General features: G+C 56.1%; 54 protein-coding genes (2 of these 54 running past the window's edge). 31 read left to right on the top strand and 23 right to left on the bottom strand.

Annotation, left to right across the window (positions count from 1 at the left end; all coding sequences use genetic code 11):
• The 6 genes from K1718_RS26205 to K1718_RS26180 form a co-directional block, all read left to right on the top strand.
• A protein-coding gene (locus tag K1718_RS26205; protein WP_265680287.1) for an ABC transporter substrate-binding protein crosses the window boundary here: on the top strand, positions 1-528 show its 3' portion. 483 nt of this gene lie to the left of the window's left edge; 528 of the gene's 1,011 nt are visible here — the last part of the coding sequence; its start codon lies off the left edge, out of view; the stop codon is at positions 526-528.
• 65 nt (positions 529-593) lie between these two features.
• The gene (locus tag K1718_RS26200) at positions 594-1,400 is read left to right on the top strand and encodes an ABC transporter ATP-binding protein (protein ID WP_418068148.1); all 807 of its coding nucleotides are present in this window, start codon (positions 594-596) and stop codon (positions 1,398-1,400) included.
• A 43-nt stretch (positions 1,401-1,443) separates the two neighbouring features.
• Entirely contained in the window at positions 1,444-2,322 is an 879-nt protein-coding gene (locus tag K1718_RS26195; RefSeq protein WP_152503868.1) for an ABC transporter permease, read from the top strand.
• The gene (locus tag K1718_RS26190; RefSeq protein WP_265680289.1) at positions 2,323-3,648 is read left to right on the top strand and encodes a cytosine deaminase; all 1,326 of its coding nucleotides are present in this window, start codon (positions 2,323-2,325) and stop codon (positions 3,646-3,648) included. It begins immediately after the preceding gene.
• Entirely contained in the window at positions 3,645-5,051 is a 1,407-nt protein-coding gene (locus K1718_RS26185) for an FAD-binding oxidoreductase (RefSeq protein ID WP_152503866.1), read from the top strand. Before K1718_RS26190 ends, K1718_RS26185 begins: the two co-directional genes overlap by 4 nt.
• A gap of 74 nt (positions 5,052-5,125) precedes the next feature.
• Complete coding sequence (locus tag K1718_RS26180) at positions 5,126-5,719, top strand: NAD(P)H-dependent oxidoreductase (protein ID WP_265680290.1); 594 nt, start codon at positions 5,126-5,128, stop codon at positions 5,717-5,719.
• 60 nt (positions 5,720-5,779) lie between these two features.
• Here the strand turns inward: K1718_RS26180 and K1718_RS26175 are convergent, their stop codons facing one another.
• The 6 genes from K1718_RS26175 to K1718_RS26150 all read right to left on the bottom strand — a co-directional run bounded on the left by K1718_RS26175 (position 5,780) and on the right by K1718_RS26150 (position 13,327).
• Positions 5,780-7,909 (bottom strand): TRAP transporter permease, encoded by a 2,130-nt coding sequence (locus tag K1718_RS26175; RefSeq protein WP_265680291.1) that lies wholly within the window; start codon positions 7,907-7,909, stop codon positions 5,780-5,782.
• 91 nt (positions 7,910-8,000) lie between these two features.
• The gene (locus K1718_RS26170) at positions 8,001-9,017 is read right to left on the bottom strand and encodes a TAXI family TRAP transporter solute-binding subunit (RefSeq protein ID WP_152503863.1); all 1,017 of its coding nucleotides are present in this window, start codon (positions 9,015-9,017) and stop codon (positions 8,001-8,003) included.
• A gap of 391 nt (positions 9,018-9,408) precedes the next feature.
• A complete protein-coding gene (locus K1718_RS26165) occupies positions 9,409-10,776 on the bottom strand; it encodes a DUF3179 domain-containing protein (protein WP_265680292.1) in 1,368 nt (455 codons plus the stop codon).
• 104 nt (positions 10,777-10,880) lie between these two features.
• Complete coding sequence (locus K1718_RS26160) at positions 10,881-12,062, bottom strand: benzoate/H(+) symporter BenE family transporter (RefSeq protein ID WP_265680293.1); 1,182 nt, start codon at positions 12,060-12,062, stop codon at positions 10,881-10,883.
• 143 nt (positions 12,063-12,205) lie between these two features.
• On the bottom strand, positions 12,206-12,817 hold the full coding sequence (locus K1718_RS26155) for a ferric reductase-like transmembrane domain-containing protein (RefSeq protein WP_265680294.1): 612 nt from the start codon (positions 12,815-12,817) through the stop codon (positions 12,206-12,208).
• Between the two features lie 21 nt (positions 12,818-12,838).
• A complete protein-coding gene (locus tag K1718_RS26150; protein WP_152503859.1) occupies positions 12,839-13,327 on the bottom strand; it encodes a peptidase associated/transthyretin-like domain-containing protein in 489 nt (162 codons plus the stop codon).
• Positions 13,328-13,629: 302 nt separating this feature from the next.
• Between K1718_RS26150 and K1718_RS26145 the strand changes: the two genes are divergently transcribed.
• On the top strand, positions 13,630-14,070 hold the full coding sequence (locus tag K1718_RS26145) for a YHS domain-containing (seleno)protein (RefSeq protein WP_265680295.1): 441 nt from the start codon (positions 13,630-13,632) through the stop codon (positions 14,068-14,070).
• A 108-nt stretch (positions 14,071-14,178) separates the two neighbouring features.
• Here the strand turns inward: K1718_RS26145 and K1718_RS26140 are convergent, their stop codons facing one another.
• On the bottom strand, positions 14,179-15,381 hold the full coding sequence (locus K1718_RS26140; RefSeq protein ID WP_265680296.1) for a vWA domain-containing protein: 1,203 nt from the start codon (positions 15,379-15,381) through the stop codon (positions 14,179-14,181).
• Positions 15,382-15,865: 484 nt separating this feature from the next.
• Here K1718_RS26140 and K1718_RS26135 point away from each other — a divergent pair, with 484 nt between their 5' ends.
• Positions 15,866-16,840 (top strand): hypothetical protein, encoded by a 975-nt coding sequence (locus K1718_RS26135; protein ID WP_152503856.1) that lies wholly within the window; start codon positions 15,866-15,868, stop codon positions 16,838-16,840.
• Between the two features lie 132 nt (positions 16,841-16,972).
• Positions 16,973-17,542 carry a cytochrome b gene (locus tag K1718_RS26130; RefSeq protein WP_247649309.1) on the top strand — a complete coding sequence of 190 codons (570 nt, stop codon included), beginning with the start codon at positions 16,973-16,975 and terminating at the stop codon, positions 17,540-17,542.
• A 95-nt stretch (positions 17,543-17,637) separates the two neighbouring features.
• Here K1718_RS26130 and K1718_RS26125 read toward each other — a convergent pair whose 3' ends face one another.
• Together K1718_RS26125 and K1718_RS26120 are read right to left on the bottom strand one after the other, a co-directional pair.
• Entirely contained in the window at positions 17,638-19,497 is a 1,860-nt protein-coding gene (locus tag K1718_RS26125) for a CHASE2 domain-containing protein (protein WP_265680297.1), read from the bottom strand.
• Complete coding sequence (locus K1718_RS26120; protein WP_265680298.1) at positions 19,494-19,907, bottom strand: FecR family protein; 414 nt, start codon at positions 19,905-19,907, stop codon at positions 19,494-19,496. Before K1718_RS26120 ends, K1718_RS26125 begins: the two co-directional genes overlap by 4 nt.
• A 227-nt stretch (positions 19,908-20,134) precedes the next feature.
• On the opposite strand from K1718_RS26120, the gene K1718_RS26115 reads away from it, so the two are divergent.
• Positions 20,135-20,836, top strand: a complete 702-nt coding sequence (locus tag K1718_RS26115; protein ID WP_152503854.1) for a Crp/Fnr family transcriptional regulator — start codon at positions 20,135-20,137, stop codon at positions 20,834-20,836.
• A 37-nt stretch (positions 20,837-20,873) separates the two neighbouring features.
• On the opposite strand, the gene K1718_RS26110 is transcribed toward K1718_RS26115, so the two are convergent.
• Complete coding sequence (locus K1718_RS26110) at positions 20,874-21,761, bottom strand: LysR family transcriptional regulator (protein WP_152503853.1); 888 nt, start codon at positions 21,759-21,761, stop codon at positions 20,874-20,876.
• A 103-nt stretch (positions 21,762-21,864) separates the two neighbouring features.
• Here K1718_RS26110 and K1718_RS26105 point away from each other — a divergent pair, with 103 nt between their 5' ends.
• Complete coding sequence (locus K1718_RS26105; RefSeq protein WP_152503852.1) at positions 21,865-22,254, top strand: tautomerase family protein; 390 nt, start codon at positions 21,865-21,867, stop codon at positions 22,252-22,254.
• Positions 22,255-22,267: 13 nt separating this feature from the next.
• On the opposite strand, the gene K1718_RS26100 is transcribed toward K1718_RS26105, so the two are convergent.
• Positions 22,268-23,356, bottom strand: coding sequence for an enolase C-terminal domain-like protein (locus K1718_RS26100; RefSeq protein ID WP_265680299.1), 1,089 nt, complete (start codon positions 23,354-23,356; stop codon positions 22,268-22,270).
• A 118-nt stretch (positions 23,357-23,474) separates the two neighbouring features.
• Complete coding sequence (locus tag K1718_RS26095) at positions 23,475-24,398, bottom strand: hypothetical protein (RefSeq protein WP_265680300.1); 924 nt, start codon at positions 24,396-24,398, stop codon at positions 23,475-23,477.
• 234 nt (positions 24,399-24,632) lie between these two features.
• On the opposite strand from K1718_RS26095, the gene K1718_RS26090 reads away from it, so the two are divergent.
• Positions 24,633-25,040: a hypothetical protein gene (locus K1718_RS26090; RefSeq protein WP_265680301.1), complete on the top strand. Its 408-nt coding sequence runs from the start codon at positions 24,633-24,635 to the stop codon at positions 25,038-25,040.
• On the opposite strand, the gene K1718_RS26085 is transcribed toward K1718_RS26090, so the two are convergent.
• The 5 genes from K1718_RS26085 to K1718_RS26065 form a co-directional block, all read right to left on the bottom strand.
• Positions 25,034-25,630, bottom strand: a complete 597-nt coding sequence (locus K1718_RS26085) for a TetR/AcrR family transcriptional regulator (RefSeq protein ID WP_265680302.1) — start codon at positions 25,628-25,630, stop codon at positions 25,034-25,036. The genes K1718_RS26090 and K1718_RS26085 overlap by 7 nt on opposite strands.
• A 2-nt stretch (positions 25,631-25,632) precedes the next feature.
• Complete coding sequence (locus K1718_RS26080) at positions 25,633-26,166, bottom strand: dihydrofolate reductase family protein (protein ID WP_265680303.1); 534 nt, start codon at positions 26,164-26,166, stop codon at positions 25,633-25,635.
• 109 nt (positions 26,167-26,275) lie between these two features.
• Positions 26,276-29,674: an error-prone DNA polymerase gene (locus K1718_RS26075; RefSeq protein WP_265680304.1), complete on the bottom strand. Its 3,399-nt coding sequence runs from the start codon at positions 29,672-29,674 to the stop codon at positions 26,276-26,278.
• A complete protein-coding gene (locus K1718_RS26070; protein WP_265680305.1) occupies positions 29,674-31,086 on the bottom strand; it encodes a Y-family DNA polymerase in 1,413 nt (470 codons plus the stop codon). Before K1718_RS26070 ends, K1718_RS26075 begins: the two co-directional genes overlap by 1 nt.
• Before the next feature lie 7 nt (positions 31,087-31,093).
• Complete coding sequence (locus tag K1718_RS26065; protein ID WP_265680306.1) at positions 31,094-31,702, bottom strand: ImuA family protein; 609 nt, start codon at positions 31,700-31,702, stop codon at positions 31,094-31,096.
• 198 nt (positions 31,703-31,900) lie between these two features.
• Between K1718_RS26065 and K1718_RS26060 the strand changes: the two genes are divergently transcribed.
• The 6 genes from K1718_RS26060 to K1718_RS26035 all read left to right on the top strand — a co-directional run bounded on the left by K1718_RS26060 (position 31,901) and on the right by K1718_RS26035 (position 38,677).
• Positions 31,901-32,593 (top strand): glycosyltransferase family 29 protein, encoded by a 693-nt coding sequence (locus K1718_RS26060; protein WP_152503844.1) that lies wholly within the window; start codon positions 31,901-31,903, stop codon positions 32,591-32,593.
• A 478-nt stretch (positions 32,594-33,071) separates the two neighbouring features.
• Positions 33,072-34,382, top strand: a complete 1,311-nt coding sequence (locus K1718_RS26055; RefSeq protein ID WP_152503843.1) for an extracellular solute-binding protein — start codon at positions 33,072-33,074, stop codon at positions 34,380-34,382.
• A 125-nt stretch (positions 34,383-34,507) separates the two neighbouring features.
• A complete protein-coding gene (locus tag K1718_RS26050) occupies positions 34,508-35,389 on the top strand; it encodes an ABC transporter permease subunit (protein WP_152503842.1) in 882 nt (293 codons plus the stop codon).
• A 12-nt stretch (positions 35,390-35,401) separates the two neighbouring features.
• A complete protein-coding gene (ugpE, locus tag K1718_RS26045; protein ID WP_152503841.1) occupies positions 35,402-36,244 on the top strand; it encodes a sn-glycerol-3-phosphate ABC transporter permease UgpE in 843 nt (280 codons plus the stop codon).
• Positions 36,245-36,261: 17 nt separating this feature from the next.
• Positions 36,262-37,338, top strand: coding sequence for a sn-glycerol-3-phosphate import ATP-binding protein UgpC (locus K1718_RS26040; protein ID WP_152503840.1), 1,077 nt, complete (start codon positions 36,262-36,264; stop codon positions 37,336-37,338).
• Positions 37,339-37,552: 214 nt separating this feature from the next.
• Positions 37,553-38,677: a DNA alkylation repair protein gene (locus tag K1718_RS26035; protein WP_265680307.1), complete on the top strand. Its 1,125-nt coding sequence runs from the start codon at positions 37,553-37,555 to the stop codon at positions 38,675-38,677.
• A gap of 16 nt (positions 38,678-38,693) precedes the next feature.
• Here the strand turns inward: K1718_RS26035 and K1718_RS26030 are convergent, their stop codons facing one another.
• A complete protein-coding gene (locus K1718_RS26030) occupies positions 38,694-39,887 on the bottom strand; it encodes an MFS transporter (RefSeq protein ID WP_209006743.1) in 1,194 nt (397 codons plus the stop codon).
• Complete coding sequence (locus tag K1718_RS26025; RefSeq protein WP_152503838.1) at positions 39,871-40,230, bottom strand: MmcQ/YjbR family DNA-binding protein; 360 nt, start codon at positions 40,228-40,230, stop codon at positions 39,871-39,873. The genes K1718_RS26030 and K1718_RS26025 overlap by 17 nt, the downstream gene beginning before the upstream one ends.
• A 168-nt stretch (positions 40,231-40,398) precedes the next feature.
• On the opposite strand from K1718_RS26025, the gene K1718_RS26020 reads away from it, so the two are divergent.
• The 5 genes from K1718_RS26020 to K1718_RS26000 all read left to right on the top strand — a co-directional run bounded on the left by K1718_RS26020 (position 40,399) and on the right by K1718_RS26000 (position 44,037).
• Positions 40,399-41,211, top strand: a complete 813-nt coding sequence (locus K1718_RS26020) for an RNA polymerase sigma factor (protein ID WP_265680308.1) — start codon at positions 40,399-40,401, stop codon at positions 41,209-41,211.
• A gap of 90 nt (positions 41,212-41,301) precedes the next feature.
• Entirely contained in the window at positions 41,302-41,787 is a 486-nt protein-coding gene (locus K1718_RS26015) for a YybH family protein (protein ID WP_173006194.1), read from the top strand.
• A 485-nt stretch (positions 41,788-42,272) separates the two neighbouring features.
• A complete protein-coding gene (locus K1718_RS26010; RefSeq protein WP_265680309.1) occupies positions 42,273-43,133 on the top strand; it encodes a LysR family transcriptional regulator in 861 nt (286 codons plus the stop codon).
• 157 nt (positions 43,134-43,290) lie between these two features.
• Positions 43,291-43,719, top strand: a complete 429-nt coding sequence (locus K1718_RS26005) for an Hsp20 family protein (RefSeq protein WP_152503834.1) — start codon at positions 43,291-43,293, stop codon at positions 43,717-43,719.
• 33 nt (positions 43,720-43,752) lie between these two features.
• The gene (locus K1718_RS26000; RefSeq protein WP_247649307.1) at positions 43,753-44,037 is read left to right on the top strand and encodes a BQ00720 family protein; all 285 of its coding nucleotides are present in this window, start codon (positions 43,753-43,755) and stop codon (positions 44,035-44,037) included.
• A 99-nt stretch (positions 44,038-44,136) separates the two neighbouring features.
• On the opposite strand, the gene K1718_RS25995 is transcribed toward K1718_RS26000, so the two are convergent.
• The gene (locus K1718_RS25995) at positions 44,137-45,432 is read right to left on the bottom strand and encodes an OpgC family protein (RefSeq protein WP_265680310.1); all 1,296 of its coding nucleotides are present in this window, start codon (positions 45,430-45,432) and stop codon (positions 44,137-44,139) included.
• Between the two features lie 39 nt (positions 45,433-45,471).
• On the bottom strand, positions 45,472-46,857 hold the full coding sequence (locus tag K1718_RS25990) for a tetratricopeptide repeat protein (protein ID WP_152503833.1): 1,386 nt from the start codon (positions 46,855-46,857) through the stop codon (positions 45,472-45,474).
• Positions 46,858-47,110: 253 nt separating this feature from the next.
• Between K1718_RS25990 and K1718_RS25985 the strand changes: the two genes are divergently transcribed.
• Positions 47,111-48,262, top strand: a complete 1,152-nt coding sequence (locus K1718_RS25985) for a YeeE/YedE family protein (RefSeq protein WP_265680311.1) — start codon at positions 47,111-47,113, stop codon at positions 48,260-48,262.
• Positions 48,263-48,368: 106 nt separating this feature from the next.
• Positions 48,369-48,848 (top strand): DUF302 domain-containing protein, encoded by a 480-nt coding sequence (locus tag K1718_RS25980; protein WP_152503831.1) that lies wholly within the window; start codon positions 48,369-48,371, stop codon positions 48,846-48,848.
• Positions 48,849-49,125: 277 nt separating this feature from the next.
• On the opposite strand, the gene K1718_RS25975 is transcribed toward K1718_RS25980, so the two are convergent.
• On the bottom strand, positions 49,126-49,890 hold the full coding sequence (locus K1718_RS25975) for an SDR family oxidoreductase (RefSeq protein WP_265680312.1): 765 nt from the start codon (positions 49,888-49,890) through the stop codon (positions 49,126-49,128).
• Positions 49,891-50,112: 222 nt separating this feature from the next.
• Between K1718_RS25975 and K1718_RS25970 the strand changes: the two genes are divergently transcribed.
• From K1718_RS25970 to K1718_RS25945, 6 genes are all read left to right on the top strand, one after another.
• On the top strand, positions 50,113-50,898 hold the full coding sequence (locus K1718_RS25970) for an ion transporter (protein WP_265680313.1): 786 nt from the start codon (positions 50,113-50,115) through the stop codon (positions 50,896-50,898).
• 143 nt (positions 50,899-51,041) lie between these two features.
• Positions 51,042-51,893, top strand: coding sequence for a CE1 family esterase (locus tag K1718_RS25965; RefSeq protein WP_265680314.1), 852 nt, complete (start codon positions 51,042-51,044; stop codon positions 51,891-51,893).
• 120 nt (positions 51,894-52,013) lie between these two features.
• Positions 52,014-53,282 (top strand): CaiB/BaiF CoA transferase family protein, encoded by a 1,269-nt coding sequence (locus K1718_RS25960; protein ID WP_265680315.1) that lies wholly within the window; start codon positions 52,014-52,016, stop codon positions 53,280-53,282.
• 8 nt (positions 53,283-53,290) lie between these two features.
• On the top strand, positions 53,291-54,907 hold the full coding sequence (locus K1718_RS25955; protein WP_265680316.1) for a thiamine pyrophosphate-binding protein: 1,617 nt from the start codon (positions 53,291-53,293) through the stop codon (positions 54,905-54,907).
• 148 nt (positions 54,908-55,055) lie between these two features.
• Complete coding sequence (locus K1718_RS25950) at positions 55,056-56,909, top strand: dihydroxy-acid dehydratase domain-containing protein (protein ID WP_265680317.1); 1,854 nt, start codon at positions 55,056-55,058, stop codon at positions 56,907-56,909.
• 287 nt (positions 56,910-57,196) lie between these two features.
• On the top strand, positions 57,197-57,478 hold the full coding sequence (locus K1718_RS25945) for a hypothetical protein (RefSeq protein WP_265680318.1): 282 nt from the start codon (positions 57,197-57,199) through the stop codon (positions 57,476-57,478).
• Positions 57,479-57,510: 32 nt separating this feature from the next.
• Here the strand turns inward: K1718_RS25945 and K1718_RS25940 are convergent, their stop codons facing one another.
• Positions 57,511-57,671, bottom strand: the 3' portion of a protein-coding gene (locus K1718_RS25940) for a GNAT family N-acetyltransferase (protein ID WP_265680319.1). Its footprint extends 346 nt past the window's final position; 161 of the gene's 507 nt are visible here — the last part of the coding sequence; its start codon lies beyond the right edge, outside the window; it ends in the stop codon at positions 57,511-57,513.

Raw genomic sequence — 57,671 nt, 5'->3', positions numbered from 1 at the left:
AACTCTGCACCCTTTCTGGCCGACAAGAAGCTTGGTCAACAGGGTTACATTACGTCTGAGCCCTATGCCATCGAAACGGAAGGCGGCTTTGAGCCGAACATATTTCTGATCGCCGATTATGGCTATGACACCTATTCGACCACGGTGGAAACCCGGACCGAGCTGGTGGAAACCAAACCGGAAGTCGTCAAATGCTTCGTCGACGGTTCGGCTATCGGCTGGGTCAATTTCCTTTACGGCGACAATTCCAAGGCATTGGAAATGATCAAGAAGGACAATCCGGGCATGACCGACGGTCAGCTGGCCTTCTCGATCGATAAACTGAAATCCTACGGAATCGTGGACAGTGGTGATGCGCTCACAATGGGCATCGGCGCCATGACGGATGAGCGTAACAAGTCATTTTTTGAAAAAATGGTCGCGGCAGGTGTCGTCAACGGAGACGTCGACTACACGAAGTCCTACACGCTTGAATTCGTTAACAATGGCGTAGGTCTGGATCGCAAAAAAGAGCTGACCGCGAACTGATCAGGATGCTTCCGTGACACACATGAAAAATGCAACCATGGCCGGACAATTCTAACATGACGGCCATGGTACAAGCAGATATGCAAACAGACACGGGCATCGGACAGCCCATCGTTTCCCTCAAAGGCATTTCAAAAACCTTTTCCAATGGAACGGTGGCACTGAACAATCTGTCACTCGACATTCGTCAGGGAGAATTTGTTTCTCTTCTGGGCCCTTCGGGATGCGGCAAATCCACCGCCTTGCGGATCATCACAAGCCTGACGAGCCCAAGCTCGGGCAGGGTTGAATGGCCGATGGAAGAATCCAGACAGAAGGACCATGAACTCAGTTTCGTGTTCCAGGAACCAACCCTCATGCCCTGGGCGACCGTCTTCGGGAATGTCTGGTTGCCGCTGCGCCTTAAGGGTGTTTCGAAAAAAGCTGCCTATGACGAGGTCATGGAGGCACTGAAAGGTGTCGGTCTCGACCAGTTCGCGGACAGCTATCCAAGGGAATTGTCAGGGGGCATGAAAATGCGTGTCTCGATTGCACGTGCTCTCGTGACAAAGCCCAAGCTCCTATTGATGGATGAGCCGTTTGCTGCACTTGATGAGATAACCCGCTTCAAGCTCAACAACGATCTTCTGCGTCTGTGGGAGACCTTCGGCTGGACGGTCATCTTCGTGACCCATTCGGTGTTTGAATCCGTTTACCTCTCCAACCGCATCGTCGTCATGGCAGCGCGGCCCGGGCGTGTCGTCAATGACATGGCCATCGATGCACCTTATCCGCGGGACGAGGATTTCAGGACATCATCCGTCTACAGCGGCTTTTGCCGAAACGTTTCGGAAGCACTTCACGAGGCCATGAACTCGGGAGATCACCTCTGATGACATATCTGATTTTCTCAAGATTTCTGGGCAGCTCTGGATCATGACCTTAGACATTGCCGACAAGTCACCCATGCCCGCAGGCGCGACGGAAATTCCTCTTGATGCTGAGGAAATGAAGCGTGCGCGTGCGGCTCGACGGGAAACGATTGGCAGATGGGTGTTGCCGGTCGTCATATTGCTGTTGTCGGTTTATCTCTGGGACAGGATTTGCGTCTGGAACGAAATTCCACATTACATCCTGCCGAGACCGGGACAGGTTTTTGACACGTTGCTTGCCGATTGGGGCATCTTGAGCGTTGCGCTTCTCAATACGCTCAAGATCACTTTCGGAGCCCTGTTGATTGCGACATTGGGTGGTTTGGGACTGGCGGTGTTGTTCACGCAGTCCAAATGGATCGAAATTTCGTTCTTTCCATTCGCGGTCATTTTGCAGGTAACACCGATCATCGCAATTGCGCCCCTGATCCTGATTTATGTGGATTCGATCACGGCGGGGCTCCTGATCTGTGCCTGGATCGTCGCGTTCTTTCCGATACTCTCAAACACGACGCTGGGACTGAATTCAGCAGATCACAATCTGCAGAACCTTTTCCGGCTTTATGGCGCAAGCCGCTGGCAAACCCTGAGGTTTTTGCGTCTGCCCGCAGCAATGCCCTATTTCCTGGGGGGGTTGAAAATTGCCGGAGGCCTGTCTCTGATCGGGGCGATCGTTGCCGAATTTGTCGCCGGTTCCGCTGGCTCGGGGTCAGGGCTCGCCAACCAGATCCTGGAGGCAAGCTACAGGCTGAACATGCCGAGAATGTTCGCGGCGCTCATTCTGATTTCCGTTACCGGGATCCTGATATTCCTGACCATGAACCTCCTGTCGCATTTGCTCCTGCGCAAATGGCATGAAAGTGCCCTGAAGCGGGAGATATAGATGGGACCGGCAACGGGGTCCGGTTTCAACGGAACCGGGATCATCAAGAATGCAACCGTTCCGGCGTGTTTGCTCGCCGATATGCAGGGTGCGGATCCCACCTCCCTGTTGGCGATGGACCTTAAGGTCGTTGATGGAAAGCTTCTTGAAGTCGCACCTGGAGGATCCATGACTGGTGTGGAACCTGGTCTGGATTTGGACAAAGGTCTGGTTTTGCCCGCCTTTGTTGACCTGCATACCCATCTCGACAAAGGGCACATCTGGCCACGCAAGGCCAATCCGGACGGGTCCTTCATGGGAGCGCTTACAGCTGTCGGCGAAGACCGGATCGATTATTGGTCGGCGGATGACCTGCGGGCGCGCATGGAATTTTCCCTGAAATGTGCCTACGCGCACGGAACAGCCGCGATCCGCACGCATCTGGATAGCATTCCGCCGCAAGAAGACATCACCTGGCCAGTGTTCGAAGAAATGCGCGCCGAATGGCGCGGTCGCATCACTCTCCAGGGCGTTTGCCTGTTCGGGATCGACCGCCTTGCCGAAGATGGCGACTATCTTTCAGATATTGCGGACAAGGTCAGCAATGCCAACGGGATCATGGGGGCTGTGACCTATATGATCCCGGATCTGGACAGGCATCTTGAAGATGTTTTTCGAGCGGCCATGGACAGGGGTCTCGACCTCGACTTTCACGTGGATGAAACGTTGGACCCGGCTGTGGTCACACTGCGCCACATTGCTGAAACAGCACAACGCCTGAAATTCGACGGCAAGATCGTATGCGGTCATTGTTGTTCATTGTCGGTGCATCAACCAGATGAGATTGACCGGACACTTGATCTGTTGGCGGAAACCGGGATTGCCATCGTTTCACTGCCGATGTGCAACATGTATCTTCAGGATCGCGTAGAGGGCCGGACACCGCGCCGCCGGGGCGTCACGCTACTGCACGAAATGAAGCAGCGCGGTATTTCTGTTGCCGTTGCCTCCGACAATACCCGTGACCCTTTTTATGCCTATGGCGATCTGGACATGGTCGAGGTCTATACGCAAGCCACCCGGATATTGCATCTCGATCATCCGATCGGCGACTGGATCAGCACGGTCACAACGACACCTGCTCAACTGATGGATATTCGGGCAGGCCAACTGGAAATCGGAGCACCGGCCGATCTCGTGCTGTTTGGGGCGCGGGACTGGAACGAACTTTTGTCCCGCCCGGCGGGCCCACGCAGCGTTTTGCGCGCGGGAACTCTCATTGACCAAACACTGCCCGATTATCGGGAACTCGATCAAATTCTTCAGGAAAGGCAACCAAAGTCATGAGCGCCATCGCTGCATTAAAAGCCGATCTTGACGGCCTCAAGATCGAGGACAACCAGCAAATCGTGAAGCAGAAGAGCCGTGATTTTTTCTGGTATTCGCCGGTCCTGAAAAAGCAGCTGGAGGACGTTACCGGCGACCTGATTGTGACCCCTAAGACAGAAGACGAAATCATCCGTGTACTGAAGGCCTGTTTTACGGCCGACATACCAGTGACGACACGGGGTGCTGGCACCGGCAACTACGGACAGGCGATGCCATTGTCGGGCGGTGTCGTACTCAATATGGCGGAGATGACCGCCGTCAAGGAAGTCAAGACAGGTTCGGTCGTCGTCGAAGCTGGCGCTATCATGTCCGACATTGACAAGACGGCCCGGGAACAGTCCGGACAGGAATTGCGGATGCACCCGTCCACCTACAGGACAGCCACCATCGGGGGCTTTATTGCCGGTGGTTCGGGCGGGGTCGGTTCAATCAACTGGGGGGGGCTCAGGGATCTCGGCAATGTCATTCGTTTGCGGGTCATCACGATGGAGGCTGATCCTCAAATTCTGGAGATGACAGGCGACGATCTGCAGAAGGTGATGCATGCTTATGGCACCAACGGCATCATTACCGAGATCGAGATGCCGTTGACCGCAAGTTACGACTGGGTTGATGTTCTGGTCGGCTTTGATGACTTCATGGATGCGGTCAGGTTTTCCGACGCTCTGGCCAACCAGGACGGCCTGTTGACCAAGAACATTGCGCCCGTGGCCGCACCGGTTCCGCACGACTATTTCCTCCGGCACCAGAAGTTCATTCGCAAAGACCAGTCCGTCGCCGTTCTGATGGTGGCCCCGTTTGCCATGGCGGCGTTTGAGGCGTTCGTCGCCCGTCAGCCTAGTGGTGAGGTTCTCTATCGTTCGGACAAGGCAAGCGACGAGGATGTGAGGCGGCTTCCTCCGGCCTATGAGCTGTCCTGGAACCACACGACATTGCGCGGTCTTCGGGTCGATCCAGAGATCACTTATCTCCAGGTTCTCTACCCGTTTCCGAACCAGGTCGAACTTGTCGGGAAGATGCAGGAACTGTTTGGGGATGAGGTACCTGGACATCTGGAATATGTCCGTTTTGACGGCGACATCACCTGTTTCGGATTGCCAATCGTGCGCTACACCAGCGAAGAAAGATTGAATGAGATCATCCGGTTGCACGAAGATAACGGCTGTCCGATTTTCAATCCCCACCGTTACACGTTGGAAGAAGGCGGCATGAAACAGACCGACGCGGTTCAACTGGCCTTCAAGCAGGAAGCCGATCCCAAGGGCCTGCTCAATCCTGGCAAGATGATTGCCTGGGAGAACCCGGATTACGATTACGATAGCGGTCAGGTTTTCCTGTTTCCCGGTCTTCAGCGAGGCTGAGGCGCGGCGTACGAGAGTGACGCAGGCGGTTTGTCCATTCTGCCTGCATGGTGTTGTTCCTTAAGGCCGAGTGCATGCGCGTTCTTGTCGTTTATTGTCATCCCTGTGAAGAAAGCTTCAATGCCGCATTGTGCAAGACCGTTGTTGGGGCTTTAGAGGAAGACAGCCACGATGTGCGCCTGACGGATCTTTATGCGAGAGGCTTCAACCCGGTCATGAGCGCGCAGGAGCGGCGGGGCTATCACACACCGCAGTCGAACACCGTGCCGATTGCGCAGGATCTGGCCGACATCAAGTGGTGTGAGGCAATCGTGTTCATTTATCCAACCTGGTGGTTCGGTCTTCCGGCAATGCTGAAAGGGTGGCTGGAACGGGTTTGGGTACCGCATGAGACGTTCATCATGCCGACCGCGACTGAGGATTTGCGGCCTAACATGCAGAACATTTCGCACATCGGGATCGTGACGACCTGCGGTGCAAGCTGGTTTGTGTCCAAGTTCGTGGGGGAACCCGGGCGCAAAACCATCATGCGTGGCATCAAGCTCCTCGCAAAACCGCGTTGCAAGACCCGTTATCTGGCACACTACAAGATGGACAGCTCAACCCAGGAGAGCCGCCAGAACTACATTGCCAAAGCCAAAAAGGAAATGGCGGCATTCCTGCGATAAGTTACCGTTTTGCGGTCTTTCAATCGGCGGATGAAAGTTGCAAATTGTCCCGCCAGGAAATCAGGCTTCCCTGGCGACGCGTTCAACGTCATGACGTGATTTCAACCAAAGCGCAGCGCCGAGCACGATGCCGATCACATCCGTCCGCCAATCGCCAGAGATCATGCAAAGGGCGGCGCCCAGAAGCAGAATGCGCCAGACCGGAGCAAGGGGGCTCATCAGATAGCCCTGGACCGCGCCGGACAGGAAATAGACTCCGATGATGGCGGTAATTGCGTTGCGGATGATTTCGATCCAGCTGGCCTCCATCAAAAGACCGGGACTGTAGAAGAACATGTACGGTACGATGAACGCGGCCAGGCCGACCCTGAACGCCGTCACCGATGTGCGCATGGGTTCTGCTCCGGCAATGGCAGCGCCGGCATAGGCAGCGAGGGCCACTGGCGGAGTAATCGCGGAGACGACTGCAAAATAGAACACGAAGAAATGCGCGATCAGCGGCGCGATGCCGAGTTCGATCAGGCCCGGTGCCACCACTGAGGCAGCAACGGCATAGGCTGCGGTTGTCGGCATGCCCATGCCCAGAATGATCGAGATGATCATTGCGAAAATCAGTGCGAGCAGTTTGCTGGTTTCGGCGAGCTCGAACAGCAATGAAGAGAACCTGGCGCCGACACCTGTCAGTGAAATCACGCCGACAATGATGCCAGCCGTTGCGCAGACCGTGATGATCTGAATGGACATCTGCGACGCATTGCGCAGTGCCTCGATGATCTGGAGCGGACCCATGCGAAACGGCGTCAGCCAGCTCACGACCGCGGCAGATGCAATCGCGAGCGTGCCGGCACGGATCACCGAATAGCCGAGGAAAAGAGAGCCGACCAGAATGAATATGGGAAGGAACAGAAACGCCTGCCTGGCGAGCTTTCTGAATTTGGGAACTTCGTCACTGGTCATGCCGCGCATGCCGAGGCGTTTCGCCTCGAAATCGACCATGAAATAGATCGAGACAAAATAAAGCACGGACGGTATCAGGGCTGCGATGACGAGATCCGTATAGGGAATTCCGGTGATCTCGGCCATGATGAAGGCGCCGGCCCCCATAATCGGAGGCATGATCTGGCCACCGGTTGAGGCAGCAGCCTCGATTGCGCCTGCCGATTGTGAGCGATATCCCACACGCTTCATCAGCGGGATCGTCAGCGAGCCTGTCGACACAACGTTGCCGGCAGATGTGCCATTGATCATTCCCATCAGTCCGGAGGCGAAGACGGCAACCTTGGCCGGCCCTCCACGTGCGCGGCCCGCTGTTGCAAAGGCCAGGTTGACGAAATAGTCGCCAACTTTTGAACTTTGCAGGAAAGCTGCAAAAATAATGAAAAGAATGATGTAGGTGGAAGAGACGGCGGTTGTCGGGCCAAGAATGCCGTTGTCGGTAAATACGTAGCTGAAAAATCGTTTTGCATCATACCCGCGATGTTCCAGAAATCCGGGTAGCCACGGCCCCAAAAAGGCATATCCGACAAAAATTGCGGCAATCGCAACCAGGGCAAGACCCGCGACACGGCGCGTAAGTTCCAGCATGAGCGCCATGGCAACGAATGCAGCCCAGGCGTTTTGCGGATCCGCAAACGGGGTACCCGCGCGCAGCCTCAAATTCAAGGCATCAAGGCTGAGCGCAATAAAGCCGGTCGACGCAATACTGGCCAGCACCAGAACCCAGTCAATTGAGGAAATACGGCCCTCATTTCCGCGAAGGAACCATCCGGCCACAATCGCCAACAATGTGCCGGCGGCGAGCGAAACCCCGAAATAGGCAAAGGTCGTGTCGGGGTTTTCAACTGTTCCCGCGTTCCAATATTGAAAGACACCGTAAAGGGTCAGCACGAGTGCATAGATCACCGGCAGTCCAGCAATGAGTGCAACGCTCCGTTCCATTGCCACTTTACGCAAGCGATTGTCCGGACCGGTGAGCAGGACGCTTGTTAGCCCAAACCCGAGAACGAGAGCTCCGCAAATATGCAGTATGCGGAAAAGCCAGGTCTCAAGTGGTGCGATGTTGAGACTGTAGAGATGCCAGGCTGCATAAAGCACACACAGAAGACCGAACAACTTCCCCTGCCAGCCCCGTAAGGCGTGGCTGGCAGATTCGTCCCGTTGGGCGGGAACGGGGTCGATGGCGTCAGACATCACGTTTCGGTCTCGATCTGGCACATTTTATACCCGGGCCACTGTCCTGCAGCCCGGGATAAAGGCAATTATCTATCGTGTTCCGGATCGCTCAGCCGCCTAGGGCAGGGTCGATCTCGAAGCCATTCTCCTTGAACCAGCGCACAGCGCCCGGATGCCAGGGGATGAAGGCGTTCTTGTCGTAGTTTTCCGGCAGGGTTTCGACAGCTGCTTTGTGAATGTCGAGCATCTTTGGATTGTTGCTCATCACAGCATCAACGACCGCATAAACGAAGTCCTCCGGTAGATCAGCGCGAGCGATCGCGAAGTTCCACATGGAAACGCTTGCATGATCTTCGGACTGGGACGGGTAGGTTCCGGCAGGGATTGTGAAAAGAGATACCGGATGGTCCGCAGCGATCTGTTTGGCTTGCTCGTCCGTCATACCGATGAAATTGACGTCAGCCTGTGCTTCGACTTGCGAGAATGCCGGGAAGGGGACCCCTGCCGCCCAAGTGTAGACATCAATCAAACCATCCTGAAGCTGGCCTGCAAGATCTGCCGCTCCGCCGTGGCGCGCAGTCACGGACTTGCCGAACGTATCAAAGAACCGTGGCCAGTACGTTCCAGGGGTGCCGCCAACCGGCCCAAAGCCTACAGTCGCGCCTTCCGGAATGTCATCGATGCTGTCAATACCGGAACTTTCCAGGGTCATGATATGGAACGCGGTCTTGTACATCGGGAAGATTGCCCGGATCTGGTCATGCTTCAGTCCGGGCGCGAGAGCACTTTCACCGTTGATGGCGTCGAATGCCGGTCCCATGGTGACCATGCCGAAATCAAGGTCACCGGTTTGGACAAGCGCTGCATTTTGCACCGGTCCGGCTGTGACCTCGGCTCCGCCCGGGATGCCGAGTTGATCTGAAACCAGATTTGTCCAGCCGGAGCCATATACGAAATAGGTTCCGCCCTGACTTGCCGTGCCGACCGAGAAGCTTGTCGGCCAGTCACTGCGGTCCTCCGCCGCTGCTGCCGGGACGAACAGGCCGATGGTCAGTGCCGCCACCAATGGTGCCGGTGTGTACCTAGAGAAAACGTTCAAAAGTCCTGCCTTGCTTTTTGAAGTCATAGAATCTCTCCACAGATGGAACACAGATGATTTCCTGCGCTCAGATGCTCGGGAAACTTGCATTGTCAGCGGTTTTCAGAGTCTGGTAACGGCTAAATCGGGCGAATTTCTGTGAAATCAATGCGAAGCTTCAGTATTATTTTGCCAATAACTTATTTTTGAGCTGCTTGGTTGAAATCTGGCGTAAAACCGCTTCTTGCGTGCAACTCATGCGAGGCGGTGCAGTTGCTTATATTTGTAAGGCAGGTTGTATTTCTTGGTTTGCATCTAGGTTAGTCAAATGTCTCACAGGTGAGATCTAAAGACAGCTATGGCAGCGATGGCATATGACGTTGCTGTCTGCGTTTTTTCTATCAGCCTGCTCGAAGGCAAACGTTAAAAAATCAAACCGTTAACCGCCATATACGGTCGCAGCATCACCCAGATAATTGTCCCAGGCGAACCAATAGGAGATATGGCCGGCGACACGGGGAAGCGTTTTCCCATCCACGCGCTCCAGCGCGGTCTCTGTCACAGTCCATGTCTGCCCGGTTTCATCGAGAAGCGTTTCGCCGCGCTGCTCAAATTGATGGGCCCCGCGCTCATAGGCGCGTACTGTGCGTTTTGAAGGATTGCCGATCAGGACGAGTGGCGTATTTGCAATTGCGTCGTTGATAATCGATTTCTCTTCAAATGCATCCAGTGGCCAAGCCCTGGCAGCCCCGAATTGCCGGATCGCAAAGACATAGTCTTTCTGCCGATGTCTGGATTGATCAACCAGTGCCGGAAACATGAGTTCGGCAGAAGAAAAGTAGTCCTGGTAGACGACACCCGAGCCGTAGTCACGCCGGTGGCCGGTATTCAAGGACAGGACCCGGGTTTTGGGGTGGGACGCTTTCCAGGCCCCCCAGCTGGTGATCACAACGGGCCGCTGTTTCAACTCAATCCCGCTGTCCACCAGCGGACCTACGACCGGGTTGCCGGTGTATTGGTTCCATAGCGAATGGGTTTCCCGGTCGAACATCAACTTGTTGGATCGGTAAAGGAAGCCGGACGACCCGAAAACCAGCGGTTTCCTCCGACCCGTTACTTTGGTTTCGAACAAGATGCCAGATCCGCACAGCGTGCAGTATGCCAGCGCGACCGGAACACCGCCGATCACTTCATTGAACATTTCATGCCAACCCATGATCCGCAATGGATAGGCCCGGGTATCACCGTTGATAGAGATGCCGAAAACGAGGTCATCATCTTTGAGGTAATCCGCTTTGGCGGCTGGAAGCAGGTCTGGGTTGTCGAGGGATGGAATTCCGTCCTTTCGGACACCGCCCCAGGCAATTTCCTCGAAACGTATTTTCATCTGCTCGCGCGCCAGATGCTCCGGTTTCAGGAAGACGTCGAAATTTTCGTCTATCCCAAGCAGAACCTCACGCTTGAAAGGGATCAGTGACGGATGGGGGACGATCTGCGGGTTGCGTTCCTGCCAGAGCATCCATTCGAACCAGTCCGTACCGAACTTTTGGCCCGCCAATTCGTCCATCACCTCAGCAATCCGGCCCTGCCGCCCTCTGGAAAATCTCATGCTGGTCAAGAGCGCGGGCACGACGTCCGGATTGCCGCGTTCACGCAGGAAGACCATGCCTTTCGCGAACTCGGAACTGGTGCCGTATAGCGGAGACCGAATGGCCGCCAGAACCGGGTCGTCCTGTGCTCTCAATGGCGCAGGTGTGACGGCGGTAGCGACAAGCATTCCCGTAAATCCGCGTCGTGTCAGTGGCATGGCATCCTCCGCTTGGCCAATGCCAGTCTGCGGAGTCATTTGTTCACATGCACACAAAACTCTCGTGAGGAGGTTGAGATCAAGAACGCCGCTTCACGTTTCGATCATGTGGACTGCTTCTTCACGAGTGACTTTGCAATCCAGACAATGCTGCCTGCAACGACACCCCAAAAGGCTCCGCTGACACCGAAGAGCATCATTCCACTGGCTGCGATCAGAAAGGTCAACGCGGGCGCCTCAAGTTGGTCACGGTCGCTGAAAGCTGCCGAAATGGAATTGACGAAAGCCGGGATCAGCGCCAGCCCCGCAACGGCGGTGATCAGATCGGTCGGAGCGAGACCTGCCAGAGACGTCACAAGCCCAGCTGCAAAAGCCAGAAGTGTGTAGGCAATTCCAGACACGATGGCAGCCCAGTAACGCCCGGCCGGATCGCGTCCGGCGTCTTCTCCAGCCATCATTGCAGCGGTGATCGCGGACATGTTGACCGGCACCGATCCAAACGGTGCGATCAAAAGGCTCACCAGTCCGGTCTTTTGAAGCAGGGGCTGCCGATTGACCGGGTATTTGTTCAGCTCCAATACGGCGAAGCCAGGAATGTTCTGACCGGCCATTGTCACGAGATAGAGCGGTAAAGAGACGGAAACAATTGAATGGATGGAAAAAGTCGGCATGACAGGCGTAAAAACCGGCAGCCATTGCGTTTCCACAGCGGCAGTGCCGCTGTCGCCATTCACCGCGAAGAAGAGAACGATCACAAAGGCGATCACGGCAAACGGCATTGCAGCAAGTCTGTTCCAGGCCAGCCCGATGAGCCAGGCCAGAAGAACCGGCAATACCAGCAAGGGAATCGTTCCCAGAGCCAAAGCCGGTGCAAAGCACAGTTTCAACAAGACACCTGCCAGAAGCCCGTTTGCAATAGGCTTCGGGATAGCGGCGACAACACGTCCAAGCGCAGGTATGAACCCGGTCACGACGATCAGCGCTGCACAGCAGATCAAGGCTCCGACAGCTTCTGAAAAGCCTCCCGGCAACGCGACGGTTGCCGCAAGGAACGCAGCGCCGGGAGTTGACCACGCAACCGCCGCCGGGATCCGCGTGACGGCCGGGAGCCAGATACTGCAGATGCCCATGCCGATGGTGGCAAAAAACAACCCGGTCGCTGCTTGCGCATCTGTGGCGCCCATCGATTTAACGCCTGCAAGCACAATGGCAAAGGAGGCCGAGTATCCGACAAAGGCTGCAAGCAGCCCCATATAGGTGGCTGGAAACGTTAGATCACGGAACATGGAAGGCTCATTTTTCGGGCAAGGCTCGTGCGCGCCGCGCACGCCCGAACACAGCATAGCAAGGCCGTCGCGGCAAGATCTTCAACCCGCCGAAAGCGCTTCTGACGCGCTTTGGGACAGTTCCTGGTCCTCTAGACTGGCCTTCAGACTTCGCGTCGCGACCGCTTCGTCCATATATTCAGGTCCACCATAACTTTCACTGTCGCGATAATGACGAGGGCACAAAGAGCGAATTTCGTCATGGTTTCCATCGTACCTTCGATCAAAAGGGCATGAATTGCACTACCGGTGACAATGACCATCGCGAGAGCTGTGTGGGTGCGTCGCCATATGCGCACCTTCAAACGCAGGCGACGACGAAACGCGGCAAGAAAAGCTGCGGCAAGCACGGCCCACATGGCAAGTACGCCCCATACGGAAAACGGCGTTGGAGAACGAAACAGCAAGGCGTCGACGACATCCGGTGGGCTGGTGATCCAAAGTCCGCCTACGTGAAGCAGGACAGCGGCAACCAGAAGGGCCCCGGTGATGCGATGGATCCGCCGTCCGCGTGCACCAGTGAGCCCGGGCAGGTAGCCACCAGCAAGCAGAGGCTGAACCAGGAGAAGAGCCATGCCCGCAACACCGGCAAATCCGGCAAGAATGTAAACGGGTTGACGCCAGGCGAGCAGGGGGCTTGTCGCAGCCGCCAAAATCGGCAGCGCGATAACAATGGCAAGCACGCTCCAGACCAGATAGCCGCGCGTTCGGCTCATCTCATGAAGTCTCAAGTCGGATCAGGCCGGAGTAAGGACGAAATGCGCCTCCAGGCTGGTATCCTTCGAGCTGGACATGACGGGACGCAGAAACACCGTTTCAAACTCTTCGCTGTCGTAGGCAAGGTGACCATGGGGTTGCCCAAACGCCGGCACGATCTGAGGCATTTCAAGACGGAAGTTGCCATTGGCATCCGTGAGGGTAGCGCCGTGGCTTTGCGGGTCGCGTTCATGCCCTTCCGTCGTGTGTGCCCATATTTGAATGCGTTGACCGGCAAGAGGTACTCCATCGCCTGCACGACGGACGGTTCCAGTCATCCAGAAGCCGCCACCTCCTATACGATCGACGATTGGAGCTCCGGGACGGTAATTGTTGGAGCCCCCACGCATCGAACGCGTTGGCGCTATGCCTTGTGCCTGCGCAGGTACCAGCAATCCAGATGTGCCCGTCGCCAGGGCAGCGCTTCCAACAGCGAGAAGTCTGCGGCGGGTGATGAGATCGGCGGTCATGAAAGTCTCTCCTGTCGGAAGTGGCGCCCATATGTGCCTTCGGGACCAAACACGGCCGATCAAAAGTATAGTGCGTTTGTGGCAATTTCCGAGTTCAGCATGGCTGGACGGGCGATAAACCAGGCTCACGGTTTCGTGATCCGGCGATTTCTACCCCTTTGCACAAGATGCAGATTGCGTTCAGGAGTCCAAAAGCCGCAAAAATGGAGACCAACAAGCCAAATCGTTCAAATGATTGTTCATTGAATGTCAGTTCGCCGCGCAACATCCTTAAGGCAACGGCGGTCAACCGAGGAAAGTTCATGATCAACCGCAGAGGAATTTTGGGTTTGTTTGCCGCAGCTGCCGGTAGTGCGATGGTCGCGACATCGGCGTTGCCGTCTTTTGCCAAGAGCCCGCTTGCACTGACTGGCTACGACCCGGTGACCTATTTTTCAGGAAAGTCCCCCAAACAGGGCCGCGCCGAGTTCACAGCGCAACACCGTGGACTGACCTACCAGTTTTCATCATCACGCAACCGGGATGCCTTTTTGGCGAACCCTGCAAGTTATGCCCCTCAGTTTGACGGCTACTGCGCTTATGGCGTTTCCCGCGGTTACAAGGTCGGGGTCGATCCGCTCGCGTATAAAGTGGTGGCCGGCAAGCTCTATGTGAACTACTCCAAATCCGTTCAACGGACCTGGAGCCGCGACATCTCCGGCTATATTTCCAAGGCAAACAGAAATTGGCCAGGCTTGAATTGAATGCGCTGAAATTCGATCCGCTCTGTGTGAAGTCAACCTTCAACGAGATTTACGGATAAAAATGCCGCCCGGGTGGCCGGACGGCATTTGTTTCTTTTTTTGAACTGATCAGTTGGCCGTCGGAAAGACGAAGAATGCCAGGTCCCAACCGTCATTGATGCCGTTGTCGTTCACGTGGGTCATCGAAGTAATGTTGATGTCGTAGTAATAGAACAGCGCGCCCCCCTTATCTTCGATTTTCACCTGAGTGCCACCGTCGGGGTTACTGGCGTCGATAAAATCAACGGGCGGGAGTTCCTGAAAGTTCGGCCCATCTCCCGTGTCATTGTCATTGGCAAGCACGACAAGCATCGAGGTAACAGGCTGATCAAAGGTGATCGTAAAGTCAGAGCCGACATGCAGATCGTCATAGCGGCCAGGAAGATCGTTAAAGCTCGCACCGCCGTTGACGTTGGAATAGGGCTCGTAAATGTTGTTGGCTGTGACCGTCCAACCGACGCCGTTTGACGTTCCGGTCGCGACAACTTTTCCGGAAGCGGCATCTTTTTCGATTTTGTGGACGTCAAAGCTCAGCCGGTCGAGATCAAGTTCGGTGATCTTTTTGGGCACAACAGGGGGTGCTGGTTTTGGTTCAACAGGCTTGGCAACCACTTCTTCGCTGACTGCAACAACAGTTTCCGCAAGAGCCTCGGTCAATTCGTTTGCATTGTCAGCGTTCAGAAACCGCCCGCCAGTATTGTCAGCAATGCAGCGCAACTGACGCGCTTCTTCATCTGTCAGGTCGAAGCCGACAACATGGACAGTGAAATCGATGCCGCTGTTTTCAAGGAGTGTTGCGGCAAGGCAAGGATCCGCCTCGCATGTTTCCAGGCCGTCACTGACCAGAATGACGGAGGCGGGGTCTTCAACATGTCGTAATTCCCGTGCGGCGCGCATGAGCGATTCCGAAATAGGTGTTTTGCCGCGCGGATTGATGCCCCTGACAAGCGAAGAGAAATTATTGGGCTCGAGTGGTGCGACTGATTGAACGACCTCAATGTCGTTACAGTCGCCTTTGCGCCGGTGGCCATATGTCATGAGACCCAGGTCGACGGCCGGGTCCCACTTTCCAAGAACTCCGTCGATCACGTCTCGTGCAATTGAGATTTTCGGAACTCCGTCAATCTGGCCCCACATGCTGCCAGAGGCATCCAGAACCATCATGGCTTTGCCACGGCTGGAAGTCTCCTGGGCCAGCACGGGGCTTGAAAAAACCAGCGCTCCCGCGACTGCCAATGACAACGGAAAGCAACCGGGTATGAAAGATTTCATGCTTGAAGTATCCCATTGAAATAGTTGCTCGAACGAGCAGTAGAACGACAATTTCGCTAGCATAGCGAAAGAACCTTGTACAGGCGTCCAACGTAGTTGTGATCGATTTGCTATTGCACAGATCTGAAGCATGTTCAGAAGTTAATAAAGAACCCCGTCGACACCAACCCAAAGCCGATGTCTTCTTCACATGATCAGAGGCTGAAGAATGTGCTGCACGGCACAGATTTTCGACTTGGCCAGTCTTGTGCTCTCACGATGTGGTTTGAAGCACTTCGAGCCTTTTTCAGGTTGTCGGAAAATCCATCGATCCGGCACTTACCGCGGTTTTGAGCACGACTGACCGACCCGACGGATGTTCTCGAGACTTTTCTCTCATTTCCCGAGATGTGAAGTGTTCTCGGTCACAGGGCATTCGCATTGCTTTCCACCATCTTGCAGGTATCGGAACCGCTCCTTCGGGACAAATCGGGAGGAAAGACCCATGCCGCTGATGAATTTCCAGACATTCAACAGAGAAGTCCAAGCCGTCAAAAACATCTACCGGCAAGATAACGCCTGGGTGGGTCGCTTCATTCCGCCGTCCTGGGACAGAGATCTTGCCATGACAATGTACATCCGGGCAGCTTACAGGCTGTATCGGGCGACGGGCCAAAATCAGCTGAGATTGGTGCTGCTCGGTGGTACCGAAATCCGCAAGGCTAGAAACCTGATCATGAATTTCGGCCTTACTGCTGCCAACGGCATTCAGGAAAGGGAAACAGCAAGACTGGCCGACGCTGCACAAGCAGCGCGCGAGGAAGTAAACGACGCGGACTTGCCAGTGAACACCCGTCTCCCGACCAGGGACGTTGTGCCGGTTTGCGGGCTGGGCAGTATCTTGAGTGAAGATCGTTGGACGCCACTTCTCAACGACGCTCTGATCGTCGGGGGTGCAACTGCAAACCATGAGTTTGTCATAACGCTTGAGCCCTATGAACGCGGTCTCTGGCGTGAATGTGAGGCAACCCTTGGCAATGAATTGCGGGAGTTGGAGCAGCAATACGCGCGATTTGGCAATGTGCCGGCGGGTTTCGTCCGGAACACGCCTGAGTTCAAGAAGCTTTGTTGGAAAAAATTCATTAGCTGGAATTTGCGAATGTTCTGGGACACACGGCAAAACATTCCGCGTGTCCTGGCACGCGAACTGATTGGGCTTTCCATATTTGGCTATAAGCCCGTCTTCGGCGACAGGCAGCTGGCCTTCCGTCGTCCATTAGGTGCGCGCGACCCGGTTTTTCCCGATTACGTTCGTGGATTGCGAAACTTGAGGTTTCACGTGCCGGGCGCAAGAGCCCGCATCATGGAGAACTTGTCCGAGTTTTTGTTCGATGAACGGGACGCCTTCGGTTTTCGTGCAGATCAGCCGCAGATCCATGGCATGCCGCATGTCGGAAATCCCATTCAGGCCTACGTCTGATCTCGTCGATGCAGAGCCCACCCTGGCGGACCGGCTTGACTGCCGTGCAGTGGAAACACATCCGCCGAACCTTGCATTAAATTGAACTTGAGCCCTCAATAGAAGCAGCTCATAGGACCGTTGGAGACACCCGTGACAGACAGCATTTCTTTCAAAGAAACCTCTCAAGGCGGAGGAGAGCCCGTTCACCCCTTCGCGCGATATGGTTCAGTTACGCGGCTTCTGCATTGGTCCGTCGCCGTATTGGTTCTTATCACGTGGCCCCTCGGCCTTATGATTGGGTTCGCAAAAAAGGATGTCGTATCCGCATTCTACCTGCTGCACGAAAGCTTTGGCTTCATCGTTCTGTGGCTGATGCTTATCCGGGTTGGCAACAAGCTTTTGACAAAACCTATTGAGAACGAGGGGCCTGCTATCGAACGATATGCTGCGGCCTCGGTTCACGGCCTTTTCTATCTTTTCCTGATCATCATGCCCTTATCCGGGTTTCTGGCGACCAATGCTCACGGGTTTCCGCTGAAATGGTTTGGTCTGGTTCAGATCTGGAGCCCGATAGGCAAGAGCCCGGATATTGCCTGGACACTGTCTGCCATTCATGAATGGAGCGCCTATATCCTGCTTGTCCTGTTTGTGCTGCACATTGGCGCCGTGGTGTTTCATCATACGATCAGGAAGGATCGGACGCTCTTCCGGATGCTGTGAGTGTCATCGGTTCGACCGGCCCGGCAACAGGCAAGTCTCCAGCCTGGCCTTGATGAGGAACATACTGCACGGCTGTCGACGCATTGACTGGACACTCAAAGCCGTTTGGAACTCAGCAGGACTTCGTGTGATTTCCAGAGGCCGACGTTGAGCGATTTTTGCCGGCCTCGAATGTCCTCCGTTTCGCGCCTTGGTACCGTCAGAGACTTTGGAGAAATATTCTCCGCGGCTGCAATGAGGTCGGACGAGAGCGCAACCAGAGCGCCATGATGTTTCGCCACTTCCAGCAACCGACTGGCCACGTTCACACAATCACCTGTCGCGGTGATCTGCTGTTGCTGTTCGTGTCCGAGGCGGGAAAGAACAGCTTGCCCGACATGCCCGCCGACACGGAGCCGGCACCCTTTCGACATTGACGATTTAAACGCGAGCCAGTCGTGCACCTGTTCGACGAGCTGAAAAGCGCACCTGCAGGCATTCAAAGGATCGCTTGAGGCCGGATCCGGGATGCCGAATCCGAGCATCGCACCGTCGCCCATGAAATCAAGGACAACACCACTATTTGCGGACGCGACATTGACGACGACCGTATGGAATTCTTTCAGGAAGTCCCGGGTTGCGGCAGGCCCCAGCTGTTCGCTAAGACCCGTATATCCAGACAGGTCGATGAACAGAACTGCAACCATCTGTTCCCTGGGCTTCAGGAGAAACGCGGGATCCCCGGCAATGCGTTCTGCCAGTTTTGGTGCATGAAACCTGGCAAGCTCCTGCTGTGCGATCTGGTGTTGCCGGGCCCATCTGCGGTCCGAGATTTGACGTACAAAGATCAGTCCGGCAACAGGCGGTAGGCTTGCTGCCAAGGGCAGGGCGCTGTTGAGCCAGTGCCCGTGCGTAAATGCTGCCGCTGTGAAGACCAGCCACACGGTCAGAAGTACCAAATAGATGAACGAGGCCTGAGCCAACGAGAAATAAGCGACCGCGAGAAGGCCGAGAAGTGTAATACTGACAGCGGCCAAACCATCGAGGCTTCTGGTCTCAGGCCCCCGTATGAGAGCGCTTTGATCGAGAAGGTTGGCAAGCCCTGTCGCCTGGATTTCAACCCCAGGCAAGACGGGATCAAACGGTGTGCTGAACCGGTCTCCGACCGCGGTCGCTGTGACGCCGAGGACGACCAGCCTGTCCCGCAGGCGCACCTCGGGAGTTGAACCGTTCTCCATAAGTACCGTAGCGCTGAGCGTCGGGATTGTGCCTGCCGGACCATAGTAATTGAGGGGCATGTGCCATCCAAGGTCGGTCGCTCTGAATTGTTCCCCGATGCGCACTCCGTTTGCTGCAAAGGTATGAGGCTCGCCTTTGAACTGGCTGTATGCCTGCAAGCTGAAGGATGGCTTCAAACCTTCGGGTGTCAAAAAAAGATGCGGAATATGGCGCGGCGTGCCCCCGGTGTCGGTGACGATATTGGCCAATCCCGTTTCTGAAAACCTGGAGACGCGTGCTGCGGGCACCATTACGGTTTCAACAACAGGAACGCTGCTCTCAAGCGGCAGCGCATCTTCGAGGCTGCCAACCGCAGCGATGACGGAGGGAAAGTTCTTGAGGGCTTCACCCAGATCGGTGTCATGCGAACTGTCTGATGTGGTTGGCAGCAGGATGTCGATTGCAATCGCCTTTGCTCCGGCTGCCTCAATCGCGCCGATGAGGTCGGCCAGCCGGTTTCGTGGCAATGGAAATTGCCCTTCTCTGCTTACGGTCTGATCGTCAATGGCAACGATTACCACTTCGGAGGGTGGGGATCGTTCGCCCGCAACGACAATCTTCAGATCAAGAAAAACTGTTTCAAACCGGTCGAGGATGCTTGCGCTTCCGGTCAGATGAATAAAGGCAAGCAGACCCGACCAAATCAGTCCGGCGGCAAGTGCAGTCAGCAAGATCCATCGGGAAAGCTTCGGCTTCATCGGCCAAAGCGATTGAGCAATGCACGTACCCGCCGTTCAGGCCATTGCCGAACCACAAGCGGTTCGCCGTTTCGAACATCAACACCGTCACCAGCGGTCAACGTCACCTCGTCACCGCCGGCTTCGCGGAAAACTGCGACCTCGCCTTCGCTGACAAAGACGGATGTACCTTCTGCAGTAACATCGACAACATAGACCGTGCCTCTGACCGCAGCGATCGCGTGTGGTGTGCGAATTTGAAAAGGACCACCTGCAGGGGCAACCTCGATCAGAACGGCATCGGAATCGACCTCAACCTCGGAAGGGCGTTGATCAGGGTCTGATTTGATCACCCCGAGGGCTGCTGCTGCCTCTGCTTCCAGTACGACACCACCCTGACACTGATAGACAACCCGGGCGGGGTCAGCCAAGTCTGTCCGCGTACACCCAATCAGAGATTGTGCGTTTGAAAAAGTACTTGTGAGAGCAATTAGAATGGAGAATAGGGCTAGAGTGACATACTTTTTCATCATCGATGTCCTAAATGGAACGTTCAAGTCGTGCTCCAATTTGCCCAAAGGCACCTAGAGCTGTCGTTCAACAAGTCACGGACATTCCCAGAAATGTCGTGCGCATCATGCCCTTTGAGAAAAAAACCATGAATGCATCTAACGAATTTAACAAGGAAAAGCTGCTCGGTAAAAGCTTTGTTTTTGAAGCGCTTGACAGCCATGCCAGAAAGGAACTGGCTGAGTTTTCTTATGTGAAGCGTTATGAGGCGGGGCAGAAAATATTCGCCATGGGCGAACCTGGCATGAGCATGATGGCGATCGCCGAAGGCTCCGTACGCGTTTCGATGATGACACCCGGCGACAGGGACATAACCTTGAATGACCTGCAGACCGGCGAGGTCTTTGGAGAGATTGCGATGCTGGACGGAGGCGGACGTTCGGCAAATGTCGATGCGCTCACAAATTGTGCGCTTGTGGTGCTTGAACGCCGGTCGTTCCTGGACGTCCTGAGCCGAAATCCAACACTCTCGATCCGTTTGATCGAACTTCTGTGTCAACGCGTGCGCCGGTCCGACGAGCGTATGATCGAGGTCGCGTTTTTGGATACGCAAGTGCGCCTCTCCAAGCTTCTGCTCAGGTTGACGACAACAGCTCCAGGGTCAAGCGACCGTCCGCTTCAAAAGCTTTCCCAATCCCAGTCGGAACTGGCAAGCATGATTGGCAACACGCGTGAAAGCGTCAATCGCTGCCTCGGCAAATGGCAAAAAGCCGGCCTGATTTCGCTGCGAGATGGCTGGCTGGTCATCAAGGATCGGGACAGGCTGGAGGCGCTTGCCGACGAATTCTAACGCGCAAGGAGTTCTGACTGCACAAGATCGGAAGACATCAGGTTTTCGCCTTCAGGAAATCTAGCATCGCCCGGACGCGCGGAAGGGACTGGCGTCCCGGTGGCATCAGAGCGGTAATAGCTTGTGCATTTTCGATGTGACTTGCGCGAAGAATTGGAAACAATTTGCCGGACTTGAGAGCTTCTTCTCCCAGAAAGTCTCCCAACCTCACGATCCCGAGACCCGCAATTGCCGCCTGCAGCAGCATTTCTGCACTGTCTGAGGTGAAGGTACCGGCAACTTCAATGTCGATCAGTTCGCCATTTTCCCGGAACGGCCACACCGATTGGTGAGGGAAGCCCCTTAAAAGCAGGCAATTGTGCGAAAGCAAGTCCGCCGCTGAAGTCGGTTGCCCGTGTTTTTTCAGATAGGCGGGGCTGGCCGCGATCACCCTTGATACGGTTCCCAGTCGGACAGCAACGAGATCGCTATCGGTCAAGGCGCCAACACGGATCGTGATGTCGGAATGCTCAGCAAAGGGGTCCACACGTCGATCGTCGATTGAGACTTCGACCGTGATATCTGGATAAACCTCGTTAAATGTGGGCAGGATCGGTGCCAGCTTGTGATGGGCGAAAGCTGAGCCGCTGTTGATTTTCAGGTGGCCGCGGGCGAATTCGGTTTCCTTTGAAATGTCCGACCTTGCCGCTTCGAGCATTGCAAGAATGTTGCGTGCATGTCGAAGAAACACTTCGCCTTCCGGTGTCAATGTCAAGCGCCTGGTTGACCGGTGTAACAGCTTGAACCCCAGTGATGCTTCAAGCCTCGAAACAGTGCGGGATATACCGGAAGATGTCAGTCCCCGTTCGTCGGCGACCGAAGCAAATGATCCCAGGTCAATTACGCGCACGAATGTTGCAATTTCGGGTGCTAGATGTGTGGCCATTCCAAACTTTCAGGCAATTTATCTTTGCTAGAATCGATCTATTTCCAACAAAAAATCAAGAATAACGTGACCTAGAACTTCAATCAAAGAGGAAGGGGCTCAGATGCCGATGAATAAAATCCACGTCCCGCAGGAACTGCCGTCAACGATCTGCCACAGCATCAATCGGTTACTTCATGACAGTCTGGTGGAAACGTGTGCGGTGAACCCGGACGACTTTTTCTGCCTTGTGACGCGCTACCCGCCGCAAGACGTTATTCTTCATCCTTCATTTTTGGGCTTACGTGACCCGGACGAAACAATCATTATCGAGATCGCGCTGCTTGGCGGACGCACAGACGATCAGAAAGAAGCGCTTTACCGCGATGTCAGGCAGCGTCTCGGCGATATTGGTTTAAAGCCCGACAATTCCATTATCTATCTTCTGGAAAACCAGCCGATCGACTGGTCGTTCAGCAGCGCAGGATCCGTGAAGTCGGTCTTGCAGCTTTAACAGGCAATGCGCGCTACCCTGAAATGCTCGAAATAGCGTACTCGTCCCAAATAATGCCGATGCCCGGCTCCGAAGACGGGAGCGCATGGCCGTCTCGGATGGTGGGCGTGTTCGCGACAAGCGTTCCGGCAATGTCGAACCATTCCAGGATCATGGCGGTTGGCGTCGCGTTCAGAAGATGGGACGAGATCTCGACAAACAGATGGCTTGCAACCGGCAACGATGCATCTTGTGCAAGTTGGCTTGCCCGGCGCCAACCGGTCACGCCGCCGATTTTCATGGCATCCGGCATCGCAAAGTCTGAAGCCTTCGCGGCAACCGACTTTTGCATATCGGCAATTCCCCACCAGTTTTCACCTGTTTGAACGGGTGTGCGGATGTTGGAGCGAACAACGGCATGCCCCAGATAGTCGGTGGCATGAACCGGTTCCTCGATCCAGGCAAGGCCTTCATCGTCGAGTATCTTCATGCGCTGGATGGCTTCGTCGACATCGAACGCCTGATTGAAGTCCGCCGCGATCCAGACATCGTTGCCGGCGACGTTTCGGATCGCGCGCACAACGGCAGCATCAACTTGTGGATCAGGGTGTCCGGCCTTGATCTTGAATGCGCGAAACCCGCGTTCATGAGACGCTTCGACTTCGCGGGCAGTCTCCTCCGGTGGCATCTGGCCAAGGCTGTCATAAACGCGGACGGGTTTGCATCCTTGGCCCAGCAACTTGCACAAGGGCTTCTCCGCCCGCTTGGCGTCGGCGTCCCACAGCGCCATGTCGATACCGCTGATTGCCATTGCCAGCAGGCCCTGATTTCCGAGCAACCGGGCGCGTTGATCAAGCAGCGCATTCACGGTTGCTGGGTCCGAACTCTCGCCTACAAGGCCATTGATCAGGTTCTTGGTCAAAAGGGCAAGCGGTTCAAGTGCGACCGGCGTATAGGAAAACAGATACGCCGATCCGGTGATCCCGTCATTCCTGGATATGTCGATCAGGACCAAGGGGGCAGCTTCCAGTGTGCCGGATGCCGTCTTGTGCGGGAGTGCCAGGGGAGCCATGACCGCACGAATGCGGCTGCTGGTTATCTTGGGGTACTGCTCGGTTGTCATACCGGCACAATAGAAAGCCCGGGTTCGATTTGTCTAGGACGTCGACAGGTCCGACAGTCCATGTATCAGACCTTTTTCACACGGGCCCTCTTTTGGCAATCCGCACTGTTTGGCGAGATCAGTTTCCACGTGGTCGAAAGGGTTCGAGCACTTCCACATCGACGGATTTTATGCGTGCAAACCGTTCTTCTACGTCGTTGGTTGCTCGCCAGGTATGGCGTGTCTTGGCGATGAGTTCGACACCATCAGGCGTTATGCCTGCCCAATCGAAATCCATCGTGATCGCGTAGTCTTCCGCACCAAGATCTTCGACCGCGAAGTTGGAAATGACGTGAGTGCTGGCAGCGACCTGCGACGCAGGACCGGCAAGCCAAGCTTTGAAACCGTCAAAGTCGGTGATGGCACCACTTGAGAAATTCAGTGAGAAGTCATCTGCAAGAATTTCTTGAACGGGCTCCGGGTTGCGAGAGGGGTCCTCGATCAGGGCGAGCCAATAGTGAACAAGGCTGCGCAGCCGGTTCTCGGCATAGGCATCTTGAAAGCTTTTGACGGTGGTATCGCTGTCCTGTTCGATCAGAACATTGGATAGAAGCGGAAGCACATCTTCGCCAGGCACCATTTCAACGGTGTAACTCAGGTCGGCCTGTCGAACGGCCCCATCGGGAAGCATGCCCTGGTTCTGATAGATGATCTTCGCGGCAAGCGTCAGTTTGCCATCCTCGCCGTGGGTGATCTCGGCAGATTGAACATGGTGTGCGTTCTTCCAGGTTGCCGGAAGCTTTGCCACGCGTTCCTTGTATTCCTCTTGACCGTTCGCGGTGCCCAGACCGGACGTGATCGTCACGTCCTTGCTGAGGATATCCAGCGCGTTGGCAACGCCGCCATCCGGGCGCTCGTAATATTGATACCAACGATAATACTGGGCCATCGCCGCGTGGTCTTTGAAACCGTTGCGGATTTGCGCTTCAGTCAGCTGCGCGGCAGCCGGATAAGCCAAGTTGAAGAGAAGCGCTATGGAAAGCAGGATGGATGAAGCGCGCATGACGAGCCTTTCAAGACAATAATGAGCATTTGCTCACTCATAAGTCACACGCCAATGAAATGCCAGCAGATAGCAATACTTTTTTGCATGCGATGTATCGCTCGCAGACGGAAAGGCCTGGCACCTGTTCTTCAAGGCCTTAGCGGATGTTTTGACGGATTGTTGCAATCCGTGATTTTCTTCGTGGTCACCGACTATCGTGATCGCAATTGAGACGCACGAAGGGATTGAAACATGTTCAATCGATTGCTCACCTCCGCCTTTCTAGGGCTGACTGTTCTGACCGGTTCCGCTTTAGCGGACGATGCGGATTGGGTGGGGCTCTACAAGGGACTTGATGCTCTCGATGGCTCCATTGACTATTTGTCGATTGCTATCAAGGAGCCGGGCGAGTTTGATATCCGTGTGGTTCCTTCGGTGTTCTCTCTTTGCGAAAACGGAAAAGGCTGGATTGTGGCAGAAGGTCGTCTGACCGACGAGGGCAAGCTTCACCGTTTCAATTCACGCGCAGTTTGCGAAGGCGGTGAGCTCTTCGACATCAGGGACAGGTTCCTGGTTCGCGATGAACAGACGGGCATCGTCCGCTTCGGTGCCACCGATGACGATCGCCCTTTGATCTATCATCGCATTTCAACTCAGTAGTGCCGGCTTGAAGATGGTGTCGAAATCTTCCGGTCCCGGCACAGTGATAGCGTCCAGTCGATGCTGCGCAGGTAGTCTTCCTGCGTGAGGCAAGTGTCGGAGCCAGTTGCGACCGCTGAAAAGACGAAACCGTGCGTGTAATCTACCAGCAGGTTGAGCATGACGTCCTTCGGGTCGCCATCGTTCAAGAGTTGAGTGCATTTTCTTATTTCTTCAGTAATCTCAACGATTTCCTGACTCATGAGCGAAGCGTCGTTCAGGATGCAACGGACTGCATTCGGGTGTTCCAGGGCACGGGTACAGTACATGGAAAGCACATGGCGGAGACGCTCGGCAGGACTTTTTCCTTTGATCGTGCCCAACGTGTCCCTGAAACTGTGCTCTACCAATGCGAACAGCAGCTCCCGCTGGCTGCCCATATGGTATTTGATTGCCATCGCACTCACGCCGAGGTTTTCCGCCAAACGCCGAAATGACACAGCTTCGAGACCTTTTTGCTGCAGGAGCGGCGCTGCAACGGCAATGATATGTTTTCTGGACAACGCAGCAGCCCCTTTTGACGGGCGACCCGGGGTCTTTTTCCGGACCATTGTCAGATCACCCTGTACCGCATTTGGACCAGGCCGGACTGGAACTGGCTCACCTCTTCAAGAAACAGATCAATGTCCTTGGTTAGGTCTCCAAACATGCGAATGCCGTCGCCAATGAGTACGGGTGCTACCGCAACTCTCATATCGGCGATGTGGCCGGCACGCAGGAATGAATGGATGATTGCGCCTCCGTCGACATAGACCCGCGATATGCCACGCTCACCCAGATGAGACATCAGTTCGTCAGGTGACAATTGGCTGAATTCAACCTTGCCCTTTATGTGGTCGGGAATGTCCTCTTCGCGCATGGTTCTGCTCAGAACCACCACCGGTTTTTGATAGGGCCATTCACCGAAGCTCAGAACCGTTCTGAACGAGCCTGTACCCATGACGATGACATCGATGCCCTCTTGAAATTCGGCAAATCCGTGCTCTTCACCTTCAGTGTCGAGCTTCATCAACCAGTCGAGCGTGTGGTCTTTTCGCGCGACGAAACCATCCAGGCTCATGGCCATCATTGTGTGTCCGGTTGGCATTCAACTCTCCATTTTTATACAGTGTATAATAAATGCCAGTTTCAACTGTCAATCAAGCCTGAAGAGTGCGTTGGTACAGGCTTGGATGGTGGGTCTTTGCAAGCGTGTCTTAGTGAAAATCCCGGCTCGGAAACAGGCGTTTGGCCTGGTCGCGCGGGTGCATGGCTCTTGGTTTTGGTGCGTCTGATTTGAGGTGCGCAGGCACGTCGTCGGTTTTGGGTGTCGTTTGCCCCAGCGCATTGTCACTGGGATGGCCGAGAAGAGCGAGATCACGGGAGCGGTCTTCGATATGATCAGCGATCAGATGGACGACAATGCCTTCGCGCTCCAGACGGCCAGTTACTTTCAAGAGCCGCCCGCCGATGACGGCGGCGCGATATTTTTCATACATTTTCGGCCAGACGACCACGTTGGAAACACCCGTTTCGTCCTCCAGCGTCAAGAAGATCACACCTGAAGCCGTGCCTGGGCGCTGGCGGGTGATGACGAGGCCGCAGACCGAAACATGACGCGCCTCGCGGGGGGAGAGCACGGGCAACCGGTCATGCGGGGTCAGGCGTGGAATATGCGGGCGCAGCAACTCCATCGGATGAGCGCGCAGTGTCAGACGGGTCGACAGATAATCCTCCACCACCTCTTGGCCCAGATGCATGGCCGGCAGCAGCACATCCGGTTCGAAGATCGCCTCGCCGTCGATCGGGTCGTTGAAGAGGGGCAGTGGTTTGGGGCTGCGGATTGTCTTTACCTGCCAGAGTGCGGCCCGACGGCTGAGGCCCATGCCGGAAAAGGCGTCGGCCTCGGCCAGACGCTCCAGCGTCGCGGGCGGCACGCCGGTTCGAAGCCACAGGGTTTCGGTGTCCGGATAGCCGTTGCCGCGCGCGGCAACGATCCAGTCGGCGTCCTCTTCGCGAAGTCCCTTGATCTGACGGAAGCCCAGTCTCAGGGCGAGCGCACCATCGCTACGCCGCTCCAGCGTGTTGTCCCAGGCGCTGGTGTTGACGCAAATGGGGCGCACCTCCACCTGGTGCTCGCGGGCATCGCGCACGATCTGTGCCGGGGCATAAAAACCCATCGGCTGGGAGTTGAGCAATGCGCAGGCGAATTCAGCCGGGAAATGACATTTCAGATAGGCCGAGACATAAGCGAGCATGGCAAAGGCGGCTGCGTGGCTTTCCGGAAAGCCGTATTCGCCGAACCCCTCGATCTGGCTGAAACAGTTCTGGGCAAACTCCAGCTCATAGCCACGTTCCAGCATGCCGGAAATGAACTTGTCCTTCAGCTGGCCGATTGTGCCCATACGCCGGAACGTGGCCATGGACCGGCGCAGCTTGTCGGCTTCCGACGGTGTGAAGCCGGCGGCAACCACGGCGATCTGCATCGCCTGTTCCTGAAAAAGCGGCACGCCGAGCGTCTTGCCCAGAACCTCTTCCAGCGCTTTGGAGGGGAAGCTGATCTTTTCCTTGCCCTGACGCCGGTTGATATAGGGATGCACCATGCCACCCTGGATCGGGCCAGGCCGGACAATCGCAACTTCAATGACAAGATCGTAGAATTCACGGGGACGCATGCGCGGCAAAAAGTTCATCTGCGCCCGGCTTTCCACCTGGAAAACGCCGATCGCATCGGCCTTGCACAGCATGTCATAGGTTGTCGTATCGCCTTGCGGCACCGAGCCGAGGGTCAACTGCCGTCCGTGGTGCGTGTCGAGCAGCTCGAAACATTTGCGAATGCAGGTCAGCATGCCGAGACTGAGCATGTCTACCTTCAGGATGCCGAGGGCGTCGATATCGTCCTTGTCCCATTCAATGACGGTCCGGTTTTCCATGGCGGCATTCTCGATCGGGCAAAGCGCGTCTAGGCGTCCCTGCGTGATCACAAAGCCGCCGACATGCTGGCTGAGGTGACGCGGAAAACCGATGATCTCCTTGATCAGCTCGATCGTCTGGCAAATGCGCGGATTGCTCAGATCAAGACCGATCTCCTTCATCCGCGTTTCTTCCGGCCCGGAATTGGAGCTGCCCCAGATCTGGCCGGAAAGGGCGGCTGTGACATCCGCGTTCAACCCCATGACCTTGCCCACCTCGCGGATCGCGGCGCGGGTCCGGAAATGGATCACCGTGGCGCAGAGCCCGGCACGGTGACGACCGTATTTTTCATAAACATACTGGATCACCTCTTCCCGGCGTTCATGCTCGAAATCGACGTCGATATCCGGCGGCTCGCCGCGGTGTTCGGAAATGAACCGTTCGGAGACCATGGTGATTGTCTCCGGTCCCACATCGGTAATGCCAAGCGCATAACAGATGATCGAATTGGCGGCCGAACCGCGTCCCTGGCAAAGGATATGACGGCTGCGGGCAAACTGGATGATGTCGTGAACGGTCAGGAAATAGGCAGGGAAATCAAGCTTCCGGATCAGCTTCAGTTCCTTTTCCGCAAGTGCCCTGGCGTGCTCGGGTACGCCGGCCGGATAGCGGTTTTGAAGGCCCTTGTAAGTGAGCCGTTCCAGCCGTTCCTGCGGACTTTCGCCATCCGCGATCTCATCCGGGTACTCGTAGGAAAGTTCGGCAAGGTCAAAGCTGCAGCGTGTGGCGATTTCAAGGGTTCGGCGCAACGCCGCCGGATGGTGACGGTAAAGCCGAGCCATATCTTCGGGCGCCTTCAGCCGCCGTTCGCCATTGGGCAGAGCCTTTGTTCCGATCTGATCGATGGTGCAGCCTTCCCGCAGGCATGTCAGGACATCGGCCAGCCGTCGCCGCCCGGCGTGATGCATCAGCACGTCACCGACGGCGATCATGGGTGCTGCCAGTGAATGGGCCGCCTGGGCACAGGTGCGGAACCAGGCCTGGTCGGTGCCGTCATAGCGCGGCGCCGCTCCCAGAAAAATATGGCCGGGCGCTTCCTGGCGCAGCGCGCGGATATGCGCACGTGCCGTCTTGCAAATATCGGCCTGTGAGGCACATGCCGTCATGGAAGGCCGGGGCAGGGCAATCAGGATCAGGCCGGCCACGGCCGCCAGAAGGTCGGCATGGTTCAGGTGGCAGTCACCCTTTTCGGCTCGGCGCTTGCCAAGTGTCAGAAGCTGGCTGAGCCGTTCATAGGCAGTGCGGTCCGTTGGCAGGGCCACCCATTCCACAGGGCTGTCCTGCAGCACCAGCCGTGCTCCGACAATCAGCCGTGGCAGCCTTTTGGCAAGTGCGACGGCGAGCGGTGGTGTGGTGTTGGTCTCCTGCCGGGAGGAGGAATCGATCTGCGAATGGGACCGGATCTGGATACCTTCCTCCGCTGTCCGCCGGATCTCCTTGAGTGCGGAAAAGGCACGCACCACGCCTGCCAGTGAATTGCGGTCGGTAATGGCAATTGCGTCCAGCCCCAGGGCTGCGGCGCGCGTTACCAGTTCCTCCGGGTGGGAAGCTCCGCGCAAAAAGGAAAAATTGGATGTGACGCACAGCTCCGCATAGCGGGCCGGTTCGGGAAAGACGGCGTCGGCAAGGATCGGTGCGGTCATCAGCCGAACTCCCCTTGCACGAACCAGGCCGGGTGTTGCGGCGTGTGGAACAACCACAGGCGCTGGCCCTGGAAAGTGGCCACGCGCCAGTAGTCGCGCAGGCCATGCGCCCAGTCCTGATCGTTTTCCCACCACGCCGGTGTGATCCGTTCCGGCCCCTCAGCCTCTGCGGTGCTCAGGGACCGGCCCCGCCAGCGGAAGCGGCGCGGCGGCTCGAACCCGACCCCTGAAATCGGTTCTGGGGGAAACAGACGCAAGGGGCGTGGACGTTGGGCAGGCCAGGCAGGCGCCGGGCTGGAATAGGCTGCCGGGACCAGTTTGAAGCTGCGTTCGGGAATATGACTGTCGACGGGGTGAAACCGCTGGATATTCTCCAGGCCAACCCTGTTGCCGAGCTGGGTGATGAGATCCGCCAGACTGTCCTTTTCCCGGCCTTCGGCCCGGTCCAGCTGGCGCATGCCGAGCTCTTCGACCTCCACCGCTTCCAACCGGATCATGTCGATGCCGTATCCCGCATCGACGGCGCTGACGCCCCGCTCGAAAAGTGCAAGTATGCGGTCGCCATCCCGCATCGGCCGGGCAAGCTTCAGTTCTACCGACTGGTTCTCCTGATCCACTCTGCGGAAGGTGATCTTGAGCATGCGCGCGCCCTTCTGGGCAATGTCCAAGCGGGCACACAGATGATCGATCAATCGCCGGGCCGCTGCCATGACATCATCCAGAAGCCCGATCGGGTCAGGCAGGGTGATGCGTACGGCAAAGCTGATCTCGTCCTTCAGGGGTGAGATCTGTTCCGGGATATCGCCGAGCGCCTGGTCAAGGCGGCGCAGAACCTCCGGATCGTAACGTCTGGCAACGGTTGCCCGTGGCAGATTATAGAGCTCCGACACGGTTGCTATGCCGAGGCGCTCAAGGCTGGTGCAGGTCTGATCGGGCAGGCGCAGGGCAGAGAGTGGCAGTGGGCCGATACGGGCAAGGTTCTCACCATCGTCAGCAATGCCTTCGGCAAAGTGGGACATGGCCCACGCTGTGCCCGGTGTGCCAGCTAGGCCAAGCCTTGCGGTCAGGCCGGCGCGGATCAGGCGGCTTTTTATGTCGTCCAGAAGCGGAGCCTCTCCGCCAAGCAAATGCGCCGATCCGGTTATGTCGAGAAAAAGTCCGTCCCGACCGTCAAGACCGACCCAGGGGCAGTAACGCACCGCCCACCGGGCCAGCAGGCGGAGGAAACGCTGATCGGTCACAGGATCAGCCGGACGGGTCAGAAGTCCGGGACAGAAGCTGCGCGCATGAACAAGCGTCATGCCGCGGTTGAGACCCGCAGCTTCGGCACGGGGACACAGGTCGTAAATGCGTTCTGAATTTCGATCGAACAGGGTCAGAGCAAAAGGCGCATCGACAGGCTGAGCGCGCAAGGAGCGCTCAGCTGCCAGCCTCGGAAACCACAATGATACGATGCGTCGCTGCATCCCAACGGACAATCCATTCTGACAATGTTCCTATTTTGTTCTTTATAAGCGACCAGCGCCAATGAGTCGAGTCATGGTCCTTTTGACGAGGGGTGCCATAGGCGGGGCCAGGCTGTCCGGGCGGCGCCGGTTGTCCGGCCGGGACGCCGGTGCAGCGCCAGCGGGTTTCTGCCGCATTGCTTCCCGCGCCATCCGGAATGATAAGCAGTGCGGTCGTTCTTCCGGCTTCCGCCGCCAGCTGCAGTCTGCGCCCTTCCGTCAGCCCGATGGTGCTGGAAAGTTCTGCCACGACAAGCCCGGCAGCACCGGACCGTAGTGCCGTTTCGGCGCTGGCCAGAACATTCAGCTGGCTGTCGGCACGGGTCAGAAGCAGTTTGCCCGGGTCACAGAAAGGAGACAGGCCTTCCGGGTTGATCGTCGGACGCCAGTTTTCGGAAATCCAGACAACAGTGCCTGTCGAAAGTCCGGCACTTGCTGCGGCAAAAACCAAGGCGCTGTCGCCGCAGATTTCATGCGCGCGCGCTTTTTTCAACGGAAAGACAGAAGAGAAGGGCAAGGTCATGCTGTGCCAGGTCAACGAACAATGAATTCAGCTTAGCGGATGCCATTCGTTTGCGGAACCGTGTTGTCGAAAAGGCCGTGATGCAGTGTGTTCTGGCCATGTGTCCGTGCCATGGCCACTCGGGCCGGACCGCAAACAGCCGTTGCCGGTTGAGAATCGGATTGCTATACGGCCCGGTGCAGCATTCAGGAAGATTTCATGCCAATAAGCGACTTGAAGAAGCGCGGGATCAAAACGATTTCCATCGTCGGAAACGGGCCTGTTTCGAAGGCCGACGCAGATATGATCGACAAGGCCGATTTTGTACTGCGGTTCAACAGCGCTCCGGCTTGCGGCGCGGCAGGCGAACGGGTCGATGCATTGCTGCTCAACCGCGCGCGCGTCTATATGAGCAAGCGGATAAATCCTGTCGCATTGCATCGTGCGCCTGAAGTCTGGGTGAATGATATCCGGGAAAATGGGGACGTCGACTGGCTCTTCACCAAGGAGTGCAAACAGTCCCATCTGGGCTTCGGCCCGATAACCAAAGCACGTGGTCACCTCAAGGAATTTGATCCGTTTGAACGAAGCAACCCGACGACCGGGGCGTCCATCATCGCGGAAATTCTGGATGTCATGCCCGAAGTGGAGATCCATCTGTTCGGGTTTACCCATCAGGGCAAACAGCACACTCATGACTGGGATGCGGAAAAGCTATGGGTGGATCGGCTCTGTGATGAGGGACGCATCCGCAGGTACCTGACCTCGGGTCCGCAAGTCAGCAGAAGCCTGAAAGGCCGCGTTGAATACGCGTTTCGGTTTTTGGAAAAACGAAGCAAGCATTATATCTACAACAAGCTGTTGCATTCATCCTCCAGCACCAAGAAACGGATCTTCGGTCAGGACGCCTGAGGGCTCAAAAAGGCTTACGACCAGTGAGCTGCCTGACAGGTGTTGAATGCCTCAGGGGAATCGCGCATTCGCCCAAATTTCTGAATTAATAGAAATATTTACGAAATCAGCTTCACCAAAGCCCGTTCAAACGATCCGGCTAAACCTCTTGAAAATGATGGCATCAATGAAGGGTTCGCGCTGAAAAAAAGCGCGCGACTCCGCGGGAAAACCATTGTCTTGCGGGGTCTTCGATATGAAGAAAAAAATAGCCGGCCTCTCGGCGATTGAACAAAATATGCAAGTTTTCATCTGTTGCCACTTGCGGACGCGGTCTGGGCGTCTTTTAATGTTCATATGAGCGTCATACAACGTTCATATGAAAACAATACGAAACGCAGGCGTTATCCTTTCAGATGCTGATGAAGCCATTTCAGTATCGTGAAAACCAACTGCTGACCGGGGCGAAAAATGCCCTTCGAGATGGGAGCAAATAAACATGGCTTATCGTAAAACAGTCGCCAGCTTTGTCGCTGCGGCTGCCCTGTTGGGCACATCCTCCGCTTCATATGCGGCAACCGACATTGCCTGGTGGCACGCCATGGGTGGACGTCTGGGCGAAGTTGTTGTCGACATTTCGAACGGCTACAACGCCTCTCAGGACGCTTGTAAAATCACACCGGTCTTCAAGGGCACTTATGAAGAGACCCTGACAGCCGGCATCGCGGCTTTCCGTGCCGGTGAACAGCCGAACATTCTGCAGGTGTTCGATGCTGGCGCAGCGACCATCATCGGAGCCAAGGGTGCCGTTATTCCGGCCCAGGACATCCTGGAAAACGCCGGTGCCAACTTCAGCATCGAAGACTATATCGATGGCGTTCGCTACTTCTATGCCGACAGTGACGGCAAGATGATCGGCATGCCGTTCAACTCCTCCACACCGATCCTCTACTACAACGTCGACGCCCTGAAAAAGGCCGGTGTTGAAGCTCCGAAGACCTGGGAAGAGTTTGCGGAAATCGCACCGAAGCTGAAAGAAGCAGGCTATGTGCCGCTTGCACAGTCTCACCTGCCTTGGATCTTCACCGAGAACTTCAAGTCCCGCCATAACCTGCAGTTCGCAACCAACAACAACGGTTACGACGGTTCAAAGGACACCAAGCTGGTCTTCGGTGAGCCGATCAAAAATCACTTCAGCGCTGTCAAAGGTTGGCTGGACGATGGTCTGTTCGGTTACTACGGCACTGGTTGGGGCGACAACCAGACCCCGTTCAACGAAGGCAAAGTGGCCATGTGGCTCGGCTCTTCGGGGTCGTTCGGCGGTATCTCCAAAACCGTTGAGTTCCCGTTCTCGGCAACTTACCTGCCTTACTGGGATGCTGTTGACGGCGCTGGCACCGGCACCTTCATCGGTGGCGCAGCTCTCTTCGCAATGGCCGGCAAGCCGGACGAAGAAAACAAGTGCGTTGCGTCCTTCTACGAGTACCTGACGTCTCCGGAAGTTCAGTATATGTGGCACAAAGAGACCGGTTATGTGCCGATCACCAACGCTGCATACGAACTGGCCAAGTCGGACGGTTACTACAACACCACGCCTGCTGCCGAAATCGGCATCAAGCAGCTGACCCTGCCGGGCGGCGACTGGACCAAGGGCTACCGCATGGGCTTCTACGTTCAGATCCGCGACGTCATGAACCGCGAGTACGGTAAGATCATGTCTGGCGATACCTCCGTTGAAGATGCTTTCAAGACCATCGAAGCAGATGGCAACAAGCTTCTTGAGCGTTTCTCCAAGACCACCGGCAACTAAGTTCAGGTTGACCTACCCCAAATGGGGGCGCTCCGAAGCGCCCCCATTTCCATGAACGTCAAGCGGGTCTGCCGGTTTATCTGGTGACCCGCTTTACCCATTCCCGGGGGTCAAGAAAAACTCATATGAAAAAAGTTCAATTCCAGTCCCCGTGGCTGCCCTACATGCTGCTGATGCCGCAGCTGGCCATCGTGACGATCTTCTTTCTCTGGCCGGCGGCCGAAGCGGTGCAGTCATCGTTTTATCTGGAAGATCCCTTTGGCTTCGGCTCAACGTTCGTGGGGCTCGACAATTTCAGCGATACGCTGACCTCGACCGACTACGGTCGTGTCGCGCGTTTTACCGGCGTATTCACGTTCTTCGTTACATTCCTGTCTCTTGGCATCGCTCTTCTGCTGGCCGTCAAGGCTGACAAGGTTCTGCGGGGTGCATCCAGCTACAAGACCCTGCTGATGTGGGTCTATGCGGTGGCTCCTCCGGTTGCCGGTCTGATCGGTGTTCTGCTGTTCGATCAGCACGTCGGGCCAATCGTCGACTTTTTCGCGCTGTTCGGCTGGAGGATGCAGATCGGTGTGGACTATTTCGACACCAGCTTTGCAATGATCGTGACGGCTGTCTGGAAACAGATACCGGTCAACTTCATCTTCTTCCTGTCAGGGCTTCAGGGCATTTCAAAGTCGGTGCAGGAGGCGGCCAGCATTGACTGCCGCTCCGGCATGCGCCGCTTCTGGACGGTCACGTTCCCGCTTCTGGCGCCGACAGGCTTCTTCCTTCTCATCATCAACATCACCTACGCTTTCTTCGACACGTTCGGCATCATCGATGTCATCGTGAAGAACGAGCCAGGCAACAACCCGGTGACCCTGGTCTACAAGGTCTATCTCGACGGCTTCCGCGGCAATGACCTTGGCGGCTCGTCGGCGCAATCGGTTCTGTTGATGGCGATGGTATTCGTTCTGACAGTCATTCAGTTCCGCCTGATCGAGCGGCGCGTGCACTACACGTAAAAGGGGGCGGCAATGAACAAACTTCAGATCTCAGATCACCTGATCCTGCTGGCCGGTGTGTTTTTCATGGTCACGCCCGTTGCGCTGACCTTCTTGACCAGCACCCACGATGCAATCACGGTCTACAAGGAAGGTGTCCAGTTCCTGCCGGGTGGCAAGTTTCTGGAAAACTACGAAAAGGTACTTTTTGAGGCTGGTGGCTTTACCAAGGAAGTCGACGGCTTCGTCATGCTTAAGAACTCGATGATCCTCGGCTTCGGTTTTGCCATCGGCAAGATCATCATCTCGATGCTTGCAGCCTATGCCATCGTCTATTTCCGCTTTCCGATGGCAACACTCTGCTTCTGGGTGATCTTTGCAACACTGCTGCTGCCTCTGGAAGTGCGCATCCTGCCGTCTTACGAGATTGTCCAGTCGCTTGGCATGGTGAACACCTATAGTGGATTGATTGTTCCGCTGATTGCTTCTGCGACCGGCACATTCTTCTTCCGCCAGTTCTTCATGTCTGTTCCGGACGAATTGTTGGAGGCAGCCCGCATTGACGGCGCCGGCCCCTGGAAATTCTTCAAGGATATCCTAGTGCCGCTGTCCAAGACGATGATTGCGGCAATCTTCATCATCATGTTCGTCTTTGGCTGGAACCAGTATCTCTGGCCGACGCTGATCACCACGGACGAGAGCCTGTTCACGCTGGTGCGCGGCATCAAGCAGATCCTGCAGGTCTGGGTCGGTGCTCAGATCCCGGACTTCAATGAGGCCATGGCTTTGGCAATACTTGCCATCATACCGCCCGTGCTGGTCGTTGTGATCTTCCAGAGCTGGTTCGTCAAAGGACTCGTCGAGAGCGACAAGTGAGAAATTAGAGGTACTTTATGTCAACGATTACTCTCGACACGGTCCGGAAGGTCTATGCCGGTGAAGTGGAAGCCGTCAAAGGCGTTTCCATCGATATCGACGACGGTGAATTCATCGTTCTGGTTGGTCCCTCCGGCTGCGGCAAGTCCACGCTTTTGCGTATGATTGCAGGGCTTGAGGACATCACCACAGGAGACATCAAGATCGGCGACCGGCTGGTCAATAAGGTCGACCCTGCAGATCGCGATATCGCGATGGTGTTCCAGAACTATGCGCTCTATCCGCATATGTCGGTCTATAACAACCTTGCCTACGGCCTCAAAAACCGGGGCATGGCCAAAGAAGAGATCGATCGCCGGGTCAAGGAAGCCGCGCGCATTCTTGAAATCGGCGATTATCTCGACCGCAAGCCCCGGGCGCTCTCCGGCGGTCAGCGTCAGCGTGTCGCCATGGGTCGCGCTATTGTACGTGAACCGGCAGCCTTCCTGTTTGACGAACCGCTTTCCAACCTTGATGCCAAATTGCGCGTCCAGATGCGTGTGGAAATCAAGCGTCTGCAGCGGTCGCTTGGCACCACCAGCGTTTATGTGACCCATGACCAGCTGGAAGCCATGACGCTTGCCGATCGTCTTGTCGTTCTGAATGGCGGCAACATCGAACAGATCGGGTCGCCAATCGACGTTTACGACAACCCGGCGTCGACCTTTGTGGCGAGCTTCATCGGATCTCCGGCAATGAACCTTCTGAAGGTCAAGGCGGATGGCACCGGGCTTGCTCTTGAAACCGGCAGCGGGCTCAGCGGAGCGAACACCAAGGGCAAGGATGGCTACATCATTGGCGTACGTCCTGAACATCTTGATGTGGTTGACGGGCCGACTGACGGCGATGGTGTGAACCTTGAGGTGACGGTGAACGTTCTGGAACCTGTCGGCGCGGAAAGCTACGTTTATGCAAGCTTTGGCGACGGCGGGCAGGAAATAGTCGTACGCGTCTCCAGCCATGCCCATCACGAACCGGGCGAGACCATGCACCTGAAGGTTGACACCAAAAACGTGCATTTCTTTGATGCTGCCACCGGACAACGGATTGACTGACAGATCTGCAATCAGGTGATGTGGCAGCCAAAGAATGTCCGCACCCGAATTGGCCACTCCGGGAAACCGGGGTGGCTTTTGTTTTGGGACGCGCGCCAGACAAGGCAACTGACAGGCTCCTGACATTACCTGTCAGGAGCCTGTGTCGTGCCATCTGGTGAGATGAGACGTCTTCTGGCACATCGTTGAGGACACACAAGCCAGGAGCAAAAACTTGGAGCCTTTCAAGAACCACCTCTCGCCGGATCTGGTGCGCTGCCTTGCAGGGCATCTCGACAGGCATCTCATAAGCTTCGATCGAAAGTCCTATGAAGCCGAGATCCTGGAGGACCTTGGAACCCTGGAACTGAAGGAACGCGCGCGGTTAATTGCCGATGTCACCGGAAAGGTTCTGCCGGTAGGGCTTGATGACCGGTTTGGTGTTCTTGAGGCCATGCTGCATCCCGTGGCCGATACCGATGTCGACCGCAAAAGTGATGATCAGGGCATTCGCGGTTGGGGCATGATGCCCCTTGGAATGGTTGTCACGGATTGCGGTCTCGACGACTTCGAGAAGTCCTTCACGCTCCTGAAGGAAATGACCAAACGGGCAACTGCGGAATTCGAAGTCAGGCCCTTTCTCGACAAGGACCAGGACCGTGCCCTGGCGATCATGTCACCATGGGTAAGCGATCCGAGTGTTCATGTGCGCAGACTTGTCTCAGAAGGCACACGACCACGATTGCCCTGGGGCATGCGGCTCAAGAAGCTGGTGGCCGATCCGACACCTACCTTGCCGCTTCTTGAAGCCCTGAAAGACGACCCGGAAGAATATGTCCGGCGCTCTGTCGCCAATCATCTCAATGATATAGCCAAGGACCACCCGGATCTGGTTGCCGAGACCGCAGCGCGTTGGCTGAAGAGTGCAGATAAAGACCGGGAGAAGCTGGTCCGGCATGCTTGTCGGTCTTTGATAAAGCAGGGTCATGCTGCAACACTGAAGGCGTTTGGGCTCAACCCGCCGGAGCTTGAACTGACGGGACCAATGATCTCAACGAAGGTCGTTCCATATGGCGATGCGCTCGGGTTCGGCATTGAACTGACGTCAACGTCTGCCAGAACGCAGTCGCTGGTGCTGGACTATCTGGTTCACTTCAAAAAGGCGAATGGGGCGCTTTCCCCGAAAGTCTTCAAATGGACGAAACTCCAGCTGGAGCCCGGCCAAGTGGTGAAGCTTGAAAGAGAACATGCGATCAGACCGATCACCACGCGGGTTTACTATGGCGGCACTCAAGCGGTGAGTCTGAGGATCAACGGAAAGGATTTCGGGTTCGCCGAGTTTGAGCTGATAATGCCCTGATGTGCTTTGAAAGACTTCAGTTCATTTTCTTCAGTCTCAGCATTCCAGCAATCCCCAGCGCAGGCCCAATGGCCATGAACGCAAAGACGGTGGGCCACCCGAGCCAGTCGGCGGCGACCGGTGTGAGCTGCACGGTGAAGAATGTCAGCGCAAATCCGAGTGCTGTCTGAAAGCTCATCAGGCTGCCGGCCTGATCGGGCGGGGCATAGTCAGCAACCAGCGCCGAGAACTGGGCGGAATCCGGCAAGATGGCTGCGCCCCAGATGAGCACACAGATGATTGTTAGCCACGCTGGTCCACCGAATGTGAGCGCAGAGGCAATTGCAGCGCTACCGCTGACGACCATCGCTAGGATGGCGATATTCGCCTTACCGACCCGGTCTGCCACAAGGCCGGCAAACACGCTGGCAATGCCTCCGGCTGCGATGGTCAGAAATGCGATCAGTCTGGAGAGCGAAAGCGCGGCATCAGACGACATCTGACTGCTGAACGAGATTGTCAGTGCAACACCGATCCATGCCCACATGGCATAAAGCTCCCACATATGGCCGAGATATCCGGCATAGGCGAAGCGGATCTTGCGGTTGGTCCAGGCTGTCAGGATAGCCTTGAGTTCCATGCGCGGTGCCTTGGCATGAAAAGGGCCTAGTCCTGCAAACAGGCACAGGGCACCTCCGGCGGCGGCTGCGATCGAAGCAACAGAAAGGCTCCATCGCCAGTCTGTGCCGCCAAGAAGCGCCAGGAAGTGCGGGGCCGCGGATCCAAGCGTCAATGCACCGACAAGCGTGCCAACAAGAAGGCCGCGATCATCCTTGCCCCAGCCAACGGCAATCTTCATGCCCACAGGATAGACCCCTGCAAGCAGGGCTCCCGTAACGAACCGGGCCAGTATCGACAGATTGCCGCCCGGTTCCACCACCAGCAGGCTGGCATTGAAGAGCGCGGCCAGAATGGCGCAAAATGCGAAGAAACGGCGTGGATCAATTCTGTCTGCCAGCCCCAAAAGGGCAGAAGCGAGAGCGCCCGCAACAAAGCCGATCTGCACGGCGCTGGAAAGGGCAGCCTGACGAAACTCGGAGATGGCAAATTCGCGGGTGAGATCCGGGAGAATGGCAGCCGACATGAACCAAAGGCTCATGCCCGCAACCTCAGCCACCATCAGCAGGCTGAGCGAGCGCCACTTGCCGGTAAAATCAGTCGGCAAGGCCAAGGTCTTTCTGCTGCTTCTTTGTCAATTTGGCCGCGATGATCTTGTGGGCGGCCTCGACATAAGCCTTCAGGTCCTTATCGGATAGGGCGTTTTCCTGCTCCATCTGCACCCACTTGGCTCTTGCAAGGTATGGCGCGGGGATCAAACCCTCCTGCTGGGTCAAAAGCGAATAGGAAATGTCAGAGCACTTGAAGCTGACCTTCGGATGAGCACCCTCGCCCCAGCTGGAACAAACGGCGAAGATCTTGCCGCCAACCTTCCACACGGACGCGTTGCCCCACTGAATAACGTTTGTCGTCGCGGGAAGGGACTTGCAAAAGGCGTCAAATTCGTCGCGTGTCATCGTGAGGCTCTAGGTCAAACTGAGGTCGGAGTTCTCGGCGGGAAACGGCAAGATGACGTGTCGGTTCCGGCCACGCAAGGAGATTAAGTTGAAAAAAATCGTGTCACACATCTGCGTGTCGGTCCCTCTAACCTTTCGAGAACCCAATGAGGGAGCGACAAATTGGTGATGGCAAATGTATCGGCAGCGACGGTGACGGCTGCTCAAAATGGCGACAGGCTGGCCCTGGAAAAGGTGCTTTCAAGCGTGGAGGACCTGATTCACGGTCTTGCGAGGCGCATTCTGGTCAATCCGGAAGACGCTCGTGAAGCAACGCAGGAAATTCTGATCCAGATACTGACCAAGCTCTCGACCTTTCGCAACGAGAGCGCATTTTCGACCTGGGCCTATCAGGTTGCCGTTCGGTACCTGGTCAAAGCAAAGAAACTCCGGGATCGGGACCTGGGCCTGACTTTCGAGGTGTTTGCGGCAGACCTTGAAACCGGCCTGGTCGCCGATCCTCCCGAAGCACCCGATCAGGCACTGCTTTTGAATGAATTGAGGGTCTCATGCACCATGGCAATGCTCCTTTGCCTGAGCTTGGACCTGCGACTTGCCTATGTTCTCGGAGACGTGTTGGAACTGGATCATCTTGAAGCCTCGAAGATCCTTGAACTCACGCCGGCTACGTTCCGAAAGCGTTTGTCTCGTGCCCGGGCGGGTGTTGAGGGCTTCACAAGCCGTCATTGCGGACTTGTCGCCAGTGAAGCCAAATGCAGCTGCCCACGCCGCCTGCCTGCTGCAATCAATGGAGGCAGGGTCCAGGCTGGAGTTTATCCGAATTCGGCAGAAAGCCACATCGGCTATGTGCAGGCAAGACAGCAGATAGATGCCGTTGTCGACGACCTGAAAACACTCAAACTTCAGCACAGCGTCCCCGCGCACGCCTGTCCGGATGATATTCGCACGAGGTTGCGCAGAATTCTTTCGCCCGAGCTCTAACGACGCAGTTCAGCCAGACACGTATCAACTTCAACCAGCCGGGCATCTGGCGGGACTGGCCCCGCCATGCCTGAAATCACGGAGAAACCAATGAAACGCCGGATCGCTTGTCGAGCTGCCATGGTGGCGGCAATGCTGACCTTTTCAACACCCACAAAAGCGGAAGAAAGCCCTGATATGACCACCGACCAGAAAAATGTCCTTAGCCTGATCGAGACAATGACTAGTTCCTTTGAAAAAGGAGACATCGACACGGTGATGCAAACTTACGAGGCCGATCAGTCGATTGTTTTTGAACCGGGGGAGCCGGTTTCCGATGGCGCTACGGCACGGCAGATTTTCGAACAGGTTCGCTCTGTTTCGCCTAAGTTTTCCTATTCGGGCCATGAAGTGATCGTCCAGGGCGATCTGGCTGTCCATATAGCGCCCTGGAAGATGACAGGCACCGATCCGGAAGGCGGGGATGTCACCGGCGAAGGTCTCTCGGTTGCGGTGCTTCGGCGCCAGCCGGACGGGAGCTGGAAAATGGTTATCGACAATCCCCATGGCAGCAGGCTTTTGGCAACGTCGAACTGAGTGGAAGCGGTCGCGTCTCAGTTTGTGGCGCGGCCGACCCGTTTTGCAGCGGGTGAAAGAAAGAAACAGTTTCCTTTGATTTCGATCTGGTGTGAGTGTTCGGGGTCATGCCTTTCCGGCCCTCTTCGGAAACCGTCACATTCCGCGCTCTGGCGCCCTCGAGCGGGCGACCCAAACACCACTTCAGAAGTTTGATAAGCATCAACCGACGGCGCTTGCGTGCCATGCGCAAGTGCCGTTGCAACATTTGATGGTGCTCAGGAGGTTCTGAGGGCCAGAATTCTGCGTGGTTCGGGTAAAGGCCCCGGATTGGGTCTTGCCAGTCGGGCGTGTTTCCACGCTTCCCATCGCGTTTCAAAGGCAGGCAATAAGGAATGTGCATTCGCAGCTCCCTTCAAAATTGGTTGGTGTTGGAGGATCACTGCGGATAATCTCATAAGAAGTGCATATTCCTATGTTTTCTAATTGAAATTGAGATTTCAAAAATGAAACGAAACATCGACTGGGAAGATTTGAGACTGTTTTTGGCCGTCGCCAAAGCCGGTGGTCTGGCTGGAGCCGCAGACAAGACAGGTGTCAGCGCCGCAACGCTCGGGCGACGCGTTTCGTCTCTTGAAAGGAGCTTGAATGCCCGATTGGTAGAGCGCGAGGCGCGTGGCTATCAACTGACATCCGCAGGACAAAAACTGCTGATGCAGCTTGAAGATATGGATCAGGCCGCTCAATCCATTGCCGCCTGGCGGGACACAGGCCAAGCGCGACGGCGTATTCGAATATCGGCAGGCGACTGGACCATGCGGCTTTTGATGGACAATCTGGACGGCTTCTGGACGCCGGGCTCAGGTTGGGTGCCAGAGCTTCTGGCCGACCCAAGGAACAGGGATGTTGCCCGACGGCAGATCGACATCGGCATCCGCAACAAGAGGCCGAAACAGGAGTGGCTGGCTGGCAGAAAGGTCGGAACCGTCCGGTTTGCGGCATATCAGTCAGACAAAATTACCGAAGATCAAAAAATCGGCTGGGTCAGTCCGGTTGAAAAGGAAGCGCTTTTTCCAACGGCTGTCTGGATGATGGAAAATCACGCCGCCGACGTCACGATCACGGTGAACAGGGCATCTTTGGCGCTCTCTCTGGTCCGGCAGGGACATGCGCGCATGCTGTTGCCCATGTTTGTCGGTGAGGCTTACCCCGATCTTGTTCGGGTTTCGGAACCGGTTGAAGAGCTTGAAACAGAACGCTGGCTTGTCATGCATCAGGACGAACGCCATGAGCCCCTTATAAGGCAAGCTGTTTCTGCACTCGCCAAGTTGTTGAAACGCGATCCTTTGTTGCGGCCGGAGTTCTGAACATGTCCGGGAGACGTATCTGAAAACGACCCGAAAATGCGTCTCCTTGAATCAATTTTAACGAAGCGCCATATTTAATATTGAACGGAGCCTGTCTCCGGTCCGGATGCCTTTAAGAGGGTCCGGGCGCAAGGTCGCTTCGACAAGGACTTTGAGGATGTCACGCATGTCAGCGTTTTCTAGCCCGTTTATGCTCGGGTTCGACGATATCGAGCGTGTGCTCGATCGCGTTTCCAAGGCCGCGAATGACGGATACCCGCCCTATAACATCGAAAGACTTCCGAAATCCGAAGGTCAGGGTGATATAATCCGGATAACGTTGGCTGTGGCCGGCTTCACCAGAGAGCAGCTTGATGTCTCCGTTGAGGAGAGTCAGCTTGTGATCCGAGGCCGGCAGGTAGACGACAAATCCCGCCAGTATCTGCATCGCGGCATTGCCGCACGGCAGTTCCAACGGGCATTTGTGTTGGCCGAGGGGATAGAGATCCTCGGAGCTGACCTCAAAGATGGCCTCTTGTCCATCGACCTGGCACGTCCCGAACCGGAACGTGTTATAAGAAAAATAGAAATCTCCAGCGGCGAATAGACCCTCGTCGACCAACTTATGGAGAATTGACTGATGCACGACCCAAATAGCCCGGACTGGGCAGACGGCGCAGATCTCACAACCGCCATGTCCGTCGACGAATTGACGGAACTGGGTACCGGAGATGTTGCCTATATCAAACCGATCAAAGCGCGGGACCTGAAGGAAATGTTTCCGGAAGTTCCACCGCTCCACGACAACATGACGCTTTATGCGCTTCTAAATGCGGACGGCACGCCGATCCTGCTGGCTGACAGCCGTGAAGCAGCCGTTGCCAATGCGTTCGAAGCCGACCTTGAAATGGCTTCGCTTCATTAGACAACACTTCAGAAATTAAACAAAAACACCGGCCGATTGGCCGGTGTTTTTGTTTATGGCATAGGCACCGTCCAGCTAACGCAGACGATGTTGTTATCTTTAGGTAAGCGCCTGTTCCTTGCCAGCGGGCCTTGTATTGGAAGCTTCATCGGCGTCTTCGCGGTTTGCCGGCTTGGGCATGTCGGGGGATCCACCCGATTGAACCGAGGGCGGTTTGCGCCAGGGTTGGCTCTTGTACCAGGAGACCACATAGGCCACGAGAATGAGCGCCAGAATGCCGAGCAGATTGCTCAGGATCTGAGGCAACCAATCACCACGCCCCCAGACCATGTCACGGAGCAAGGCAGCAGCCTGAGCAATCACGAGGCTTGCCATGAAAACGGCGAGTGATTGCTGACCAACCTTTTGGACGATCTTGACAAACCGGCCCCAGAGAACGCCATGTCCGAGCAGATGCTTGCCATGTTCACCGGCCGCGACCCAGGCCAGATAAGCCAGAGCAAGGAAGTGGAGATAGCGGAACAGGCCAAACTCGGTCTTGATCCAGAGCGGACGGATCATTTCGCGTACGTCCCGGGCCCAAACCACATTCCACTGATGTTCACTATGGATACGGAAATAGGCAAAAGGGATCGTGACGACGACAATTGCCGCGCAGAACAGGATCAAATTGCGGTTTACGGGCGGTGCCGGGATCCAGCCGCGCATGAAGGCAAAACCGGTGAAAAACAGCATTTGCCAGGCGAATGGGTTGAAAAACCATTTTCTGTGTTCGCCTTCGGAATTGACCCAGGGCTCTGCCGGAAGGTCTAGAAAGCCGAACTGAGAGGCGAGCCAGAGACCGATCGATACTGCAAAGGCGGCTGCAACGGACACGCGTGAGGCCAGCATGATCACAGGGATCAGTGCCAGGATCACGATATACATCGGCAGAATGTCGAAATAATTGGGCACCCAGGTCAATGTCATCAAACCGGGCAGGGCCACGACAGTTTTGTTGTAAAGATGCCAGAGGTTCAAGGACGCGACATAATCCTGGGTCAGGTCGCAGCATTCTTTGAGATAGCCACTTTCGTGGATCATCACGAGCCCGACCGCGATCACCAGAATCTGGCCGATATGCGCCCAATAGACCTGCCACATTCGATGCAGAATGCGGGCGGTTCCCATACCGATGCCATGCACATCGAAGATCTTGCCGAAGGCGATGGCGGATGCCATGCCCGAGCAGAAAACGAAGATTTCCGTGGCGTCCGAGAAGCCGAAACGCGCCGGGATCCAAAGAGTCCACCAGTTCCACGGCACATGGGCAACGTAAATGATGAACATTCCGATCCCGCGGAAAAAATCGAGCCGCGGGTCACGGGGGCGTTTCGTCTGGTGATGTGCGTTCACGTCAGGTCCAAAAATGTGGCTTGCAGAGGCGGGCGGTTATTACACCGATCCGGCTGCCCTCAGGCTGTCGTCTTCCATGACCCGCTCTGCGCGTTGCATCTTGTCGCAGACTTCAAGCCGCTGTTCGGCAAAACTGTCAAGGGCGCCGCGCTTGTGGGTGCGGCTTTTGATCAGATTTTCTGCTTCAGAGGAGAACCCGGCCCGCAAGGCAGCGTCAATGGTGATCCGTTCAAAGACATCGCGCTGGGCATGGGAACCGCCAATGATGTTCAGATTGTCCCTGGCTGAAGTCAGCAGTGAAAAGGCTGATGCATAGTTGCCTTTGCGGTATTGTTCCAGTCCGAGCCCCGTCGGCAAACCGGCCTCGGCGGAAACCCGGCCGATATCCGTTTCGCTTTGCGCCCGTTCCTTCAATCCGTTGAGCAGACGATCCGCACCCATCCGGCGGCCGCCGTTCAGGAGGCAGAGGAGATAGTGCAGGTCGGCAAAGACATTGCAGCCGTCTTCGGCCCGTTTGTCGGACAGAAGCGCCAGTTCATCCCAGCGAGGGCCGACATTGACGCCTTCCAGTTCCAGTCGGACGAGAAGCGACGCGGCATTTGAGATGTCGCGGTAGTCGTCGGTCTTATCCTTGCGGATATCGTTGTCGTAAAGCGCGAGCGCTTTGTCAGCTTCGCCCTGGCTGAGATACATCAGCGCCAGATGCCACCACACGTGATAGCCGAAATTGTTGCAATGTGCCCATCCGTTCGGATGGTTTTCCAGCCAGCCGGCGCCCTCTTCGGCACGTCCCGTCATATCGTGAACGTGGGCCACGGCGTGAAGACCCCAGGCGTCGTCCTTGGCAAACTCCAGACCTCTGCGGCCGGACGCTTCCGCCTGACGGTAGTCACCGGTCTCTTCAAGCGAAAAGGCGCGGCATCCGAGCAGGTATCCGTATGAGGGATGGTTTTCGTCATATGCGGAGAACACACGGTCAATCGATTGCCGCATCCCAACGGAATCGCCCAATACGAAGCGGATCGCATGGATGAGCTTCATCAGCAACGCATCTTGAGCATATTTGACGAGTTGGGCATCGAGGACGTCAGCTGCGCGGGTCGGAAACCCTTGAAGCCAGATGTCAAGCGCATCGAGGACGACCGTTTCGCGGTCGGTCAAAGGTGTGTTTTGAGCGGACGTGCGCGCCACCTTAAGGCATTCGCGCGCTGTTACGTAAAGCTCGCGCCGGCCGAGCAGTAGGCAGAAAAGACCGCGTGTGGCATGGCCGAGCGCAAAATCGGGCGCCAGGCTCAAACAGGTTTCAAGATGACCCGGCGTTGCCTTGCCATGAGCCAGGAAGGCATTCACAGTCGCATTCCAGGCCGCAACAGCGTCCTTGTCGGCAAGTGTTAAATCATACCCAAATTGATCACTAAGACGCATGTCAGGCCTTTATATCTCTTCGGGCTGGTCCAATGCCGCGTTGTTCCCGCGTCAAGACGTTCGGCATCTGCCAGCCAATACTTTGTCACCGCTAAAATCTGCAGGCTTCACTTGAACTGCAAAACACAAAAAGGTGTTGGCAATGTGTAGGCCACCAAAAGATACTTTCGTTGCGAAATTATGGCCAATCGTGACACCGTGACTTTTGCTCTTCGAGAAATACGGAATCAAAGTGAATCGGGATCACACGGACATGACGGCCAGTTTGCAAAAGTCTCAACTGATGGTGACAGGCATTGCGCTCGCTCTCTTGGCCCTCGTCGCGATCGGCGCTTACGGAGAAGCCGGTTCCCGGCAAGCTATAGCAACGCTTATCGGCGGTCTGGCCGGTTTGTCCCTTTATCATGCGAGCTTCGGCTTTACGGCCGCATGGCGCCGCATCGTGACTGAAAAGCGCGGCGGCGGCTTGCGGGCACAGTTTGTTCTGATCCTTCTGACCAGCGCAGTTTCTTTTCCGCTGATCGCCTGGGGCGGGTCACTCGGTTGGCCAACGGGCGGGTTTGTCTTTCCGTTCGGCGTTGCTGCTGCGTTGGGTGCATTCATGTTTGGTATCGGAATGCAGCTTGGCGGTGGATGCGGCTCGGGCACCCTCTTCACGGCCGGTGGCGGCTCTACCCGGATGATGATTACGCTGGCAGCCTTTGTTCTGGGCTCAGTAGCTGCAACGGCGCATCTGCATCTCTGGGGAAGGCTGCCCAAATTTCCGGCGGTCTCCTTCGTTCGCGAATTTGGGCCTCATGGAGCTTTTTTGGCGACTGCGGCAGTACTTGGAGCGCTGGCCTTGTTGACGCTTCGGATCGAGAGAAGCGCTCACGGCGAGATCGCGCCTGCAAGGCGGACCGAGAGTTTTCTAAAAGGTCCCTGGTCGCCCATGTTGGGGGCGCTCATGCTTGCTGTTGTTGGCATAGCAACCTTTGTCGTGGTCGGTCGGCCGTGGGGCATAACCTCCGCGTTTGCCCTTTGGGGGGCCAAGGCCTTTCATGCCCTCGGCTTGCCGGTCGAAACCTGGCCCTATTGGACCTGGCAGCGGGGTGCACTTGAAAACTCCGTTCTGCGGGATACCACTTCCGTCATGGATTTTGGCGTCATTCTGGGGGCCATGGCGGCAGCGGCGCTTGCTGGCCGGTTCGCACCGATCTGGCATCTCAGCCGGCGTGATGTGCTGACTGCACTCGCCGGAGGCCTGCTCATGGGTTACGGCGCACGCTTGGCATACGGCTGCAACATCGGCGCCTATCTGGGCGGACTGGTGTCTGGTTCACTGCACGGTTGGCTCTGGCTCATCTTCGGTTTTCTGGGAAGTCTTGCCGGTACCAGGTTGAGGCTAAGGCTCGGCATGGGCTGAAGAAATCCCGGCACACCGTATTGTGAGTGCGTTGTGAGGGAGGTGGACACTAGGGTGCGGATCCAGGGGAACCTGAATTGACTATGCGAGTGCGGGAACAAGCAATATGCGTCTATTGGTAAGTGTCTTTTTCTGGCTGGTTGTCACCGCTGGCGTCTCTCAGGCCGACAGCCTTTCGGACCGGCAAGGCTGGAAAGTCATCCCGACTGAGCAAAGTTATTCCGACCTGGTTGAAAGCGTCAAAGCGGCGGTGAAAGCCGAAAAGATGCTTCTTGTCACGCAGGCCAGCGCCTCGTCCGGAGCCAAAGGCCGTGGTTTGAAAATCCCCGGCAATCGCATCATGGGCGTTTACCGAAACGATTATGCCATCCGTATGCTGGAAGCCTCGGTTGCCGCAGGCATTGAAGCGCCTATCCGGTTCTATGTCACCGAGAACAGTGATGGCACCGGTACATTGTCCTGGAAAACGCCTGGATTTGTTTTTGCCCCTTATATGGAAGAAGGCGGGGAAGCGCTCGCCGAGCTCGCAGCTGAGCTTGATGGTGTCTTCCAGACAATTGCGGACAATGCTGTTGCCTCTCGGTAACAGACTTGTCTGATCAACGTCTCGAAAGCAGGGGAAACATGATTTTCGCCTTGTCTCGTTGAGATTTCGGCCTCACATTTATTGCGTCTGCAACAACTGAAAGGAGGTGTGCCCATGTCTAGTGAGTATCCGATCGTGGCCCGAAAGTCTGGGCGGAATGGAACGATGCTGGAGCAGCCTCCGGTTTTGAACGGTTTCGCTGGGATCTGATCCGGTCTTTCGGACACGTCGATCTCATGGGAGGGCCGCATTGCGGCCCTCTTTTGATTCCGAATGCCTATTTTATGAGACCGACGGCCTTGCGAACGTCCTCGTCACGTAAGGAACAGTCGACGCCCCGGTAGGCATCGCCGGCATTCGTGCACAGCCAGCAAATCGCTTCACCGACCCACTCTGAGGGTATGTGGACGGCCGGGTCGAGCTGACTGACCGGATTAATGCCCGATGCCTTGATATCCACCTGCATTTGTGTCGCAACGGTGCCCGGGCTGAGGCCGACCACACGCAGTCCCTTGTCTCCGAACTCCTTGTCGGCGCACCGTGTGAGCGACAGTGCGGCTGCCTTGGAAGAACAATACTGGCTCCAGCCTTCAAGGGCGCCAACGGCCGCTCCAGAGCTGATATTGACAATTGTTCCGGCGCCTTTTTCAAGCATGTGCGGAGCGACGGCGCGAATGCCGTGATAAACGCCTTTGACATTGATATCGATGACCTTCCCCCAGGCTTCGGGATCGGATGCCTCAATCCGTGAGATAGGTTCAATGACGCCGGCATTGTTAACGAGAATGTTGATATCGCCAAAGGTGTCCAGCACGAACTGTACTGCTTTTTCCACGTCCCCATAGTCGGCAACATCACATGTTACAGCCGCAGCATCTCCGCCATTCTTGCGAATGTCGTCAGCGATCTGCTCGATATCTGCGCTGCTGCGTGCCGCCAGAACCACTTTGGCACCATATTTGGCAAGGCTTCGGGCTGCCGCTGCGCCGATGCCTCGGCTGGCTCCTGTCACCAAGGCAACTTGTCCTGACAAATCAAACATATAACGTCCAGTCCTATCGTCTGTTCGGCTTTTTGCCGTTTCTTACTCTGGCGACCTTAGTGCCCCGCGGCTGTGGAATAAACAGCTGCATCGCAGCATCATCATGCAGATTGTGCACGAATGCGTGTTAGGTCTTTTGACCAGTGATCTGCTCGCGGCGCGTGTTAGCCGGGCGGTTGCTGTCGGACTGCGGTCAAACTGAACCGGGAAAAGGCAAAACCAATGGCCGCGGAAACATCATCACTGAAAACAATTCTCCGGCAGCTCTATTTCGGGCACAGCACGAAAGCCAGGATCTTTCGCTACGCGCTACTTGCCTTCGATCTGATCACGATCGGCTATTTCGTGGTGTCCTCAGTTCTCGACCCGGCGCGGCTTCATCACGAGTTGGACTATGTGATCGCAGCCGTGCTGTTGCTTGACTATGTTGCCAGGATGATTGCAGCAGCCAATCCGGGTCGCTATGTCGTCAGCTTTACATCTTTGGCCGATGTTGTCGTGATTGCATCTTTGATTGCGCCGGCCTTCCTGGAAAACTTTGCCTTCCTGCGTGTCGTGCGCATGTTGCGCCTGATGCGGTCCTATCATCTCCTGAAAGAGTTGCGCGATGCGTCCAGCTGGTTCAGGCGCAACGAGGAAATCCTCCAGTCGGGCGTGAACCTGATCGTCTTCATTTTCGTGGTCACCGCAATCGTGTTCGTGGTGGAAGATGACCGCAATCCAAACATCAACAATTATCTCGATGCGCTCTATTTCACTGTGGCGACCCTGACGACGACGGGATTTGGCGACATCACGATGACGGACAGTGTCGGCAGGCTCATGACCGTCCTGATCATGATCTTCGGTGTGGCCTTGTTTCTGCGTTTGGTTCAAACGATCTTCCGGCCCTCCAAAGTCCGGATATCGTGCCCCGATTGCGGCTTGAACCGGCATGATACGGATGCCGTTCATTGCAAGCATTGCGGCCGAATACTCAAAATTCCCACCGACGGTTCCTGGGAATAGATCCGTACTTCGCATGGTGGCTCTCTCCGACTTGTGAACGGCTCCGGCTGGACAAATTCCAGCCTCGCTCCAATGTTTGCGGGCGGGATGCCATTTCCTTTACGGCAGTCCACGAACCAGACGCGAATGGTGAGGAGCCGGAAGTGTTGTCTAATAAACGGTCTTTCGTTAGCTGTGCTGCAATCTTGAGCGGCGTTATCCTGACAGGTGGAAACAACGCAATCGCCGGCACCGGGTGCGGCGAAGAAGTCCCCTGTGAAATTGAAAACGGACAGTATTACATTCACCTTCCGGAGGCGCATGAAGACGGAGAGGCTCTCGGTGCGATCTTCTATCTGCACGGCCATCGTGGAAAGGCCGTCAATGCGATCCGCAACAAAGGCTTCCAGCGCATGGCCGATGAGCTCGGCGTCGCCTTTGTCGCGGTCCAGGGCGTAGATGGGACCTGGTCCTTCCCCACCGCACCACGAAACCTGCGCGATGAGGCTGTTTTCTTCGACAGTGTACTGAGCGACCTTTCCGACAAATTCGGTGTCGACACGAACCGGACACTGCTGTCCGGGTTTTCATCGGGCGGCTTCATGACCTGGTATTTGGCCTGTCAGGACTCGGGAAAATTTGCCGGTTATGCGCCGATTGCCGGAGCTTTCTGGGAACCTTTGCCGAAAGACTGTCCGACAGAACCGCCCTATCTATTTCATGTCCATGGTACCAGCGATACCGTCGTGCCGCTTGCCGGCAGGTGGCTTGGCGGCGGTCAATGGAAGCAGGGCGATGTATTTGAAAGCTTTGATGTCTGGCGCCGGCAAAACGGCCTGGCGGATGCCGCGCCGCAAAAATTTACCGACGGCAAATTGACCTGCGAACGCTGGCAACCCAGCGAGGGCCTTTTGGAGCTTTGTTTGCATGATGGCGGCCACAGCGTTGAAGCAAAATGGATCAAGCGTGCGTGGACTGAGCTTGGCACCATGATGGGATGGACCGAAAAGGGGTGAGCGTTCACCGCGAACTGACAGGAATTTGAGCCGCAGTGTGCACGTCAGCGCAACGGTGCAGTTGACGCGGCTGCGCCCCTGTGGCCTTTTCCGACGAAATTCAGCACGTTTAGGTGAAGTGTGTCCCCATCCAGCCCCGCTCCCGGCGCTCTGTCCGGTCTTGTTGTCCTAGATCTGTCGCGAATACTGGCTGGTCCGACCTGTACCCAGATCCTTGGTGATCTTGGTGCGGAGGTGATCAAAATCGAGCGCCCGGGTCGCGGTGACGATACCCGCGGCTGGGGACCACCTTTCCTGAAGGACAAGGATGGAAATGAGACCGCCGAGAGCGCCTACTACCTGTCCTCGAACCGCAACAAGGCGTCTGTTGCGATTGATCTTTCCAGCCAGGAAGGCCAGAGCCTGATTGCCGATCTTGCTGCCAAGGCCGATATCCTTGTTGAGAATTTCAAGGTGGGGGATCTGAAGCGGCGTGGTCTAGACTACGCAACTTTGAAAGCGCGCAATCCACGCCTCATTTATTGTTCGATCTCCGGCTTCGGTCAGACCGGGCCCTATGCCCATCGTGCTGGTTACGATTTCCTGATCCAGGGCATGGGCGGGATCATGTCGCTCACCGGATTTGCTGACGAAGATGGCGGTACGGAAACCAAGTGTGGCGTCGGCATCGCCGACGTCATGTGTGGAATGTACGCAACAGTCTCGATCCTGGCTGCCCTCAACCACCGCCATTCAACGGATGAAGGCCAGCATATCGACATTTCCTTGCTCGACGCGCAGGTCTCCTGGCTGATCAATCAGGGCGTTGGGTATCTGGTGTCCGGGAATGTGCCCGGTCGGCTTGGCAATGGGCATCCGACCATCGTTCCCTATGAGACCTTTCCAGCCGCAGACCAGTCATTCATCATCGCGGTCGGCAACGACACCCAGTTTCAAAAGTTCTGCACGGTTGCAGGTGCGCCCGAGCTTGGTGCCGATCCTCAATTTGCCAAGAACGCGGATCGGGTCCGAAATCGCAAGGAGCTGATCCCCTTGATCCGGCGTCTTACCATTGAAAAGACGGCAGACGAGTGGATCAAGCTGCTCGAAGAGGCGGGTGTTCCGTGTGGCCCGGTCAATGATTTGGGACAGGTCTTCGATGATCCGCAAATCCAGCAGCGCAACATGCGCATTACACTGCCGCATCCACTCAGCGGAGACGTTGACCTGATTGGATCTCCGATCAACCTTGAAAAGACGCCGGTTGGTTACAGAAACGCGCCGCCGTTGCTTGGTGCAGACACACAAGACGTGCTCGCTCGTCACCTGGGACTGACCGCAGAGCAGCTTTCGGATCTGGAAGCAATAGGTATTTTGGATCTTGGGGCGGATGCTCCGAACAAAGGGTAAGCATTTCAATGACCACTGGTGCAGATATTATCGCAGGCAAACTTCACGCAGCTGGCTGCCGTCATGCTTTTGGCATTCCAGGCGGTGAAGTTCTTGCGTTGATGCAGGCGCTCGATCAGGCGGGGCTGAATTTCGTTCTGGTCAAACATGAAAATGCCGGTGGCTTCATGGCTGAAGGCGGATGGCATGCTGACGGCGCGCCGGGCGTGCTTCTGGCAACCATTGGTCCGGGCGCAGCAAATGCGATCAATGTGGTTGCCAACGCATGGCAAGACCGCGTGCCACTGATTTTCCTGACCGGCTGCGTCGATCAGGCCGATGCGGAAAGCTACACACACCAGGTTTTCGATCACCAGCAATTGTTGCGGCCAATCGTGAAGGCAAGCTTCTCAGCTCGCCTTGGTGCGCTGGACGTGATGATGGAAAAAGCTCTGGCAATTGCGCTCGATGGTCAGCCGGGGCCTGTGCACATAGATGTTCCGATCAAGGTCGCCGAAGCGGAAACGGAAGAGGGATGGAGCGAGCGCTTTTCTTCCGCACCTGTAGCCAGTGCACCATTTAAGGGACCTGACCTTGAAACGGCGCTAGTGTTGTTTGCCAAGGCAGAACGTCCGATCGCCATTGCCGGTGTTGATGCCGTGAACGAAGGTGCTTCGGTCGAGATCTCCAAGTTCTGCCAAACGTTCAATATTCCCCTTGTGACCAGCTACAAGGGCAAGGGTCTTTTGGACGAAAACAGCGATCTTGCACTTGGAGGCGCCGGTCTGTCACCAAAGGCTGATGGCCACCTGTTGCCGCTGATCAATCAGAGCGATTGCATTCTTCTCTTGGGCTATGACCCGATCGAGATGCGCATCAACTGGCGCAATCCCTGGGAGGAAACGGCGAATGTCATCGACGTGACGTCGGTGTTGCGCACACATGGCATGCACGCCGTTTCCGCAACACTGCGCAGCGCTGTCGCTCCGGCTCTTGAACTTTTGGCGGGCGCCAGAAGCACGGAACAGCCTTCCTGGGCTGCCGGCCAACCGGCAAAGGTGCGCAAGGATCTTGAAGAGGCATTTCAACCGGAGCCGTCCGTCTGGGGCCCCGGCAGGGTTTTCCATACGCTGCGCGACGTCATGCCGGCAAACACGGTCGCAACGGCTGACAGTGGCGCGCATCGGATTCTGGTCAGTCAAATATGGCGCTGCCCGATGCCGAGGCAGATGCTCCAGTCATCGGCTCTTTGCACCATGGGCTGTGCGGTTCCACTCGCGATGGGCCACCGTCTTGTCGATGATCGGGCACCGGTCATCGCCTTTGTCGGAGATGCAGGTCTTGAAATGTGTCTGGGCGAGCTTTCAACGCTGCGCGATCTGAATATCCCCGTGATCATCTGTGTGCTGGTCGATACCAGTCTTGCGTTGATCGAGCTGAAACAGCGCGGCAGTCAAAGGCCGAATGTGGGTGTGGATTTTGGAGAGACGGATTTCCCGGCTGTGGCCGGCGCATATGGTGGGCACGGTGTGTGGATCGAGAGCGAAAACGATCTGAGGTCTGAAACCGAAGAAGCGCTGAAGCGCGACGGGTTTACCTTGCTGGCCTGTCGAATTCCCCGCCGAGCCTACGATGGGCTGTTCTAGGAAAAACTGAGAAACCAAGCCGATTTTTTGTACTTGGCTGATTTTGGACGGGCAATGCTCCTGATCCGAACAGCTTGAGGCTATTCAGGTGCCGAAAAACGGGATAACAGGTGCACACGTAATCGTGCTCGACGTGAGGGAGAATGAAATGAAGGGTTCGAAAATCGTCTTGATTGATCGCCACCCTGGCCGGTCCGCTCAGACTATTGGTGTTGCCAGAGAACTGGGGACCGATCCTGAACTTATTCACGAACCCTCAGTCGGTGTTGTCGGCACGAAAGGAGACAGCCAGTGTTACCTCGGCGTTGCCTCCAAAGTCGACGCCATTCATGAGCACCTCAAATCCCGGATTGGCAACGGTCCGGACCAGCTGAAATACAGACTGGTTCAGCCTGAGTTCACCATCGCGACCTCTGACGGCATCCGGAACGGAACGCGTGAGATGCGCTATTCGCTTCTGGGCCGGGAAGTCACCAACGATTCCTTGTGTGAGCATCTGGAGGCGACAGGCCTTGCCGGGACCATCGCCGTGGTCGCCTGCGACAAGCCGCCAGTCGGTACCCTTGCAGCCGTCCTGGAACACAATGAACCGGCAATCATTATGTCGGACGGCACCATCCGGCCGGGCCGGGACCCCGAAACCGGAGAAGCTCTGGATATTGTCAGCGCTTATCAGGTTGCAGGTCATCCGGATCCGGCGGTCCGCCATCGCATTGCCTGCAATGCCTGCCCGGGCATTGGCAGTTGCGGCGGCATGTTTACCTATAACACCATGCAAACCTTCATCGGTGTTGTCGGACTGCAACCTCTTCATATGGTTGCGCCTGCTTCCGACGACCCAAGGCGCCTTGAAGAATTTCCGGCTGAGCTCGTTTCGCATCTCGCCGCCATGATGACATCCGGGCTGAAGCCGCGCGATATCGTCAAGCGGGATTCGATCCGCAACGCCGTGATCGTGGCGATGGCCATCGGTGGGTCCACAAATGTGGTTCTGCACGTACCCGAAATCGCACGTGCCGCCGGTTATGAACACTTCTGGCGTGATGTCATGACACCGGAAGAATTCAATCACCTGTCGAAAAACGTTGTGCCGGTCCTTACCAATGCCCGCCCATATGGCGCGTATTCCATGATTGACATCGACCGCGTGGGAGGCGTCCAGGTTATTGTCAAGGAACTGCTGGATGCAGGTCTTCTGAACGGCGACATGATGACATGCACCGGACGCACACTTGCCGAACAGGTTGCCGACCTGAACACCCCTGCGCCAGATGGTGATGTCATTCATGGGGTGGCAGAACCTTTCAAGCCGACAGGCGGGCTCAGAATGCTCGGTGGCAATCTGTCACCGGATTTCTCGGCTATTTTGAAACTTGCGGGCGTCGAAGGTGGTCTGGAAGACAATCTCTTCAAGGGCCGTGCTCGTGTGTTTGAAGGTGAAGCCGATCTCATCAAAGCGCTTGATGAAGCGCCAGACAGCTTCCAGGACAAGGACATGATTATCGTCCGCTACTCCGGGCCGAGCGGTGCTCCTGGGATGCCGGAAATGCTGGATCCGACCTCCCGTATCACGACACTTTGCCGCGAACGCGACATTGTTGTCGCCCTGATGACGGATGCGCGCTTTTCAGGAGGTTCTGTTGGCCTCGTGATCGGTCATGTCGGACCTGAGGCGGCCCTGGGCGGCCCGATTGCATTTGTCGAAGATGGCGATGCCATTATCGTTGATCTGAACAGCAACACATTGAACTGCTCGGCTCTCGAGGACCCTGAGGTTCTCGCCACTCGCAAAGCGGCGTGGGACAAGGTCGTCGCCGATAATGGCGGTCAGCATCCCAATTGTGGTGTTGCCGATACAAGACTGTTGCACAGGGCGCGTCACACCGCCGTTCCTGCTGTTCGCGGTGGCGGCATGCATCCGAACCGTGAAGTCTGGGTGCGTGAGCCAAGGCAGGCGGAAAAATCGGGCTTCGAGCCAAGCAACCGTCACCGGGGTACCTGATCCCGGCCGGATTGCTCATTCCAAGTGAACCAGGCGCCGGCAAGTGCTCTTTAGAGTGGTTGCCGGTCAGAGATTTCTGCGTCTTACCTGCCTGCTACCGGGTCAGGCTTGTCCGGGTCAGTAACAACCGTTCTGCGCTTCGATGTCTTCTTGATGCAGCGTGTCTGTAGCAAGAAATCGGATTTGCAAACTTCGTAATCCTCGTCACAGACCGGGAATCCCGCACCTTCTATTCTGACTTCACGTTGGGGCACCTGCTCCATGGTTGAAGAGAAGGAAAGATGGAAATGCCCCGCGTATCAAACACATTTATTACATCTTACAAAGTAAGCGACCTGAATGCAGACGACAGGACATCCGCAACCAATTCTGATGAAGACAGATTTGATTTCAGCGGTGTGTCACCGGACGAAGATGCAGAAGGCGGGGAGTGGATCCCGATCGAAACCATGCACCCCCCTATTTGGAAGCCTGGCCAGGCGGGTGGTCATTCCAGTTCCGGCGAGCCCCAATCCTTTGTAACCGATGAGGACATTCCGAACAGTTTCGATGACTTCGGATTTTTTTAAGAACCGGTCGCCGCGCTGGTCGATCTCAAAGGTCAGAAGGCTGTTTTTTGAAAGACACGTGTGATCGAACCGTCGCTCTCCAGCTGGTCTCCAGTGGCACTGAAACCGCTTTTCTCGAGCACATGGATTGATGCGAAGTTTTCCGCAGCAACGGTTGCGATAATGGAAGGCAAGGCGAAGCGGTCAAAGCCAT

The sequence above is a fragment of the Roseibium porphyridii genome (assembly GCF_026191725.2).
Taxonomy (GTDB): domain Bacteria; phylum Pseudomonadota; class Alphaproteobacteria; order Rhizobiales; family Stappiaceae; genus Roseibium; species Roseibium porphyridii.
The sequence above is the reverse complement of the archived record's forward strand: the minus strand, read 5'-3'. Positions and strand labels throughout refer to the sequence as shown.

Excerpts from the sequence above, each read along its gene's own strand:
- K1718_RS26115 (WP_152503854.1), top strand. The coding sequence starts at position 20,135 with ATGAATGCATCTAACGAATTTAACAAGGAAAAGCTGCTCGGTAAAAGC.
- K1718_RS26110 (WP_152503853.1), bottom strand. The coding sequence starts at position 21,761 with ATGGCCACACATCTAGCACCCGAAATTGCAACATTCGTGCGCGTAATT.
- K1718_RS26200 (WP_418068148.1), top strand. The coding sequence starts at position 594 with ATGGTACAAGCAGATATGCAAACAGACACGGGCATCGGACAGCCCATC.
- K1718_RS26065 (WP_265680306.1), bottom strand. The coding sequence starts at position 31,702 with ATGACCTTGCCCTTCTCTTCTGTCTTTCCGTTGAAAAAAGCGCGCGCG.
- K1718_RS26100 (WP_265680299.1), bottom strand. The coding sequence starts at position 23,356 with ATGACAACCGAGCAGTACCCCAAGATAACCAGCAGCCGCATTCGTGCG.
- K1718_RS26025 (WP_152503838.1), bottom strand. The coding sequence starts at position 40,230 with ATGACACGCGACGAATTTGACGCCTTTTGCAAGTCCCTTCCCGCGACG.
- K1718_RS25955 (WP_265680316.1), top strand. The coding sequence starts at position 53,291 with ATGACCACTGGTGCAGATATTATCGCAGGCAAACTTCACGCAGCTGGC.
- K1718_RS26155 (WP_265680294.1), bottom strand. The coding sequence starts at position 12,817 with ATGAGCCGAACGCGCGGCTATCTGGTCTGGAGCGTGCTTGCCATTGTT.
- K1718_RS26095 (WP_265680300.1), bottom strand. The coding sequence starts at position 24,398 with ATGCGCGCTTCATCCATCCTGCTTTCCATAGCGCTTCTCTTCAACTTG.
- K1718_RS25985 (WP_265680311.1), top strand. The coding sequence starts at position 47,111 with ATGACGGCCAGTTTGCAAAAGTCTCAACTGATGGTGACAGGCATTGCG.
- K1718_RS26055 (WP_152503843.1), top strand. The coding sequence starts at position 33,072 with ATGGCTTATCGTAAAACAGTCGCCAGCTTTGTCGCTGCGGCTGCCCTG.
- K1718_RS26105 (WP_152503852.1), top strand. The coding sequence starts at position 21,865 with ATGCCGATGAATAAAATCCACGTCCCGCAGGAACTGCCGTCAACGATC.
- K1718_RS26170 (WP_152503863.1), bottom strand. The coding sequence starts at position 9,017 with ATGACTTCAAAAAGCAAGGCAGGACTTTTGAACGTTTTCTCTAGGTAC.
- K1718_RS25950 (WP_265680317.1), top strand. The coding sequence starts at position 55,056 with ATGAAGGGTTCGAAAATCGTCTTGATTGATCGCCACCCTGGCCGGTCC.
- K1718_RS26085 (WP_265680302.1), bottom strand. The coding sequence starts at position 25,630 with ATGGTCCGGAAAAAGACCCCGGGTCGCCCGTCAAAAGGGGCTGCTGCG.
- K1718_RS26160 (WP_265680293.1), bottom strand. The coding sequence starts at position 12,062 with ATGTTCCGTGATCTAACGTTTCCAGCCACCTATATGGGGCTGCTTGCA.
- K1718_RS26145 (WP_265680295.1), top strand. The coding sequence starts at position 13,630 with ATGATCAACCGCAGAGGAATTTTGGGTTTGTTTGCCGCAGCTGCCGGT.
- K1718_RS26050 (WP_152503842.1), top strand. The coding sequence starts at position 34,508 with ATGAAAAAAGTTCAATTCCAGTCCCCGTGGCTGCCCTACATGCTGCTG.
- K1718_RS26040 (WP_152503840.1), top strand. The coding sequence starts at position 36,262 with ATGTCAACGATTACTCTCGACACGGTCCGGAAGGTCTATGCCGGTGAA.
- K1718_RS26180 (WP_265680290.1), top strand. The coding sequence starts at position 5,126 with ATGCGCGTTCTTGTCGTTTATTGTCATCCCTGTGAAGAAAGCTTCAAT.
- K1718_RS26175 (WP_265680291.1), bottom strand. The coding sequence starts at position 7,909 with ATGTCTGACGCCATCGACCCCGTTCCCGCCCAACGGGACGAATCTGCC.
- K1718_RS26000 (WP_247649307.1), top strand. The coding sequence starts at position 43,753 with ATGCACGACCCAAATAGCCCGGACTGGGCAGACGGCGCAGATCTCACA.
- K1718_RS26005 (WP_152503834.1), top strand. The coding sequence starts at position 43,291 with ATGTCACGCATGTCAGCGTTTTCTAGCCCGTTTATGCTCGGGTTCGAC.
- K1718_RS26090 (WP_265680301.1), top strand. The coding sequence starts at position 24,633 with ATGTTCAATCGATTGCTCACCTCCGCCTTTCTAGGGCTGACTGTTCTG.
- K1718_RS25975 (WP_265680312.1), bottom strand. The coding sequence starts at position 49,890 with ATGTTTGATTTGTCAGGACAAGTTGCCTTGGTGACAGGAGCCAGCCGA.
- K1718_RS26010 (WP_265680309.1), top strand. The coding sequence starts at position 42,273 with ATGAAACGAAACATCGACTGGGAAGATTTGAGACTGTTTTTGGCCGTC.
- K1718_RS26080 (WP_265680303.1), bottom strand. The coding sequence starts at position 26,166 with ATGCCAACCGGACACACAATGATGGCCATGAGCCTGGATGGTTTCGTC.
- ugpE (WP_152503841.1), top strand. The coding sequence starts at position 35,402 with ATGAACAAACTTCAGATCTCAGATCACCTGATCCTGCTGGCCGGTGTG.
- K1718_RS26020 (WP_265680308.1), top strand. The coding sequence starts at position 40,399 with ATGGCAAATGTATCGGCAGCGACGGTGACGGCTGCTCAAAATGGCGAC.
- K1718_RS26140 (WP_265680296.1), bottom strand. The coding sequence starts at position 15,381 with ATGAAATCTTTCATACCCGGTTGCTTTCCGTTGTCATTGGCAGTCGCG.
- K1718_RS26135 (WP_152503856.1), top strand. The coding sequence starts at position 15,866 with ATGCCGCTGATGAATTTCCAGACATTCAACAGAGAAGTCCAAGCCGTC.
- K1718_RS26165 (WP_265680292.1), bottom strand. The coding sequence starts at position 10,776 with ATGCCACTGACACGACGCGGATTTACGGGAATGCTTGTCGCTACCGCC.
- K1718_RS26195 (WP_152503868.1), top strand. The coding sequence starts at position 1,444 with ATGACCTTAGACATTGCCGACAAGTCACCCATGCCCGCAGGCGCGACG.
- K1718_RS25990 (WP_152503833.1), bottom strand. The coding sequence starts at position 46,857 with ATGCGTCTTAGTGATCAATTTGGGTATGATTTAACACTTGCCGACAAG.
- K1718_RS26075 (WP_265680304.1), bottom strand. The coding sequence starts at position 29,674 with ATGACCGCACCGATCCTTGCCGACGCCGTCTTTCCCGAACCGGCCCGC.
- K1718_RS26190 (WP_265680289.1), top strand. The coding sequence starts at position 2,323 with ATGGGACCGGCAACGGGGTCCGGTTTCAACGGAACCGGGATCATCAAG.
- K1718_RS26150 (WP_152503859.1), bottom strand. The coding sequence starts at position 13,327 with ATGACCGCCGATCTCATCACCCGCCGCAGACTTCTCGCTGTTGGAAGC.
- K1718_RS26125 (WP_265680297.1), bottom strand. The coding sequence starts at position 19,497 with ATGAAGCCGAAGCTTTCCCGATGGATCTTGCTGACTGCACTTGCCGCC.
- K1718_RS25945 (WP_265680318.1), top strand. The coding sequence starts at position 57,197 with ATGCCCCGCGTATCAAACACATTTATTACATCTTACAAAGTAAGCGAC.
- K1718_RS26185 (WP_152503866.1), top strand. The coding sequence starts at position 3,645 with ATGAGCGCCATCGCTGCATTAAAAGCCGATCTTGACGGCCTCAAGATC.
- K1718_RS26015 (WP_173006194.1), top strand. The coding sequence starts at position 41,302 with ATGAAACGCCGGATCGCTTGTCGAGCTGCCATGGTGGCGGCAATGCTG.
- K1718_RS25970 (WP_265680313.1), top strand. The coding sequence starts at position 50,113 with ATGGCCGCGGAAACATCATCACTGAAAACAATTCTCCGGCAGCTCTAT.
- K1718_RS26060 (WP_152503844.1), top strand. The coding sequence starts at position 31,901 with ATGCCAATAAGCGACTTGAAGAAGCGCGGGATCAAAACGATTTCCATC.
- K1718_RS25980 (WP_152503831.1), top strand. The coding sequence starts at position 48,369 with ATGCGTCTATTGGTAAGTGTCTTTTTCTGGCTGGTTGTCACCGCTGGC.